Genomic DNA, 56,865 nt, shown 5'->3' on the forward strand with positions numbered 1-56,865 from the left:
GACTTCGCGGACTACTGCCTGCTGCACGGCCTCGACCCGGCCGAACAGGCCGCCCGGGACGGCTACCTGGTCAACCCGCCGCTGCAGACCCAGCTGGTCACCTACCGCGGCGAGGAGCTCGCCGACTTCGTGCCCCGCCTGGTCCGGGCCCGCGAGGGCGGCCTGACGCTGCGCCACGCCGACCTGGTGATGGACGGCGCGCTGTGCGCGGCGATGGGGGTACCGGCCGGCCGCCAGGGCTGGGGGAAGGCGGCCGCCGATCCGCGGGTGCGCTGGACGTACCAGCAGGCCTCCGAGGTGTTCCGCCGGGTGCTGGTCGGCGCCGGCTGCGGGGCGTACGAGTTCCGGGTCGCGGTGGACGCCCCCGGCGGGCCGCTGGAGGCGCACGCCCGGGTGCTGCACTGGGAGGACGGCGCGGTCCGGATCAACGACGAGGACCTCGACCTGATCACGGCGGTGCTCTGCGCGGGCCTGTACGGCGAACTGCCCGGCGCCGCGGTGCTGCACGGGACGCAGGGCTCCGGCGCGCTGTGCGGCGAGTACCGGCAGGTCGCCTGGGCCTGGCGCAGCACCGGCTTCGACTGGACGCCGGCCGAGCTCGCGGTGCACGGCGTCCCGGCCGGCCCGGGCTTCAGCCTCGGCACCGTGGTCTGAGCATGCGACAGCGGGGCGGGCGGCCGGAGAATCGGCCACCCGCCCCGCTGTGACGTTTCTTCAGAGCGAACGCCCCGAGCGCCGGGATCAGCTCGCGTCGTCCTCGCGGACGGCGCGGCGCGCGTCCGGGTTCAGCACGCCCCAGCTGATCAGCTGCTCGGTGAGGATCGAGGGGGACTGGTCGTAGATGACGGCGAGGGTGCGCAGGTCGTCCTGGCGGATCGAGAGGATCTTGCCGTTGTAGTCGCCGCGCTGCGACTGGATGGTCGCGGCGTAGCGCTGCAGCGGGCCGGCCTTCTCGGACGGAACCTGAGTCAGCCGCTCCAGGTCCAGCACCAGGCGCGGCGGCGGCTCGGCCGCGCCGCCCGGGGTGCCGCCGGGCAGCAGCTCCTGCACCGGGACGCCGTAGAAATCGGCCAGCTCGGCGAGGCGCTGCACCGTGACCGCGCGGTCGCCGCGCTCGTAGGAGCCGACCACGACGGCCTTCCAGCGGCCCGTGGACTTCTCCTCCACGCCGTGCAGGGAGAGATTCTGCTGAGTGCGGATCGCCCGGAGCTTGGCCCCGAGCTGCTTTGCATAGTCGCTGGACATGGATCTCCCCGGACGAGATTGCTTCGCGTGCACTGAATGGGAGCGACGAGGCTCGCTGCGGAGCACGTTCGTAACTCACTGTGAGGTTACGTAGAGTGAGGGTGGCGCGTCAAGCCGAATGGGGCACTCGTGCGAACGTGTGCCGAGCGGGCCGAGATCAGCGCACTGCTACGATGAGCAAGGTTCTGGCTGCGGCCGGAAACCCTTCCCGACATCCTTTAAGACCCGTCCCGTGAGGCGGGGAAGGAGGTCCGCTTCGGCATGACCACACCCAGTTCCGCCCCCCGCGCCCCGCACCAGGTGCTGGACGCCACCGACGTCGCCCGGGTCGTCACCCGGATCGCCCACGAGATCGTGGAACGCGCCAAGGGCGCCGAGGACGTCGTACTCCTGGGCATCCACACCCGCGGCGTCCACCTGGCCCGCCGGCTGCGCGCCAAGCTGACCCAGATCACCGGCCGGGAGATCCCGTTCGGCACCCTGGACATCACCATGTACCGGGACGACCTGCGGCTGAAGCCCGCCCGGGCCCTGGAGCACACCGAGATCCCCGCCGAGGGCATCGACGGCAAGCTGGTGATCCTGGTCGACGACGTGCTGTTCTCCGGCCGCACCATCCGGGCCGCACTCGACGCGCTCGGCGACATCGGCCGCCCGCGCGCCGTGCAGCTGGCTGTCCTGGTCGACCGCGGGCACCGCGAACTCCCGATCCGCGCCGACTACGTGGGCAAGAACCTGCCCACCTCCCTGCGCGAGGCCGTGCAGGTCCAGCTCTCCGAGACCGACGGCCGCGACGCCGTCCTGCTCGGCGACCGCGACTACGCCGCCCGCTCCTCCCAGGCTCTTGCCGCCGATCCCCAGCTCCCGGAGTAAACCCGCGTGAAGCGCCACCTCGTCTCCGCCGCCGACCTCAGCCGCGACGACGCGCTGCTGATCCTGGACACCGCCGAGGAGCTCGCCCAGCTCTCCGGCCGGGCCGTCAAGAAGCTCCCCACGCTGCGCGGCCGCACCGTCGTCAACCTGTTCTTCGAGGACTCCACCCGCACCAAGACCTCCTTCGAGGTCGCCGAGAAGCGGCTGTCCGCGGACGTCATCAACTTCTCCGCCAAGGGCTCCTCGGTCTCCAAGGGCGAGAGCCTCAAGGACACCGCGCTGACCCTGCAGGCGATGGGCGCCGACGCCGTCGTGATCCGCCACCACGCCTCCGGCGCCGCCGCCCGCCTGGCCGGCTCCGACTGGCTGCACGGCAGCGTGATCAACGCCGGCGACGGCACCCACGAGCACCCCACCCAGGCGCTGCTCGACGCGTTCACCATGCGCCGCCACCTCAACCCCGGCCCCGGCCGCGACCTGGCCGGCCGGAAGATCGCCATCGTCGGCGACATCCTGCACAGCCGGGTCGCCCGCTCCAACGTGCACCTGCTGACCACGCTCGGCGCCGAGGTCACCTTCGTCGCCCCGCCGACGCTGCTGCCGATCGGCATCGAAACCTGGCCCTGCCAGGTCTCCTACGACCTGGACGCGGTGCTGCCGAAGGTCGACGCCGTGATGATGCTGCGGGTGCAGCGCGAGCGGATGAACGCCGCGTTCTTCCCCACCGAGCGCGAGTACTCGCGCCGCTACGGCCTGGACGGGCTGCGCCTCGCCACCATGCCGGAGCACGCCATCGTGATGCACCCCGGCCCGATGGTCCGCGGCATGGAGATCACCGCCGACGTCGCCGACTCGCCGCGCTGCACCGTGGTCGAGCAGGTCGCCAACGGCGTCTCGGTCCGGATGGCCGTCCTTTACCTGCTGCTCGGCGGAGCGGTCTTCGCCGATGGCTCAGCCGATGCAGCCCGCACCACCGAAACCCCGGAGGCCGCCCAGTGACCACCTACCTGATCCGCAACGCCCAGATCCTCGGCGGCGCCCCCCAGGACATCCACCTCGTGGACGGCGTGTTCGCCGCGATCGGCGAGAACCTCGACGTGCAGGCCGACATCGAGATCGATGCCACCGGCCTGATCGCCCTGCCCGGCCTGGTCGACCTGCACACCCACCTGCGCGAGCCCGGCCGCGAGGACGCCGAGACGGTGCTGACCGGCACCCAGGCCGCCGCCATGGGCGGGTACACCGCGGTGCACGCGATGGCCAACACCTTCCCGGTCGCCGACACCGCCGGCGTGGTCGAGCAGGTCTGGCGGCTCGGCCAGGAGTACGGCTACTGCGACGTGCAGCCGGTCGGCGCCGTCACCGTCGGCCTGGAGGGCAAGCAGCTCGCCGAGCTCGGCGCGATGCACGACTCCGCCGCCGGGGTGCGGGTGTTCTCCGACGACGGCAAGTGCGTGGACGACGCGGTGATCATGCGCCGCGCGCTGGAGTACGTGAAGGCCTTCGACGGCGTGGTCGCCCAGCACGCCCAGGAACCGCGGCTGACCGCCGGCGCCCAGATGAACGAGGGCCTGGTCTCCGGCGAGCTGGGCCTGGGCGGCTGGCCCGCCGTCGCCGAGGAGTCGATCATCGCCCGGGACGTGCTGCTGGCCGCGCACGTCGGCTCCCGGGTGCACATCTGCCACCTGTCCACGGCCGGCTCGGTGGAGATCGTCCGCTGGGCCAAGGGCAAGGGCTGGAACGTCACCGCCGAGGTCACCCCGCACCACCTGCTGCTCACCGACGAACTCGTCCGCAGCTACGACCCGGTGTACAAGGTCAACCCGCCGCTGCGCACCGCCGCGGACGTCGAGGCGCTGCGCGAGGCGCTGGCCGACGGCACCATCGACGCCGTCGCCACCGACCACGCCCCGCACCCGGCGGAGGACAAGGACTGCGAGTGGGCGGTCGCCGCGATGGGCATGGTCGGCCTGGAGACCGCGCTGTCGGTCGTGCAGCAGACCATGGTCGAGACCGGCCTGCTGAACTGGGAGGGCGTCGCGGACCGGATGTCGCACCGCCCGGCCCGGATCGGGCGGCTGACTGGCCACGGACGTCCGGTCTCGGTGGGTGAGCCCGCCAACCTGGTGCTCTTCGATCCCGCGTACCGTGGTGTCGTGAACCCCGACACCTTCGCCACCCGTTCCCGCAACAGCCCCTACAAGGGCATGGACCTGCCCGGACGGGTGCACGCCACCTTCCTGCGCGGCGAGGCCACCGTCCTCGCGGGCGAACTGGTCGAGCGCTGATGCTGCTCGCCACCGAGAAGGGCCACGTGACCGACTGGCCCGGATACATCGGTGCGACGGTCGGCCTGCTGATCCTGATCGCGCTGGTGTACTGGCTGATGCGCCAGGGCTGGAACTGGCGCCGGACCACACAGTCCGACCTGCCGGAACTGCCTGCGGTGCCCGCGCAGCCGGGTGAGGCCCTACTGGCCGGCCCCGGCCGGTACCACGGCTCCACCACCGCCGGGAACTGGCTGGACCGGGTCGTCGCGCACGGCCTGGGCACCCGCAGCCTGGCCGAGCTCACCCTCACCGAGCAGGGCCTGCTGGCCCGCCGCCCCGGCGCGGACGACCTGTGGATCCCCGCCGAGGCGCTCACCGGCGCCCGCACCGACTCCGGCATCGCCGGCAAGGTGGTCCCCTCGGGCCTGCTGGTGATCGGCTGGACCGTCGGGGAGCGGGAGTTGGAAAGCGGTTTCCGGTTGGACGCCGCCGCCGAGCACGACGCCTGGGTCGAGGCCGTCGAGGCACTGGTAACACGTACGAGCACGAAGAAGACGGAAGAGGCCGCGACATGACCGCACCTGCCCCCACCACGCAGCGCACCAGGCGGGAGCGAGTGCCCGCCGTGCTCGTCCTGGAGGACGGCCGGACCTTCCGCGGCCAGGCCTACGGCGCGGTCGGCGAGACCTTCGGCGAGGCGGTCTTCAACACCGGCATGTCCGGCTACCAGGAGACCCTGACCGACCCGTCGTACCACCGCCAGGTGGTCGTGATGACGGCCCCGCAGATCGGCAACACCGGCTGGAACGACGAGGACGACGAGTCGCAGCAGATCTGGGTGGCCGGCTACGTGGTCCGCGACCCCTCCCGGGTCGCCTCCAACTGGCGCGCCAAGCGCTCGCTGGACGAGGAGCTGGAGCGCCAGGGCGTCGTCGGCATCAGCGGGATCGACACCCGCGCGCTCACCCGCCACCTGCGCGAGCGCGGCGCGATGCGGGTCGGCATCTTCTCCGGCCCGGCCGTGCAGGACCAGGCCACGCTGCTGGCCAAGGTGCAGCAGGCCCCCGAGATGAAGGGCGCCGACCTGTGCGCCGAGGTCGCCACCAAGGAGACCTACGTCGTCCCCGCGATCGGTGAGAAGAAGTTCACCGTCGCCGCCCTCGACCTCGGCATCAAGGGCATGACCCCGCAGCGGATGGCCGAGCGCGGCATCGAGGTGCACGTGCTGCCGGCCAACTCCACCGCCGAGGACATCTACGCGGTGCAGCCCGACGGCGTGTTCTTCTCCAACGGCCCGGGCGACCCGGCCACCGCCGACCGGCAGGTCGAGGTGCTGCGCGAGGTGCTGGCCAAGAAGACCCCGTTCTTCGGCATCTGCTTCGGCAACCAGATCCTCGGCCGGGCCCTCGGGTTCGGCACCTACAAGCTCAAGTACGGCCACCGCGGCATCAACCAGCCGGTGCAGGACCGCACCACCGGCAAGGTCGAGGTGACCGCCCACAACCACGGCTTCGCCGTGAACGCGCCGCTGGACAAGGTGAGCGACACCCCCTTCGGGCGGGTCGAGGTCTCCCACGTCTGCCTCAACGACGACGTGGTCGAGGGCCTGCAGGCACTCGACATTCCCGCCTTCAGCGTGCAGTACCACCCCGAAGCGGCAGCCGGCCCGCACGACGCCGCCTACCTCTTCGACCGTTTCGTCGAGCTCATGCGAGACGACATCAAGCACAGCGTGAGCATTATGGAGGCCCAGCGTGCCTAAGCGCACCGACATCAAGTCCGTCCTGGTGATCGGCTCCGGCCCCATCGTCATCGGCCAGGCGGCGGAGTTCGACTACTCGGGTACGCAGGCCTGCCGGGTGCTCAAGGCCGAGGGGCTGCGGGTCATCCTGGTCAACTCCAACCCGGCGACCATCATGACCGACCCGGAGATCGCCGACGCCACCTACGTCGAGCCGATCACCCCGGAGTTCGTCGAGAAGATCATCGCCAAGGAGCGCCCCGACGCGCTGCTGCCCACCCTCGGCGGCCAGACCGCGCTGAACACCGCGATCTCCCTGCACAAGGCCGGCACCCTCGAAAAGTACGACGTCGAGCTGATCGGCGCCGACGTCGAGGCGATCAACAAGGGCGAGGACCGCGAGCTGTTCAAGGGCGTGGTCGAGGCCGTCAACGCCAAGATCGGCCACGGCGAGTCCGCCCGCTCGGTGATCTGCCACTCCATGGAGGACGTGCTCGCCGGCGTCGAGACCCTCGGCGGCTACCCGGTCGTGGTCCGCCCGTCCTTCACCATGGGCGGCGCCGGCTCCGGCTTCGCGCACGACGAGGAGGACCTGCGCCGCATCGCCGGCCAGGGCCTGGCCCTCTCGCCGACCACCGAGGTGCTCCTGGAGGAGTCCATCCTCGGCTGGAAGGAGTACGAGCTGGAGCTGATGCGCGACAAGCACGACAACGTCGTGGTGGTCTGCTCGATCGAGAACTTCGACCCGATGGGCGTGCACACCGGTGACTCGATCACCGTCGCCCCGGCGATGACGCTCACCGACCGCGAGTACCAGATCCTGCGCGACATCGGCATCGCCGTGATCCGCGAGGTCGGCGTGGACACCGGCGGCTGCAACATCCAGTTCGCCGTCAACCCCGTCGACGGCCGGGTCATCGTCATCGAGATGAACCCGCGCGTGTCGCGGTCCTCCGCGCTGGCGTCGAAGGCCACCGGCTTCCCGATCGCCAAGATCGCCGCCAAGCTGGCCGTCGGCTACACGCTGGACGAGATCCCCAACGACATCACCGAGCAGACCCCGGCCTCCTTCGAGCCGACGCTCGACTACGTGGTCGTCAAGGTCCCGCGGTTCGCGTTCGAGAAGTTCCCGTCCGCCGACGCCACGCTGACCACCACCATGAAGTCGGTCGGCGAGGCCATGGCGATGGGCCGCAACTTCCCCGAGGCGCTGAACAAGGCGCTGCGCTCGCTGGAGAAGAAGGGCTCCCAGTTCACCTGGGTCGGGGAGGTGGGGGGCGGCAAGAGCAAGGACGAGCTGCTGGCGAAGGCCCAGATCCCCACCGACGGCCGGATCAACACCGTCATGGAGGCGATCCGGGCCGGCGCCACCCCCGAGGAGGTGTTCGCCGCCACCAAGATCGACCCGTGGTTCGTCGACCAGCTCTTCCTGATCAACGAGATCGCCGTCGAACTCGCCGAGGGCGACAAGCTCGACCCCGAGCTGCTGCGCCACGCCAAGCGGCACGGCTTCTCCGACCAGCAGATCGGCGAGATCCGCGGCCTGAAGGCCGACGTGGTCCGCGAGGTGCGGCACGCGCTCGGCATCCGCCCGGTGTTCAAGACCGTCGACACCTGCGCCGCCGAATTCGCCGCCAGGACCCCGTACTTCTACTCGTCCTACGACGAGGAGAACGAGGTCGCGCCGCGCACCAAGCCCGCCGTGATCATCCTGGGCTCCGGCCCGAACCGGATCGGCCAGGGCATCGAGTTCGACTACTCCTGCGTGCACGCCTCCTTCGCGCTCGCCGACGCCGGGTACGAGACCGTGATGGTCAACTGCAACCCGGAAACCGTCTCCACCGACTACGACACCTCCGACCGGCTGTACTTCGAGCCGCTCACCCTGGAGGACGTGCTGGAGATCGTCCACGCCGAGCAGCAGGCCGGACCGCTGGCCGGCGTCATCGTGCAGCTCGGCGGCCAGACCCCGCTGGGCCTGGCGCAGGCGCTCAAGGACAACGGCGTGCCGGTGGTCGGCACCTCGCCCGAGGCGATCCACCTCGCCGAGGAGCGCGGCGCGTTCGGCCGGGTGCTGAAGGACGCGGGCCTGCCCGCGCCCAAGCACGGCACCGCCTTCTCCTTCGACGAGGCCAAGGCCATCGCCGACGAGATCGGCTACCCCGTGCTGGCCCGCCCGTCCTACGTGCTCGGCGGCCGCGGCATGGAGATCGTCTACGACGAGGCCTCGCTCGCCTCCTACCTGGAGCGGCACGCCGGTCTGATCTCCGAGCACCCCGTGCTGATCGACCGTTTCCTGGACGACGCGGTCGAGATCGACGTGGACGCGCTGTACGACGGCGAGGAGCTGTACCTCGGCGGCGTCATGGAGCACATCGAGGAGGCCGGCATCCACTCCGGCGACTCGGCGTGCGCGCTGCCGCCGATCACCCTCGGCGGCTTCGACATCAAGCGGCTGCGCTCCGCAACCGAGGGCATCGCCAAGGGAGTTGGCGTCCGCGGACTGATCAACATCCAGTTCGCGCTGTCCGGCGACATCCTGTACGTGCTGGAGGCCAACCCGCGCGCCTCCCGCACCGTGCCGTTCACCTCCAAGGCCACCGCCGTGCCGCTGGCCAAGGCCGCCGCCCGGATCTCGCTCGGCGCCACCATCGCCGAGCTGCGCGCCGAGGGCCTGCTGCCCAAGGAGGGCGACGGCGGCACGCTGCCCGCCGACGCGCCGATCTCCGTCAAGGAGGCCGTGATGCCGTGGTCGCGCTTCCGCGACGTGCACGGCCGCGGCGTGGACACCGTGCTCGGCCCCGAGATGCGCTCCACCGGCGAGGTCATGGGCATCGACCGGGTCTTCGGCACCGCCTACGCGAAGTCCCAGACCGGCGGGTACGGCGCCCTGCCCACCAGCGGCAAGGTGTTCGTCTCGGTGGCCAACCGCGACAAGCGCAACCTGGTCTTCCCGGCCCGCGCGCTGGTCGGACTCGGCTTCGAACTGCTCGCCACCACCGGCACCGCCGAGGTCCTGCAGCGGGCCGGCATCCCCGCCACCGTGGTGCGCAAGCACTCCGAGGGCGAGGGCCCGAACGGCGAGAAGACCATCGTCCAGCTGATCCACGAGGGCGGCATCGACCTCATCATCAACACCCCGTACGGCACCGGCGGCCGCATGGACGGCTACGAGATCCGCACCGCCGCGGTCTCCCGCGCCGTCCCCTGCCTGACCACCGTGCAGGCGATGGGCGCGGCCGTGCAGGGCATCGACGCGCTGCACCGCGGCGAGGTCGGCGTGATGTCGCTGCAGGAGCACGCGGCGCTGATCAACTCCGGCCGCAACTAGGCCGACAACCGTGGGGGGCACACCGCACGCCGGGTGCCCCCCACGTCCATGCCCGAGCCCAGCCAGCCGCCCCCTGCCGTCGGAGGACTCACGTGTACAAGCTGCTGTTCAACCTGCTGTTCAAGAAGATGGACCCGGAAAAGGCCCACCACCTGGCGTTCTTCTGGATCCGGCTCGCGCACTCGGTGCCCGGCCTGCGCTCGTTGGTGCGGGCCGTGCTCGCCCCGCGCGACCCCAGGCTGCGCACCACCGCGCTCGGCCTGGACCTGCCCGGCCCGTTCGGCCTCGGCGCCGGCTTCGACAAGAACGGCATCGGCATCGACGGCCTGTCGATGCTCGGCTTCGACTACGTCGAGATCGGCACCGTCACCGGCGAGCCCCAGCCCGGCAACCCGGCGCCGCGCCTGTTCCGCCTGGTCGAGGACCGGGCGCTGATCAACCGGATGGGCTTCAACAACCAGGGCTCCGCCCGGGTCGCCGCCCGCCTGGCCGGCCGCCCGCACACCAGCAACACCCCGGTGATCGGCATCAACATCGGCAAGACCAAGGTCGTCCCCGAGGACGAGGCGACCGCTGACTACCTGAAGAGCGCCAAGGCGCTTGCCCCGTACGCCGACTACCTGGTCGTCAACGTCTCCTCCCCGAACACCCCCGGGCTGCGCAACCTGCAGGCCGTGCAGGTGCTCGGCCCGCTGCTGTGGGACGTCCGCAAGGCCGCCGACGAGGTCACCACCCACCACGTGCCGCTGCTGGTGAAGATCGCCCCCGACCTCGCCGACGAGGACATCGACGAGATCGCCGACATGGCGCTGCACCTCGGCCTGGACGGCATCATCGCCACCAACACCACCATCGGCCGCGAGGGCCTGAAGACCCCCGCCGCGCGGATCGAGGAGATCGGCATGGGCGGCCTGTCCGGCGCCCCGCTCAAGGCCCGCTCGCTGGAGGTGCTGGAGCGGCTGCGGCGACGCACCGAGGGCCGCCTGGCGATCGTCTCGGTCGGCGGCATCGAGACCGCCGAGGACGCCTGGCAGCGCATCCTGGCCGGCGCCGACCTGGTCCAGGGCTACTCCGCGTTCATCTACGAGGGCCCGTTCTGGATGCGCAAGGTCCACAAGGGCCTGTCCGCGCGCCTGCGCGCCGCCGGCTACGCATCGATCGGCGAAGCGGTCGGCAAGGGCATCCGCTAGGGCCTGTCCGCCCGGCGACCACATTCTCAGGACGAGGAAAGACACCGATGACTGACACCACGCCGTTCGGCACCCGCCTGCGGACCGCCCTCGACACCCGCGGCCAGCTCTGCGTCGGCATCGACCCGCACGGCTCGCTGCTCACCGCCTGGGGGCTGAACGACGACCTCGCGGGTTTGGAGAGCTTCTCCCGCACGGTGGTTGAGGCGCTGGCCGACCGGGTCGCCGTGCTGAAGCCGCAGTCGGCGTTCTTCGAGCGCTTCGGCAGCCGCGGCATCGCGGTGCTGGAGCGCACCGTCGCGGAGGCCCGGGAGGCCGGCGCGCTGGTGCTGATGGACGCCAAGCGGGGCGACATCGGCTCCACCATGGCCGCCTACGCGGAGACCTTCCTGTCGCCGGACAGCCCGCTGTTCTCCGACGCGCTCACCGTCAGCCCGTACCTGGGCTTCGGCTCGCTCCAGCCGGCGGTCGAGCTGGCGCACCGGAACGGCTGCGGCCTGTTCGCGCTGGCACTGACCTCCAACCCGGAGGGCCACGAGGTGCAGCGTGCCATCGGCGCGGACGGCGAGAGCGTCGCGCAGGCCGTGCTGCGGCGGCTCGCGGCGGAGAACTCCGGTGCGGCGCCGCTGGGTTCGTTCGGCGCGGTGGTCGGCGCGACGCTCGCCGACGCGGGCGTGGACCTGGCGATCAACGGCCCGCTGCTGGCCCCCGGCGTGGGCGCGCAGGGCGCCACCGCGCAGGACCTGCCGCGGGTGTTCGGCGACCAGGTGCGCAACGTGGTGCCCAGCGTGAGCCGCGATGTGCTGAAGCACGGACCGTCGGTGGCGGCACTGCGACAGGCCGCGCAGGTGTTCGTCGATGATGTGAGGGCCGTCACAAACGCCTGACCCAGGGGTGGCCAACTCGGCTGATTTGCCCGGAAAAGTCCCGGGTCGGCCCCTGCTGACCTGGACTTTTCGTGTTCTTTTCCTGACGCGGCGGCCCAAGTTGGGTAGTGTCCGGCGGTAGGACGCCAGTTGGCGGTGGTTCCGGCCACCGTCGCAGGTCAGAGCCTGTGGCGTCCGGGCACAACCCAGTCATGGCTCATCCCTTCCATCCACACCTGAGGTGAACGGCGTGGCTCTTCCGCCCCTTACTCCCGAACAGCGCACCGCCGCGCTCGCCAAGGCCGCCGAGGCTCGCCGGAAGCGTGCCGACGTCAAGAACCGGCTGAAGCACTCGGGCGCCTCGCTGCACGACGTCATCAAGGCCGGCAAGTCCGACGACGAGGTCATCGGCAAGATGAAGGTCTCCGCGCTGCTGGAGTCCCTGCCGGGTGTCGGCAAGGTCCGCGCCAAGCAGATCATGGAGCGCCTCGGCATCTCCGAGAGCCGTCGTGTGCGGGGTCTCGGTACGAACCAGATCGCTTCCCTGGAGCGGGAGTTCGGCGGCGCCGCCTCCTGAACAGAGGCCGGTGTCGGCGGAACCTCCGCGATCCGGGATAATCGGTACATGAGTGAGCGTCCGCGGCTGACCGTGCTCTCCGGCCCCTCCGGGGTCGGCAAGAGCACGGTCGTCGCTCATATGAGGAAGCAGTTCCCCGAGGTCTGGCTGTCGGTGTCGGCAACGACCCGCCACCCGCGCCCGGGTGAGCGCGACGGAGTGCAGTACCACTTCGTCGACAACGAGCAGTTCGACAAGCTGGTCGCCAACGGCGAACTGCTGGAGTGGGCGGTGTTCGCCGGCAACCGGTACGGGACCCCTCGCCAGGCGGTCACCGACAAGCTCGACAAGGGCGAGCCGGTGCTGCTGGAGATCGACCTCCAGGGCGCCCGGCAGGTCAAGGAGTCGATGCCCGAGGCCCAGTTGGTCTTCCTGGCCCCGCCGAGCTGGGACGAGCTGGTGCGCCGGCTCACCGGCCGCGGCACCGAGTCGCAGGACGTCATCGACGAGCGGCTGGCAGCGGCCCGGGTCGAGCTCGCCGCCGAGGCGGAGTTCGACACGACGCTTGTCAACACCTCCGTCGAGCAGGTAGCGGCCGAACTGCTAGCCTTGCTCGGTGTAGCCTGACCGGATCGGCTGCATCCAGCCAATCCATGAAAACCACTTCGGAAGGTTCAGCGTGTCCTCTTCGATGACCGCGCCCGAGGGCATCATCAACCCGCCGATCGACGAGCTGCTCGAGGCCACCGACTCCAAGTACAGCCTGGTGATCTACGCGGCCAAGCGTGCCCGCCAGATCAACGCGTACTACTCCCAGCTCGGCGAGGGCCTGCTCGAGTACGTCGGCCCGCTGGTCGACACCCACGTGCACGAGAAGCCGCTGTCGATCGCGCTCCGCGAGATCAACGCCGGCCTGCTCACCGCCGAGGCGGTCGAGGGCGCCTGAGCCCCCAGCTGTCCGTTCGAGGGCCCGTCCGATGCCATGCGCATCGGGCGGGCCCTCGGCATGTGGGCGCGTGCGCGCGGGGAGGTGTGCGCGGTGACACGTCGCAGCGGCCCGGCGGCGGGTCGTAAGGTGGGCGGGTTGACCCGTCGTTAGGAGAATCGACCGCCATGACCGCGCCCCGTGTCGTCCTCGGTGTCAGCGGCGGGATCGCCGCGTACAAGGCCTGCGAACTGCTGCGCCGGTTCACCGAGTCCGGGCACCAGGTGCAGGTGGTGCCGACCGCCGCCGCGCTGCACTTCGTCGGTGAGGCGACCTGGGCGGCGCTGTCCGGGCGGCCCGCCGCCACCGAGACCTGGGAGCGGGTGCACGAAGTCCCGCACGTGCGGATCGGGCAGCAGGCCGACCTGGTGGTGGTCGCCCCCGCCACCGCCGACCTGCTCGCCAAGGCCGCGCACGGCCTCGCCGACGACCTGCTCACCAACACCCTGCTGACCGCCCGCTGCCCGGTGGTGTTCGCGCCCGCGATGCACACCGAGATGTGGGAGCACCCCGCCACCCAGGAGAACGTGGCCACGCTGCGCCGGCGCGGCGCGATCGTCATCGAGCCCGCCGTGGGCCGGCTGACCGGCGTGGACACCGGCAAGGGCCGGCTGCCCGACCCGGGTGAGATCTTCGCCGCCTGCCGGCGCGTGCTGGCCCGCGGCCCGCTGGAGCAGGACCTGACGGGCCGGCACGTGGTGGTCTCCGCGGGCGGCACCCGGGAGCCGCTGGACCCGGTGCGCTTCCTCGGCAACCGCTCGTCCGGCAAGCAGGGTTACGCGCTGGCCGCCACCGCCGCCGCCCGCGGCGCCAAGGTCACCCTGATCGCCGCGAACACCGCGCTGCCCGACCCGGCCGGGGTGGACGTGGTCCGGGCCGGCACCGCGCTCCAGCTGCGCGACGCGGTGCTGAAGGCCGCGACCGGGGCGGACGTGGTGGTGATGGCCGCCGCGGTCGCCGACTTCCGGCCCGCCGAGTACGCCACCGGCAAGATCAAGAAGGTGGAGGGGGTCGAGCCCGCGCCGATCGTGCTGGTCCGCAACCCCGACATCCTGGCGGAGATCTCCGCCGACCGGGCCCGCCCCGGACAGCTGGTGGTCGGCTTCGCCGCCGAGACCGACGAGGTGCTCGCCCACGGCCGCGCCAAGCTCGCCCGCAAGGGCTGCGACCTGCTGGTGGTCAACGAGGTCGGCGACGGCAAGGCGTTCGGCCAGGACACCAACAGCGCGGTGCTGCTCGGCGCGGACGGCTCGGAGGTCCACATCGCGGACGGCCCGAAGGAGATGCTGGCCGACGCGATCTGGGACCAGGTCGCCGCCCGACTCGCCGACGGGGCCGCCCGATCCGCCGGTTGAGGTCCACAACGCCCCGAATCGTCCCGGCAGTTGGGACTTGATTCGGGTTGTTCCGGGAGTGTTTCCGCCGGTTTCACCCGCATGTGATCCACATCGCGGACATGTTCGAGCCGCACAGAGAGTGTCCGTGATCGGTAGCCGACCGTTACACTCCACAGCAGGAATCAAGTCTTTCCGGATGCCTCGGGACTTCCGAGCGCATTCAGTCAGCAGCCGCTGCAACCCCAGGGAGCGCTGTGTCTCGCCGCCTGTTCACCTCGGAGTCCGTCACCGAGGGCCACCCCGACAAGATCGCTGACCAGATCAGCGACACCATTCTGGACGCCCTCCTCAAGGACGACCCGACCTCCCGCGTCGCCGTGGAGACCCTGATCACCACCGGCCTGGTGCACATCGCCGGTGAGGTCACCACCAAGGCGTACGCGCCGATCGCCCAGCTCGTCCGCGAGAAGATCCTGGAGATCGGCTACGACTCGTCGAAGAAGGGCTTCGACGGCGCCTCCTGCGGCGTTTCGGTGTCCATCGGCTCGCAGTCCCCGGACATTGCGCAGGGCGTCGACACCGCCCACGAGCACCGGGTCGAGGGCGATGTCGAGGACGAGCTGGACCGGCAGGGCGCCGGCGACCAGGGCCTGATGTTCGGCTACGCCTGCGACGACACCCCCGAGCTGATGCCGCTGCCGATCACCCTCGCGCACCGGCTCTCCCGCCGCCTGACCGAGGTCCGCAAGAACGGGACCATCCCGTACCTGCGCCCCGACGGCAAGACCCAGGTCACCATCGAGTACGACGGCGACCGCGCCGTGAGCCTGGACACCGTCGTGGTCTCCTCGCAGCACGCCTCGGACATCGACCTGGAGTCGCTGCTCACCCCGGACATCCGCGAGTTCGTGGTCGAGCCGGAGCTCAAGGCGCTCGCCGACGAGGGCATCAAGCTGAACACCGAGGGCTACCGCCTGCTGGTCAACCCGACCGGCCGCTTCGAGATCGGCGGCCCGATGGGCGACGCCGGCCTCACCGGTCGCAAGATCATCATCGACACCTACGGCGGCATGGCCCGCCACGGTGGCGGCGCGTTCTCCGGCAAGGACCCGTCCAAGGTCGACCGCTCCGCCGCGTACGCGATGCGCTGGGTGGCGAAGAACATCGTGGCCGCCGGCCTCGCCCGCCGCGCCGAGGTGCAGGTCGCGTACGCGATCGGCAAGGCGGAGCCGGTCGGCCTGTTCGTGGAGACCTTCGGCACCGAGGCCGTTCCGGTGCAGAAGATCCAGGAAGCCGTCAGCAAGGTCTTCGACCTCCGCCCGGCCGCGATCATCCGCGACCTGGACCTGCTGCGCCCGATCTACGCCCAGACCGCCGCGTACGGCCACTTCGGCCGTGAGCTGCCGGACTTCACCTGGGAGCGGGCGGACCGGGTGGACGCGCTGAAGGCCGCTGTCGCCGGCTGAACGCTTTCTTGATCACGCCTGATCACGCGTGAATGCCCGATCTTGCCTGATTGCGCCGCCCGTCGAGGGGTCTTCCCTCGGCGGGCGGCGTCGTCGTTGTGTCGGGGGTGTCCGCTAGGTTTGGGGGCGTGAGCAGCGCGGACGGGGCCGGGGAGCAGTTGGCGTTCATCCGGGAGACGGTGCGCCGGGCGAAGCCCCGGGCTGCGCGCGGGGTCGTCCTGGCGGAGCGGAAGCCGGTGGCCCGGGTGCTGGTCGACAAGGGCGTGCTGAGCCTCGACCAGTACTTCGACTACGCGGTGCCCGAGGCGATGTCCGAGGACGCGCGGCCCGGCGTCCGGGTCCGGGTCCGCTTCGGCGGGCGGGTCGGTGCGCACGGGCGGCGCGAGGGCGGCGCGCTGCACGACGGGTTCATCGTCGAGCGGCGGGACGACTCCGACTATGCGGGCCCGCTGGCGCCGCTGGCACGGGTGCTCTCGCCGGAGGTGGTGCTGACGCCCCGGCTGCTGCGGCTGTGCCGGGCCGTCGCCGACCGCTACGCGGGGACGCTGGCGGACGTGCTGCAGCTGGCGATCCCGCCGCGGCACGCCGGGGCGGAGGGCGAGCCCTCGCCGCGGCCGCTGCCGCCGCCCGGGGCTGCGGCGGTGGGGAGTTGGGAGCGGTACGCGCACGGGGCGGACTTCCTGGCCTCGCTGGCGGGTGGGCATGCGCCGCGTGCGGTGTGGACGGCGCTGCCCGGGCCGGAGTGGCCGTTCGAGATCGCGCGGGCGGTGGCCGCCACGCTGTCCTCCGGGCGCGGCGCGCTGGTGGTGCTGCCGGACGGGCGTTCGGTGGCGCGGGTGGACGCCGCGCTGCGGGGGGTGCTGGGGGAGGGCCGGCATGCGGTGCTGGCCGCCGAGGCGGGGCCGCAGGAACGTTACCGGCGGTGGCTGTCGGTCAGCCGGGGCTCGGTGCACGCCGCGATCGGGACCCGGGCGGCGGTGTTCGCGCCCGTGCGCGATCTGGGCCTGGTGGTGGTGTGGTCGGACGGCGACAGCAGCCACAGCGATCCCAACGCGCCGTATCCGCACGTGCGGGAGGTGGCGTTGCTGCGCGCCGCGGAGGAGGGCGCGGCGATGCTGCTCGGCGGCGTCTCGATGACGGTCGAGGCCGCGCAGTTGGTGCGCAGCGGGTGGGCCCGGCCGCTGGCCGCGCCCCGTGAGGTGGTTCGGCAGGTCGCGCCCCGGGTGCGGACGGTGACCGAGCAGGACCAGGCGCGCGATGCGGCCGCGCAGGCCGCCCGGCTGCCCTCGGTGGCGTGGGAGACGGCGCGGGAGGCGCTGTCGCGCGGGCCGGTGCTGATTCAGGTCCCGCGACGGGGTTACGCGCCCCGGCTGGCGTGCGGGCGCTGCCGCGAGCCGGTGCGGTGTCGCGCGTGCGGGGGCCCGCTGGAGTCTCCGGCGGCGGACGCCGCGCTGGTGTGCGCGTGGTGCGGGACGGAGGAGAGCGACTGGCACTGCCTGGAATGCGGGTCGTTCCGGCTGCGGGCGCAGGTGGTGGGCGTGCGGCGGACGGCGGAGGAGCTCGGGAAAGCCTTCCCGCGGGTGCCGGTGCGCACGTCCGGGCGGGACGCCGTGCTGGCTTCGGTGCCTTCGTCGCCTGCGCTGGTGATCTCGACGCCGGGCGCGGAGCCGGTGGCGGAGGGGCCCGGGTACGCGGCGGCGCTGCTGCTGGACGGCTGGGCGCTGCTGAACCGTCCGGACCTGCGGGCCGGGGAGGAGACGGTGCGGCGGTGGCTGACGGCGGCGTCCCTGGTCCGCCCCGTGGGGGAGGGCGGGACGGTCGTGGTGGTCGCGGAGGCGGCGGCGCGGGCGGTGCAGGCGCTGGTGCGATGGGATCCCGCCGGGCACGCCGGGATGGAGCTCGACGAGCGGGAGGAGCTGCGGTTTCCGCCGGTGTCGCGGATGGCCTCGGTGACGGGGCCTGCGCAGGCGGTCGAGGACCTGTTGGGGCTGGTGCGGCTTCCGGACGGCGCGGACGTGCTCGGGCCGGTGCCAGTCTACGGGGGGCCGAAGGGGGAGACGGCGGAGCGGGCGCTGGTTCGGGTGGCGCCCGGGCAAGGCGCTGCGCTGGCTTCGGCGTTGAAGGCGGCGCAGATTGCTCGGCTGGCGCTGAGGGGGGCGGAGACGGTGCGGATTCGGGTGGATCCGACAGATATCGGCTGACGCGAGCGGAGGGGTGCGGGTTCAGGGGCGCGGGGAACTGCGCGACAAGCGCAAGGCCTGTCCGTAAGGTCGCGGAGGTCGCGATCAAGTGCAGGTCATTGTCCTGCGTCGCGATCTTGCGGTCGGGTGCGTTCCCCTGCGCGCAGTTCCCCGCGCCCCTGTTTTCGCGCCCAACCGCTCGCGCGAATCTCCCCGCGCCCCTGATTTCGCACCCAACCGCTCGCGCGAGCCCCTATCGGGTGCGCTGGGGCATCAAGGGGCTGGCCTGGCGGGCCTGGGGGATCGGGGGGCGGGGGGTGGGGGGTGCCGGAGGCGCCGTCTCGGTTTCGCGGGGGGTGGGGAGGAGTTCGGTGGTGGGGCGGCGGACGCCGTAGCGGCGGTGGACGGCCTGCTTGGTGACGCCGAGCGCGGAGCCGACGGAGTCCCAGGAGAAGCCGAGGGCGCGGTCGAACTCGACGGCGGCGGCGACCAGGGTTTCGACGCTTTCGCGCAGTTCCTGGGCGAGGCGGACGGTGGGGGCGGGGGCCCGGCCGTAGACCACGAAGCCGGCGGAGGTGCTGGGGCGGCGGGGGCGGTAGACGTTGCCCAGTTGGGCGGTGAGCGTGCGCAGGGCGTCGACCTGGCGTCGGACCCGTTCGATGTCCCGCACCAGCAGGTGCAGGGACGCCCTGGCCCGGGCGTCGTGGTTGATCTGCTCGGCCATGGCCTGGTTGCCACCTCTCGGTCGGGTCGCGTGCTCGGGGCGCTCGCGCGTCCCGGTCAATTCGCATTGACCAACGCACGTCGGGTCGTTGGGTCACGCCCGGAGTGCGAGTCGGCATTTGCCGGTGACCGCTCCGAACTGGTGACGGGGATTGCATAGACTTCCCCGTAGGTCGTTGTTCACTTCCCCGTTCCGGGTGCAGAGGGAGTCGCAGTCTTGGCAGTTCAGCCGATCCGGATCTTCGGTGACCCCGTGCTGCGGTCCACCGCGAAGCCGGTGGTCACCTTCGACAAGGAGCTGCGGAGGCTGGTGAAGGACCTCACGGACACCATGCTGGAGGCCCCCGGCGCGGGCCTCGCGGCGCCGCAACTGGGCGTCTCGTTGCGGGTGTTCACGTACAACGTGGACGGTGTGGTGGGGCATCTGATCAATCCGGACCTGTCGTTGACCGAGGAGGAGCAGGACGGCCCCGAGGGCTGCCTCTCGCTGCCCGGGCTGCGGTTCGACACCAAGCGGGCGTTCGGCGTGGTGGCGAAGGGCTTCAACATGTACGGGGACCAGGTGACGGTGGAGGGCACCGAGTTGCTGGCGCGGTGCATCCAGCACGAGACGGACCACCTGGACGGGATCATCTTCATCGACCGGCTGGACCGGGAGACCCGGAAGGCGGCGATGAAGGCGATCCGGGAGGCGGACTGGGGCGGGGCTCCGGCGCCGACGGTGAAGATCTCGCCGCATTCCACGTTCGGTGTCATTCGCTGACGAGTTTGGCGCCGCGCCTGAGCTCGGCGTCCACGAACCGCCCGTTCCCGACCTGAGTTTCGGTGGGATTGTCGGAGGGGCCGGTGAAGGCCCGGTCGAACGACGATCGTTTTCCGGCAATCCGATGTTCTGAGCAGCCGGTTTTCTGCTGATCAGTTGGACTTCAAGAAAGGCCCATGCCCGTGCGTCTCGTCTTCGCCGGCACCCCCGAGGTAGCCGTTCCCGCCCTGGACGCCCTGCTGGCCTCCCGGCACGAGGTGGTCGCCGTGGTGACCCGCCCCGACGCGCCGTCCGGGCGCGGGCGCAAGCTGGTGGCCAGCCCGGTCGCGCAGCGCGCCGAGGAGGCGGGCATCGAGGTGCTCAAGCCGGCCCGCCCGAGTGAGCCGGAGTTCATGGCCCGGCTGGCCGAGATCGCCCCCGACTGCTGCCCCGTGGTGGCGTACGGCGCGCTGATCCGCCCCGGTGCGCTGGAGATCCCGGTGCACGGCTGGGTGAACCTGCACTTCTCGCTGCTGCCCGCGTGGCGTGGCGCGGCCCCCGTCCAGCACTCGATCATGGCGGGCGACGAGGTGACCGGCGCGTCCACCTTCCGGATCCAGGAGGGCCTGGACGACGGCCCCGTGTTCGGCGTCCTGACCGAGACGGTGAAGCCCACCGACACCAGCGGCGACCTGCTCGGTCGGCTCGCCTACGCGGGCGCCGAACTGCTGGTGCGCACCATGGACGCCATCGAGGACGGCCAGGCCCGCCCCGAGCCGCAGCCCGTGGACGGGGTGTCGCTGGCGCCGAAGATCACCGTCGAGGACGCCCGGATCGAGTGGACCCACCCCGCGCTGCGGGTGGACCGGGTGGTGCGCGGCTGCGCGCCCGCGCCCGGCGCGTGGACCACGTTCCGCGGCGAGCGGCTCAAGGTGACCGGCCCCGTGCGCCTGCTGCCCGGTGAAGTCGCCCTCGCCCCCGGCGAGTTGGCCGTCAGCAAGAACAGTGTCCGGGTCGGCACCGGCAGCCACGAGGTGGAGCTCGGCGAGGTCCGCCCGCAGGGCAAGAAGGCGATGCCGGCCGCCGACTGGGCGCGCGGCGCGCGGATCGAGTCCGGCGAGCGCTTCGAGGGCTGAGGCCCGGCGGATGCCCGGGTTGGCCGGGTCTCGCCCTAGACTTCGGGGTGAGGCCCGGCCGCGCTGCCGGGCCGGACCTGATCCGCAGCACTTTGTTTCGAGGCACCCGTTGAGCACCCCCGCCGGCGCCAAGCGCGCCCCCCGTCCGCACCGCCGCCCCAAGAAGGACCCGGCCCGGATCGTCGCGTTTCGCGCCCTGCGCGCCGTTGACGAGCGCGACGCGTACGCCAACCTGATCCTGCCGTCGCTGCTGCGCGAGGCCGAACGCAAGGGCATGGAGCGCCGCGACGCCGCGCTCGCCACCGAACTGGTCTACGGCACGCTCCGCGGCCAGGGCACCTACGACGCGATCATCGCCGCCTGCGTGGACCGCCCGCTGCGTGAGGTCGACCCGCCGGTGCTGGACGTCCTCTCGCTCGGCGCGCACCAGCTGCTCGGCACCCGCATCCCCAGCCACGCCGCCGTCTCCGCGACCGTCGAACTCGCCCGCGTGGTGCTGGGCGACGGCCGCGCCAAGTTCGTCAACGCCGTGCTGCGCAAGATCAGCGCCCAGGACCTGGACGGCTGGGTCGCCCAGGTCGCCCCGCCGTACGAGGACGACGCCGAGGACCACCTCGCCGTCGTGCACTCGCACCCGCGCTGGGTGGTCTCCTCACTGTGGGACGCGCTCGGCCGCTGGCAGCCCGAGGACTCCGGCCGCTCCGCGATGGAACGCCTGCTGGAGGCCGACAACGCCCGCCCCGAGGTGACGTTGGTCGCCCGCCCCGGCCGCTCCGACGTCGCCGAACTGCGCGAGGCGCTGCCGGAGGCCGAGGACGGCCGCTGGTCCCCGTACGCACTGCGGCTCGCCGAGGGCGGCGACCCCGCCGGGCTGGACGCGGTCCGCGAGAACCGGGCCGGCGTCCAGGACGAAGGCAGCCAGCTGGTCGCCCTCGCGCTCGCCAACGCGCCCGTGGACGGCCCCGACCGGCTCTGGCTGGACGGCTGCGCGGGCCCCGGCGGCAAGGCCGCGCTGCTCGGCGCGCTGGCCGCTGCGCGGGGCGCTGCGCTGGTCGCCTCCGAGAAGCAGCCGCACCGCGCCCGGCTGGTCGCGCGTGCACTGAACGGCAACCCGGGGCCGTACGCGGTCATCACCGCTGACGGGACCCAAGGGGCTTGGCAGCAGGGCGCGTTCGACCGCGTGCTGGTCGACGTGCCGTGCTCGGGCCTGGGCGCGCTGCGCCGCCGCCCCGAGGCGCGGTGGCGCCGGCGCCCCGAGGACATTGCCGGATTCGGGCCGCTGCAGCGGGAGTTGCTGCGGAGCGCGCTGGACGCGGTGCGGGTCGGCGGCGTGGTCGGCTACGCGACGTGCTCGCCGCACCTGGCCGAGACGCGCGCCGTGGTGGACGACGTGCTGCGCGGCCGGGAGGACGCGGAGTGGGTCGACGCCCGGCCGCTGCTGCCGGGAGTGCCGGCCCTGGGGGACGGGCCGGACGTCCAGTTGTGGCCGCACCTGCACGGGACGGACGCGATGTACCTGGCGCTGCTGCGGCGTACCGCCTGACGGCGCGCACCACCAGGGGCGCGTGGGGGTACCTCCCGGCCCGCCAGGGCTGGGGGAGAACCCCCGCGCCCCTGGTGGTGCACCTGCCTGCGTTTCGCGTCAGGCCTCGACGAGGGCCGTGAGGAGGCGTTGGAGGCCGCGTTCGAAGGTGGTGTCCGGGGCGGGCGGGGCGGCGCTCTGGGCGAGGGTGGCGGCGAGGTGCGGGTACTGGCCGGTGGCGGTGGCGGCCTGGAGGTAGCGGACCAGGTCGGCGAGCCAGCGGTGGTCGGAGGCCGTGGAGCGCTGTTGCCAGTCGGTGAACTGGCAGACGTAGCCCGTCAGTTGGGAGAACGCCTCCATCTTCGCGGTGCCGTTGAGCGGGGTGTCGGCGAGTGCGGCGAGGTGGTATTCGGTGACTCGCAGGCCGTTCGGGCCGAGGCCGGGGCGGTGGGCGATCAGGGTGGTGGCCCAGGTGTGCCGGGCCAGGATCGTCCGCAACTGGTGGGCGAGCAGGGTGAGATCGGCCCGCCAGTCGCCGGTGGGCTCGGGGAGGTCGTACTCGCCGGCCAGCAGGTCCAGCATCAGGTCGAACAGATGCTCCTTCTTCGGCACGTAGTTGTACAACGACATGGTGCCGGCGCCGAGTTCGGCCGCGATCCGGCGCATGGTCACCGCGTCCAGGCCCTCGCGGTCGGCGATGCCCACCGCCGCCCGGGCGATCGAGGTCCGGCTGTGTGCCGGACGCGGCCCGCGGCCGGAGTGCTCCGGGCGCAGCCAGATCAGCTCGGGTTCCTCGTCGGACGGCATGGTTGGATCACCTCGGCGGTCAGTCTACGCAAGTGACGAACGCATTCCCCTGCGGGCAGCAGGGGCGGCGTCCTACCGTGGGGCCCGCCGAATGGCAGAACGTCAGAAGAGGGGCTGGGCATGGACATTCCGCTGGTGGATGCGGTGGCGGCGGTGCGGGACGAGTTGCTGGCGGCGGCCCGCGCCGGGGGTGAGCACCCGGATCTGGTGTTCGCGGTGGGGCCGGTGGAGATGGAGTTCGAGGTGGAACTGCGGGCCGACACCAAGGCGAAGGGCGGTTTCAAGATCTTCGCGGTCGGCGCGGAGGTCGAGGCGGGCGCCTCCCGCGGCCGTACCCATCGGGTCTCCTTCACGCTCACCCCGCGTGCCGCGAACGGCGGCGACCTGCTGGTGCACGGCGACCCGGCCCGCCCGTCGGGCCCGGGCGACACCTCGGACCGCATCCTGGACTGACGCCCTGTTGGGGCATGGGGGATCCGCCGTTTTCCGGTGGATCCCCCTCCGCATGTCCATGGACCTTTGCTCCGTACGGTGTACCCAGTAGTGTGATGCGCAGCGCTACTACGTACGATGTACCGAGAAAGGGCCTGCCATGAGCGACCCGGTCATTGCCGTTCGCGGCCTGTGCAAGACCTTCGGCGCCACGCGCGCGCTGGACGGACTCGAACTCGACGTCCCGGAAGGGGCGGTGTGTGCTCTGCTCGGGCCCAATGGGGCGGGGAAGACCACCTTGGTGCGGATCCTGGCGACGCTGGTGCGGCCGGATCGGGGGGAGGCCCGGGTGTGCGGGCACGAGGTGCGGCGGGAGGCCGTGGCGGTGCGGCGGGCGATCGGTCTGGCCGGGCAGTATGCGGCGGTGGAGGAGGGGATCACCGGCCGGGAGAACCTCGAACTGCTCGGCAGGCTGCACCACTTGGGCGCGGCGAAGGCCCGGAGCCGGGCGGCGGAGCTGCTCACGGAGTTCGGGCTGGAGGAGGCCGCCGGCCGCCTGGTGCGCGGGTACTCGGGCGGGATGCGCCGTCGGCTGGATCTGGCGGCGAGCCTGATCACCCGGCCGCGGGTGCTGTTCCTGGACGAGCCGACCACCGGGCTCGACCCGCGCAGTCGGCGCGAAATCTGGTCGGCCGTACGGGAGTTGACCGCGCAGGGCTCCACCGTCCTGCTGACCACGCAGTACCTGGACGAGGCGGACCGGCTGGCCGATCGGGTCACCGTCCTGGACCGTGGCCGGGCCGTCGCCGACGACACCCCGCAGCGGCTCAAGGCCGCGATCGGCACGCTGGTCGAAGCCACCCTGCCCGAGGACGCCGATCTGGAACGGGCCCGCGCCGTGCTGGCCGTGCTGACCGGCGGCGTGCCCGCCGTGGACGCCGCGCAGTATCGGGTCAGCGCCGTCTCCGACCCGAACCGATCGCTTGTTCTGCCGTACCTGGTGCGGGAGTTGGACGCCGCCGGGGTGGTCGCCGTGGACGTGGCGGTGCGCACTCCCTCGCTGGACGACGCGTTCCTGGCGCTGACCGGCGCGGACCGGACGGAGGTTGCCGCATGAGCGCGATGACGATGCCCGTGGACGCCGCCGCCTCGGCGCGGCGGATCCTGCTGATCTACCGGCACTCGCCCGGCCTGCTGCTCTCCTCGCTGATGGTGCCGGTCGCCATGGTCGGGGTGTTCGGGTACGTGTTCGGCAGCGCGATGAACGTGCCCGGCGGCGGTTACCGCGAGTACCTGATGCCCGGCCTGTTCGCGATGGTCGCGGTGAACGCCGTGATGCCCGCCATGGTCGGCGGCGCGCGGGACGCCGGGCGGGGCGTCACCGACCGGCTGCGGTCGATGTCGGTGTCCCGGCTCGGCCTGCTCACCGGGCAGGCGCTGGCCGACCTGCTGGTGGCCGTCGTCGTCCTGGTGCCGACCGCGCTGGTCGGCCTGGCGGCGGGCTGGCGGATCCGGCACGGACTCGGCCCGGCGCTCGGCGCGTTCGGCCTGCTGCTGCTGTTCCGGTTCGCCTGCGGCTGGCTGGGCACCGCGCTGGGACTGGCCGTCGGCAAGGAGGAGACGGCCGGTCAACTCGCCGTCCTCACCATCCCGTTCTCGATGCTGACCAGCGCGTTCGTCCCCACCGGCGGGATGCCCGGATGGCTGGCCGCGGTCGCCGAGTGGAACCCGGTCAGCGCCGTGGTGGAGGCCGGCCGGCAGCTGTTCGGCAACCCGTCCGCGCCCGGCGGCGCCTGGCCCGCGCAGCACCCGGTGGCCGCCGCGCTCTGCTGGTGCGCGCTGCTGCTGGCGCTCGCGGTGCCGCTCGCCGTGCGGAACTTCGCGCGCGCCGGGCGCTGACGTAGCGTCAATCCCGATGAAGACGTCGGGTGCTGGACAATTCCGCCGGTGCGGCAGAGGGTTGGGGTCATGGAGTACACCCACCTCGGCCGCACCGGCCTGTCCGTCTCCCCGCTGTGCCTGGGCACCATGAACTTCGGCGTGCACACCGAAGAGACCGACGCGCACCGGATCATGGACGCCGCGCACGGGCACGGCATCAACTTCTTCGACACCGCCAACGTCTACGGCTGGGGCGAGAACAAGGGCCTCACCGAGACGATCATCGGCAACTGGTTCGCCAAGGGCGGCGGCCGGCGGGAGAAGACCGTGATCGCCACCAAGCTCTACGGCGACATGGGCGACTGGCCCAACGAGGGCCGGCTCTCCGCGCTCAACATCCGCCGCGCCGTGGACGCCAGCCTGCGTCGCCTGCAGACCGACCACATCGACCTGTACCAGATGCACCACATCGACCGGGCCACCCCCTGGGACGAGATCTGGCAGGCGATGGAGGTGCTCACCCAGCAGGGCAAGATCATCTACGTCGGTTCGTCCAACTTCGCCGGCTGGCACCTCGCCCAGGCCCAGGAGGCCGCCCGGGCCCGCCACTTCCTCGGCCTGACCAGCGAACAGTCGCTCTACAACCTGATCGAACGCAGCGTCGAGCTGGAGGTCGTCCCCGCCGCCCAGCACTACGGTCTCGGCCTGATCGCCTGGTCGCCGCTGCACGGCGGCCTGCTCGGTGGCGTGCTGCGCAAGGAACGCGAGGGCGTGCGCCGCACCCAGGGCCGGGCCGTTGACACCCTCAACGAGCGGCGCGAGCAGATCCAGGCGTACGAGGACCTGTGCGAGGAACTCGGCCACCAGCCCGGCGACGTCGCGCTCGCCTGGCTGCACAGCCGCCCGGCCGTCACGGCGCCGATCGTCGGCCCCCGCACCGAGGAGCAACTGGAGGCCGCCGTCCGGTCGTTGGACGTCGAGCTGGACGCCAAGACGCTGGAGCGGCTGGACGAGATCTTCCCCGGCTACCGCACCGCCCCCGAGCACTACGCCTGGTGAGCCGCCACCCCCGGGGGCCGGCTGCGCTCCCGGGGGCCAACGATCAGTGCGCGGCCGGGAGTTGGGAGGGTGACTGCTCGGCCGGGGCGTGGGTGAGCAGGCACGGGTCGCCGATGTCCGGATCGCCGACGAAGACGAACAGTGGCAGCCGGCGCTGCTCGCGCTGGACGTGGAAGCGCCGGCGGTGGGCGGTGGGCGCCGAGGTGGTCGCCGGGGAGGGGCATCGTCGCAGGTGGGAGGGCGGTCGGCGGTGTCGCGGGCGAGGGTGCGCGGGATCGGGATGAAAGTACGTCAGGATGACCGGGTGAAGCCGATCAGCCATGCGGTGCCCTACTACTCCCAGTGGGAGTCGCCCGAACTCGTGCCCGACATCCTGGACGGCACGCTGCGGGCCGCCGACGACCCGCTCTGGGAGCGTTCGGGCGCGGCCGACGAAGCCGAGTACGAGTACTGGTCCTGGCGGCTGTGCGGGATGGCCTGCCTGCGGATGGTCCTCGACCACTGGTGGGGCATCGCCCCCGGGTCCGTACGGCTCGCCGAGGAGTGCGAGCTGGCCGGCGCGTACATTCGGCACCCCGACGGACGGCTCGACGGGCTGTTCCACTCACCGTTCGCCTCGTACGTCCGCGCCCGCTGGGGCCTGGACGCCCAGGCGATCAGCCCGCTGCCCGTCGACCGGCTGCCGGAGGAACTCGCCCGGGGCGTCCTCCCGATGATCTCCGTCCACCCCGCCATCCGGACCCTCGCCCCCGAGGTCCCCCGCCCCGGCGGCCACCTGGTGCTGGCCGTCGGCGCCGACGACGACGCGCTGTACATCCACAACCCGTCCGGCTACCCCGACGACTCCCAGCGCGCCGCCCGCGTCCCCTGGGCCGACCTCGACCGGTTCTACGCCGGCCGCGGCATTCTGCTCGGGCCGCCGCCGTACTGACACTTGTACGGCGGTCGGCTTGTGGGAGGTCGGCTGTCGGGGGAGTCGGCGGGGCTTTGGTCGGCAGGCTCGTGGGTGATCAGGAGGCGTTCGGCAGGCCGATCGGGGTGGTGGGCGGCAGGTCGGCGCGACAAGCGGTGGAGATCGGGCGGAGCGCGTCGGCGAGTTCGTCGAGCTCCGTGCGGTGGAAGTGCGTCCAGACCCGGGACGCGGCCAGGTCGGTGGCGGCCTCCAGGGCGAGGTGACGGCGGCGGCCCTCGGTGGTCAGCGAACCGTCCGCGGCCAGCCACTGACGCTCGATCAGGCGCTCCGTCGCCTCGTCCCACTCGGCGTCCGTCCAACCGCGGTGCGGCTGCATGGTCTCCCGGCGGGTGTCCAGCGCGCAGCGCACCACCAGTGCCTCGCAGCCGTCGAGCCCCTCGGCGACCAGTGCCGCCACGTGCCCGTCGCCACGGTGCTCGCGCAGCACCGTAGTGGCCTGCCACAGCCGGGCCAGCCGCCCGTCCTGCGCCGGAAGCGCGGCGTTGGCGGCGGCCAGCACCCGGCCCGCGCAGTCCAGGCCCTCGACGGCGCGCTCCAGCAACTCCACCGAACGGTCGATCAGATCCGGCTTCACCTCCACGAGCACCCGCCCGAGCGCGCCGGTCGCGCCCTCCACCCGGGCCTGCAGCGCCCGTTCGGGTGTCGCGCGCCCCCAGATCTCCGGCAGCGCCCGCTCCACCATCTGCGGCGCGAAGTTGAAGAACGCCGCCACCACCGGCGCGGCCTCAACCGCCCCCAGCGGGGCCGACCGCCCGCCGAAGTAGCCGCGCCAGTACCCCCGCAGCCCCGCCGCCTCGTACGCGGCCCGGGCCTCCGGCGAGAAGTACGTGAGCGCGTGAACGGGTTCGAACAGCCACCACAGGGCACGTGCGGGGTGGACGACCTGGGTCATCGGACGCCTTTCGGTGAGGGTCGAGCTGTGCGGTTCAACTGCTTCGTGAGCCTGCCAGAGCGTTTCGGCGGCGGGAAGGGTTCTTGTTTCGGCCGTGTGAACTTCCGTGCCCTGCTGCTCCGGGTCGGTGCCGGTGGTGCGGGTCGGGCGTACGGGATCGGGATCGGCCGGCTGCTGCCGGTGGTCAGGGTGGCTGCGGCGCAGGGGAGTTGGATGGTGGGAGGAGTTCGGCCGGCTACTGGTCCACCGGTGGCATCGCGAGCGGGTTGACCGGCATGTGGGTGCGACAGAGTGCGGCGATCGGCTTCAAGAGGGCAGCCAGGTGGTCGAGTTGGTCCTGTGGTGTGCTCTCCCAGACGCGTCCGGCGGCCAGGTCGGTGGCGGTCTCGATGGACCGGTGCCGGATGCGGCCGAGTTCGGTGACCGTCCCCCGGGCCGTCAGCCAGCCCCGCTCGACCAGTCGGGTCGCGGCGGCCTCCCACTCGGTGTCCGTCCACCCGCGCAGTGGTTGGAGCACCTCGCGGTCGGCGTCCAGCGCGCAGTGGAGCACCGGCGCCTCGCAGCCGTCCAGCCCGGCCGTGACCAGCGCCGCCACATGGCCGTCGCCGCGGTGCTCGCGCAGGACGGTGGCGGCCTGCCACAGTCGTCCGTACACGTTCACGGGGTGGGGGAGCACGGAGTTGGCGGCTGCCAGGACCCGGCCCGTGAAGTCGAGTCGGGCGACCGCCTCCTCCAGCGCGGTGGCCGCCGCGGCGACCTGTTCGGTCGCGACCGGTTCCAGCAGTCGGGCCAGCACTGCTTCCGAGCTCCGGAGGCGGGCGGCCAGCGCCTGTTCGGGGCTGGCGTGCGTCCAGACGTCCGGCACGGCCTGCGCGACCAGCGTCGGGGAGAAGCTGAAGAACGCGGCGACCACCTGTTGCGCGTCCACCGCGCCCAATGGAGCCGCGCGGCCGGCGAAGTAGCCGCGCCAACTGCCGTCCAGCCCCGCCGCCTCGAAGGCCGCCCGGCTCTCGGGCTGGAGGAAGGTGACGGCGTACACCGGTTCGAAGAGTCGCCACAGTGCGCGGGCGGGGTGGACGGTAGCGGACATCGGGAGACCTTCCTCGGAGGGGCCTTGTCGGATTGAGGGCCAGTCGGATTGGCGGGCGGTCGGATTGGTGGGCAGTAGTCGGATTGGTGAGTGGTTGGCTTGAGGGGTGGTCGGTTTGAGGGGTGATCGACTTGAGGGCGGTCGATACAGGGGCTGATGGCCACGGCGGCGGCCCCGGTAACCTCGACCGGGTGTGATGACGGTCACCCGGGGGTTGCGGGGTGCGGTTGTCGGTGACGGGGCGCGGGATGATGGGACGGAGTTGCCCGTTTCCCGCGGCGTCCCAGCCTCCCTGCACGAAGGTGGTCGATCATGGCCCAGATCAGCCCCAGCATCCTGTCCGCGGACTTCGCCCGCCTTGCCGAGGAAGCCGAGGCGGTGCGCGGCGCGGACTGGCTGCACGTCGATGTGATGGACAACCACTTCGTCCCCAACCTCACGCTGGGCGTGCCGATCGTCGAATCCCTGGCCCGGGCCACCAGCACCCCGCTCGACTGCCACCTGATGATCGAACAACCCGACCGCTGGGCCCCGCAGTACGTGGAGGCCGGCGCCGGCTCGGTCACCTTCCACGTGGAGGCCGCCGCCGCGCCCGTCCGCCTCGCCCGCGAGATTCGCGCCAAGGGCGCCCGGGCCTCGATGGCACTCAAGCCCGCCACCCCGATCGAGCCCTACGAGGACCTGCTCCCCGAACTCGACATGCTGCTGATCATGACCGTGGAACCCGGCTTCGGCGGCCAGGCCTTCCTCGACATCATGCTGCCCAAGATCCGCCGCACCCGGCAGCTGATCGACAAGCACGGCCTTGACCTCTGGCTCCAGGTGGACGGCGGCGTCGCCCCCGCCACGATCGAGGCCTGCGCGGAGGCCGGCGCGGACGTCTTCGTCGCGGGCTCGGCGGTGTACGGTGCGGCGGACCCCGCCGAAGCGATCAGGGCCCTGCGGGCCCAGGCGGAGACGGCGACGGCGGCGGCGGGGTGGGGGTGCCGGCACTGATCGCCGACCGCGAGTCGCTGGCCGCGAGCTGCTGAGTCGCGAGTCGCTGGTCGCGTGGCGGGCCGGGGATGGGTGGCTACGGGGGCGGGGGCCCGTTTTGGTGGTGGTCGTTCGGGGCGGACGGTGACGGCGGCTGGGTGGGCCTGCCGACGCTGGCTGTCCGGGCCGGGGGCCGGGGGCGGGGGCGGTAGCAGTGGGGGCCGGGGCCTTGCTGGTGGTGGCTGTCCGGGGCGGACGGTGACGGCGGCCACGGGCCGCTGGCCGCGAGCTGCTGATCGCGTGGCGGGCCTGGGCTGGGTGGGTGGCCACGGGGGCGGGTGACCTTGCTGGCGTTGGTCGTTCGGACAGCCCGGTGTAAGGGGTGGAGCGTGCCGGTGACGACGAGGCCCTCGCTGACCTCGCCGCCCTCACCGGCACCCGGCCCACCTTGGCCGCGAAGGCCCGCGACGACCAGGGAGCCGCGTGCGAACTCGCGCAACTGGTCCTCGGCCAGTGGACGGCGACCATGCCGACCGCTCTCCGGGAGGCGGCGTGAGCGAGCAGCACGTGTTCCGCAAGCGGATGCGCCGTGGCGCGGCGACGGCGGAGGAGTTCGGCTGGCGGCAGCTCGCCGGCCGACTCCAGGCACCGGTCCTGCACGCGCGCGTCCCTGCCGGCGAGGCGTACGACCAGTTGGCGTACGAGGACGTGTTCGCTCCCGGCCGGGCCGGGCACCTGCTGGGCGACCTCATCTCCGCCGCAGACGACGACCCGACCACGGTCGGCGCGGTCACCGGCCTTGTCGACGCCGTCTGCGACGACCTGATCGCCGCGGTGGCCACCAGCGGGCGCACCGCCGCCCTCGCCGAGTGCGTCCCCACCCTGTACACCGAGCGCATCCGCCCCGGCGGCCGTATCGACACCTGGTGGCTGAACGGCGACCTCACCCTCGCCCCCACAGGCGGTCCGGACCTGCTCGCCGTGCGCGACATGGCCGGGTACACCATCACTGCCAACGGCACCCGCCTGCCCCTGGACGTCCCCGCCGCGATCCGCTCCGCCCGAACCGCTCTCGACCCGTCCGGCCGGTGGAGCACGGCCCTCACCCAGGGCGACCCCACCGAACCCAACATCGCCAACTCCACTGCTGGCGGGGCGTGCTGGCTGGACTTCGAGTACGCCGGCCGCAACACCCTCGCCGGAGAGATCGCCAACCTGCTGTGGTTGCAGGGCCGCACCGCCCTGGTCACCGGCGCGGCCACCGGCATCGGGGCCGCCACCGCCCGCGCCCTTGCCGCGGCCGGTGCGGCCGTCGCCATCGCCCACTTCGGCCAGATCGACCAGGCCCGCATCGTCCTGGACACCGTGCGCCGAGCCGGCACCGACGGCATCGAGATCAGCGCCGACCTCACCGAACCCGACGCCGCCGCCATGATGGCCGGCCAGATCCGCAACGAACTCGGCCCGGTGGACATCCTCGTCAACAACGCCGGCGCCTACCCGAGGACCCCGTGGGCGCAGACGGACGAAGCCGCCTGGGCGGCGGCGCTGGAGATCAACCTCACCGCCCACTACCGCACCTGCCGGGCCGTCACCCCGTCCATGACCACCCAGGGCTGGGGGTGGATCGTCAACGTCTCCCCCGTCAACGCCCGCACCGGACGAGCCGGACTGACCGCCTGCAGCGCCGCCAAGGCCGGACTCCTCGGCCTCACCGCCTCCCTGGCCAGGGAACTTGGCCCACATGGGATCACGGTGAACACTGTCCTTCCGGGGCGATCCAGGTCGACGCCGAGAACGCCCTCCCCGCCCGTCACCGCGCCCGTCCCGAAGACCAGATCGCCCGGCAGAGCGTCCCCCGCCGGGGCCAGCCCGACGACATTGCCGCCGCCATCGCCTTCCTCACCAGCCCGGCCGCATCCTTCATAACCGCCCAGGCGTTGCACATCGACGGCGGCTGGCTGCCCCACTGATCCACGACCGACCACCACCACGGAGAACACCATGAAGGAACGCGTCCGCGCCGTCCTGCTCACCGACCACGGCACGATGCTCGTCATCAACCGCATCCGCCCCGGCATCCCCCCGTACCAGGTTCTCGTCGGCGGCGGCGTCGAAGACGAGGACACCGACCTGAAGACCGCCCTGCTTCGCGAGATTCGCGAGGAGATCGCCGGCACCGCCACCGACCTGCGCCCCTTCCACCGGCTGACGAACGACAAGGGCGAGATCGAGCACTTCTACACCGCCCACATCAGCACCTGGAACTTCGACGACCGCACCGGGCCCGAGTTCTCCCGCGACGACCGCGGCGAGTACCTGCTCGAAGAAGTCCCTCTCACCGCCGACGCCATCAACGCGCTGAACCTGATGCCGCCCGAGATCAAGACCGCACTTCTGGACGCCCTCGCCAACGAAACCCTGCCCACCGCAGCGTAGGCGTCCTCCACGAAGCACTTCACCGCCCGCCGGGCGAAACCGCCGACTACACCAACCCGCCGCCATGGCCGCCGCCGGCCACGGCCTCACCCACACGAGCGCCGCCAACCTGCCGTCGCGAATCCTCATGGTGGGGTCGTCCACCGCAACAGGGCGCGGATGCCCGTTCGGGCCTGGGCCGAACCTGCCACCCTCGCCTGCAACGTCGGCATCCTCGCCTCTGAAAGGGTGTTCGATACCGATTTAGGCTGCCGCAGGCGGTTTCGGGCGGAGGTATTGCCCGGTTCTGTCCGGGCTGGCGGTCAGCCGGATGGTCATCGAGTTGACCACGGCCCACTGGATCATCGAGCGTGACCGGTCCGGCAGCTCCTCGTAGTCGCGGTGGAGCCGCCGGTACCGGGCCGTGATCCCGAACGTCTGCTCCACCCGCCAGCGGATCGGCTGCACGACGAAGCCTTTCTGCTCCTTGTCGCGGGCGACGACCTCGACATCGATGCCCAGGGCGGTGCCGTGCCTGACGACGGCGTTGTTGTACCCGGCGTCGACCCAGGCCTTGGTCACGCTCGGCCATCGGTCGGCAAGGACGTCGAGGACTTGCTTCCCGCCCGCGGAGTCCTGGACGCCGGCGGCGGTGACGATCAACACCAGGAGCAGGCCGAGGGTGTCGGTGGCGATGTGTCGCTTGCGGCCCTTCACGCGTTTGCCGCCGTCCCAGCCCTGGCTGTTGGCGGGGGCGTTGGACTGGGTGGCGAGGCCGACGCCGTTGCGCTCCATGGTCTGGATGAAGGCCTCAACGACCTTGTGGTCGAAGGTGCCCATCCGGCGGCTGCGGAACGCGGGGTAGAGGTGGTGTTCCAGCAACGAGTTGAGGTGGCGGAGGGAGGCGGCACCGAGGTGGCGCTGGCCGGCCTTCCACTCCTCGACGTACGGCTCGAACTGCATCGGGCCGTACTTCTGGATCCGCTCGGCTTTGCGCTGGCTCTGCCGTCCGGCTGCGTTGCGGTAGCGGATCTTGTACTCGTGCGGGCACCGCAGCCACCGACTCTCGGGGTGCTCGCACTCCTTGAAGAAGCTGCCCATGCCGCGGACGAGGTTGATGGTGGCCATGGTTGTCGACTCCCAGGTGCCTTGCTGACCTTTTGCTGACCCCGGATGGTCCGCCAAGCCCCTGAGCTGGGAAGAAACGTCAAAGCCGTGGTATGTGGTGGAACTTCATCGGCCGGACCGGCGAGGAGATCGCGCAGGCGCGGGACGACTGGGAGAAGGGTTCGCGCTTCGGCGAGGTGCACGGTTTCGACGGGGCCCGATTGCGGGCTCCGGTACTTCCCGACACCCCGCTGAAGGCGCAGGATTCCCATGTGCGGGTAGGCGTGACAGCGTCTGGTCGGATCGGTGCTGCCCTGTTGCCGACTTGTCCGACGTATCGTCAGATCATTGCGCGGGGCGGTTGAGTCAGCCGTGGTTGGGGTGGCTGCGGTTGATGAGGAACTCGGGCCCGTACACGTGTGTGTTGTCATGCGGTAGGGGCTTGGCCATCAACGCCTGCGCGGCCCCTTTCAGCGCGAACATCACATTGATCGACTGGCTCAGCGCGGAGGTGTCTCCGTCCCGCCATGCCGTCTCCAGGAGGTCGAGCATCTCGGTGTACTTGTCGTTGAAGGCGGCGAGAAGGTCCGGCACGTCGTCCGGGGGGTTGGGCCAGGACCCCTCCGTGAGCCTGCCCATGGGGTACGTCTCGGGGAAGGGAACCGGATCTCCGACCCAGTCGTACGCTGTGGGGCCGGAGGACGTGGGCACCAGCCGGTGTCCCTTCCAGATCTCACCGAAGCCGTAGTAGTGGGCCAGCTGTCCGTCGGCGGTGGGGTCGTCGGGCAGGTGGCTGGTGCCCTCTCCCTGCTCCTTGATCACATCGATCGACTCCGTGATCTGGTCGACCGAGGTGAACTTCTCCAGCGTGTTCCTGCCGATCCGCGCCTCCATCTGATGGCCCGACCCGATGGACGGTTCGACGTTCTTGAACGCGTCCCGCACCGCGTCGTAGAACTCGCCGATCGTGACCCACTCCTCCTGCAGGCGCGCGAGCGGGTTCTCGGGCATCTCGATCTCCATGAAGACCTCCCGGACGTACGTCTGGGTCAGCCCCTGGAGGTACACATCGATCGTCGGCCGCACATTGCCCGGCAGCTTGCCCGGATACGTCGGGGCCGCGGCGAGGATGCGCGGCGTCCCACCGATCGCCGACAGCATGTTGCACGCCATCCCCATGTGGTACATCTCGTCGTGGACGACGCTCTTGATCACGGCCTCGGCTTCGGAGCCCGCGGTCTTGATGGACCACATGCCGCACAGGTAGGGCGGCAGGGTCGACAACTCCAGGGCGATGGCGGACTGCAGACTCTCCTTGATCCACCTCAGGTCGTGATCGACCGCTGGGATCTTCATGAGTTCGGCGATCGGCACCGGCTTGGTGGCGAAAGTGGTCACGGCGGTTCCCGTTCTTTCGATGGAAGCGGCGGGCAGACACGGTCGACGTGGCCGGAGTTCGAGAAGAAGATCCGGCCGATCGCGACTGTTCCGTGCGAATCCGTGCGCCGCTGAGTGCGCATGCGATCGTTCCCGGGGCGGATTGCGACAAAAGCGGACAGATGCCTGAAGACTCCATCGGCGTACTCGCCGTCCGGCGCCGTGCGCGGACCCGCGCCCGCAGCCGGTCGTGGAACTCGGCGGCCAGACCCGCGGTCCCGGCACCGCCGGAAGAAGGCGCAGGCGCGGTCCCACGCGGGGAAGTCCTCCGGCACCGCCCGCAAGTGACGCCGCCCGCGACCAAGTAGCGCACGGCGTCGACCGGCTGACGGCGGCAGAAGCCCTCCGGGGCGGGCGCAGGCGCGTGCGGAGGGGCGGTCCGATGGCGGGCCGCGTGGCTGCTGTTCGTCGCTCGCCCGTCGATTCCGGTTGCCCCGGCGGTCACCGGTGGGGCGGGCGGGAAACTGGGCGGGATTTATGGCGGCTTAAGCGGCAGCTCCGAGGATGAGGGCATGACCCCCCAGCGACTCGCCTCCGACAGTCCGCAGGAGCTCATCGACCTCGCCAATCGCTTTGCCGAGGCGCAGGGGCTTCTGGCCGCCATGGAACTCGGTGTCTTCACCGAACTGCACGAACGTCCCGCCGATGCGGCGGAGTTGTGTGAGCGGCTGGGGTTGGTTCCCCGGCCCGCCACCGATTTTCTGCACCTGCTCGTCACCCTCGGGCTGCTCGAGGTCGAGGACGGGCGGTTCGTCAACAGCGGGGCGGCGGAGCGGTTCCTGGTGGCCGGGCAGGCCGGCTACCTGGGGAGCTCGCTCGGCTACTACAGCAGGCTGATGTACCCGTCCTGGTCGGGAGTCGCCGCCTCGCTCCGGGGTGGGGCGGGCGGGGCGGCCGGGGTGGACGGGAAGCCCCGCGGTGACGGGTGGACCAGTGGGTTCTACTCCTCCGTCGCCGACGACGAGGAGACCCTCTCCGACTTCCTGGACGGCCTGGACTCCTACAACTCGGTGCCGGGCGACCTGCTCGCCGACGCGCTGGACTGGTCGCGGTACCGGACGGTGCTGGACGTCGGCGGCGCCCGGGGCAACCACGTCGCGCACATCGCGCAGGCCGCGCCGCACCTGCGGGTCGGGGTGTTCGATCTGCCGCAGCTCGGCCCGTTCTTCGACCGGCTGATGGCGGGGGCGGGGCTGGCGGAGCGCGCCCGGTTCCACGGCGGGGACTTCTTCGCCGACCCGCTGCCGGTGGCCGATGTGGTGATCTTCGGTGACGTGCTGCACAACTGGTCGCCGGAGACCCGGCGGATGCTGATCGGCAAGGCCGCGCAGGCCGTCCGGCCCGGGGGCGCGGTGCTGGTGTTCGACCGGATGATGGACGACCGGCGCTCGGACCGGGCCAAGCTGATCGCCAGCCTGAGCATGTACCTGGCCACCCAGGGTGGGGGCTCGGAGTACCTGGAGTCGGAGTGCCGCGACTACCTTGCGGACGCCGGGTTCGTCGATGTCGGCACCGCGCCGTTCGGCACGGCCGGGCACGTGCTGGCGGTCGGGCACCGACCGGCCGGGGCGCGGTAGCGCCGCCGGCAGACGCGACACAGTTCGGCCGGGGAGGGCGAGCGCCCTCCCCGGCCATTGGCGTTCCCCGGGTGCCCCCGGCCGTTCGCGTTCCCGGGGTGCCCCCGGCCGTTCGCGTTCCCGGGGTGCCCCCGGCCGTTCGCGTTCCCGGGGTGCCCCCGGCCGAACTGTGTCACGTTCCCCGGATGCCGCGTCCGGGTGTGGCGGTCAGTCGGCGTCGGGGTCGGCCGCCAGCGTGCGGAAGCCGGGCTGGAGCAGCTCGACGATCTTCTCGGGGGCGGCGTCCTTGAGCGGGTCGAGTTCCAGCAGGTGGCGGCCGATCACCACGCCGAGGTGCGCGGTGATCAGCAGGGCGGCCCGCAGATCGGCGTCCTCGTCCTCGGGGAGGGCGGTGGCGATCTGCTTGATCTGCTGGCCGAAGATCGCCCGCATCTCGGCAGCGGCCTCGGGGTGGGTGAGCATCGAGCGGAGCATGGTCAGTGAGGTGGCGGGCATGCCGGCCAGCTTCACTCCTAGCCCGGCCAGCAGGAGTTCGCTGAGCGGTTCGGTGGCGTCCGCCTCCATCGACTCGGTGTCGATGCGGACGACCTGCCGGAACAGGCCTTCCTTGCTGCCGAAGTACTGCATGATCAGGGCGGGATCGACCTCGGCGGCTTTGGCCACGGTCCGCATGGTGGTCCGTTCGTAGCCGAGTTCACCGAAGATCCGGCGGGCCGCCTCAAGGATGCGGCGCTCCGAGTTGCGACGTCGTTCGGCCCGGGAGCGGGCAGGTCCGTTGGTATCCACGTATCGATATTACCCAAGCCCACTCAACGTGCGTTGACTCAGCTCGAGCCTTGGCTCTACGGTTGTTGAGTAAATCGGAGTCCTGGGTCGGCCGCCGGGTGCTCCGCCCTGCCCCCTGCCGTCCGGCAACCGCTCAGGCGGGTCCGGACCGGGCTCGACAAGGAGCGACATGAGCAATCGGAACGCCGTGGACACCAGTGCCCCGAAGGGGGCGCCGGACCGTTCCGCACCGGCCGAGACGCCGCCGGGCGCGCGCCGTCCGGGCCTGACCCTGGCGGTCATCGCGACCTGCTACCTGATGGTCGGCATCGACTCGACCATCGTGAACATCGCCCTGCCCAAGATCCAGGCCGCCCTGAACTTCTCTCCGGTCGGGCTGTCCTGGGTGATCAACGCCTATCTGCTGGCCTTCGGCGGCCTGCTGCTGCTCGGTGGCCGGGCGGGCGACATCTTCGGCCGGCGCCGGGTCCTGGTGATCGGCACCGTGCTGTTCACCCTGGCCTCCTTGCTCGGCGGCCTGGCCAATGAGCCCTGGCTGCTGATCCTGGCGCGTGCGCTGCAGGGCGTTGGTGCGGCGATGGCCGCCCCCGGCACCCTGGCGCTGATCGCCAGCAACTTCGCCGAGGGCACCCCGCGCAACCGGGCACTCAGCATCTACTCGGCGACCGCGGCCACCGGCACCTCGATCGGCCTGATCCTCGGCGGCATCCTCACCTCCTGGGTGTCCTGGCGCTGGGTGCAGTTCGTCAACGTGCCGATCGGCGTGGCGGTCGCCGTGCTGGCTCCGCTGTGCATCCGGGAGACCGCCCGCCAGAGCGGGCGCTTCGACTTCCTGGGCACCCTCACCGGCACGGCCGGCGTCGGTCTGCTGGTGTACGCCTTCATCCGCGTCCCGGCCAAGGGCTGGGGCGACGGGCTGACGGTCGGCTGCTTCGCCGTCGCGGTGGCCCTGCTGGTCGCCTTCGTCCTCGTCGAACGCAAGGTCGGCCACCCGATGGTGCCGCTCGCGCTGTTCAAGGACCGCACCCGCACCGCCGCCTACCTGAACATGCTGATGTTCACCGCGACGATCCTCAGCCTGTTCTACTTCCTCAGCCAGTTCATCCAGAACGTGCTGGAGTTCTCGCCGATCCGGGCCGGGCTCGCCTTCCTGCCGATGACGCTCGGCATGTTCGCGGTCGCCCGGGTCGTCCCCAAGATGCTCCCCAAGTACGGCGCCAAGCGCTTCATGGTCGCCGGCGCGCTGCTGATGACGGTCACCGCCGTCTGGCTCAGCCGGATCGAGGTGTCCGACAGCTACGCGGTCGGCGTGCTCGGCCCGATGCTGCTGTTCGGCGTCGGCGCGGGCTGCTGCCTGATGCCGACCAACGTGACCGTGCTCAGCGGAGTCCCGCCGCAGCTGGCCGGCGCCGCCTCCGGCGTGCTGCAGACCATGATGCAGCTCGGCGGCGCGCTCGGACTCTCCATCCTGGTCACCGTGTACGGCACCGCCAGCGACGACGCCGCCAAGCACCCCGGCGCCGGTGACGCCGTGCAGGAGGCGCACCGGGTGCTGACCCACGGTGTGCAGAGCGCCTTCACCGCCAGCATCGCCTTCGTCGGCTGCGCCCTGGTGATCGCCATGGTGCTGATCCGCACGCCGAAGCCCGCCGCCAAGGCCGGCTGATCCCGAACTGCCGGGCGCCCTGCTCCGTCTCCCCGGCCGGAGCAGGGCGCCCGGTGCCGTCCTCGGGCCCGTGCGGCGCCGGGAGCGCGGCGGCCGCCGGGCGAACGGGCCCCTTTGGGTCGGGTTCAGCGGCAGCCAATGTGCTGCACCGACCATGGCGGAAAACCCGATGGGAGGCACTCCGATGCGCGAACAGGACCGAACCGCGGCGGCGGCACGCACGTCCTACCTGACGGCCGGGCCGGCGGGGGACGGGCGGCCGTCGCTGTTCTGCTTCCACCATGCCGGCGGCAGCGCCTCGGTGTTCAACGCGCTGCGCACCGCGCTCCGGCCCGCCGTCGATGTCCTGCCGGTCCAACTGCCCGGCCGGGAGAACCGGTTGCGGGAGCCGGGGCCGGGCTCGATGGCGGAGCTGGTGGCGGTCCTCGACCGGCAGCTCGATCCCCACCTGGACGCTCCGCACTTCTTCTACGGCCACAGCATGGGCGCCCTGGTGGCGCACGACCTGACGGTCCGCCGGCAGGCCAGGGGGGCGCGGATCCCGGAGCGGCTGGTGGCCGGAGCGGCCAGGGCCCCGCAGCTGCCGCCGGCCTTCGCCGCCGCGTACGCGGACCCCGACGAGGAGCTGATCCGGAAGATCGTCGACTGCGGGGGGATGTCCCCGGAGCTGCTCGCCTACCCGGACTGGTACCGGCCGGCGCTCGACCTCACCCGGGCCGACCTGCGGCTGTGCGCGAGCCGGAGCACCGCACCGCCGCCGCCGCTGGAGTGCCCGGTCGACGTCTTCCACGGCGCCGCGGACCCGCTGGTGAGCGAGCCGGACGCGCGCGCCTGGGTCGGGTCGGGGGCCGCCGGCGGCGCGTTGCACCGCTTCGCCGGCGGGCACTTCTTCTTCCTGCGGGAATCCGCGGCGCCGTTCGCGGAGCGGCTCGGCGCCCTGGTCCGTGCGGCGGCGCAGCCGGCGGGGCGGACCGGAACGCGCCCGTCCCGGTAGGGGACGCCTACCGGGACGGGCGCGGATCTCGGCCGGCGCCGAGCAGGATCAGCCGTTGAGCGTGATGCGGAGGTTGACCGTCATCGTGGACACCGGGAGGATCAGGCCCCACTCCCGGATTCCGGTGAGTCCGAGGAACTTGCCCCCGGTGCCGACGGCGGGGAACCGGGCCCAGCCGCCGGCCAGCATGTCCTGGCGGTCGATGGTGCCGGCGGAGCGCAAAGTCCCGTCGGGAAGTTCGATGGCCTCCTCGTAATGCGTCATGAGGTGCCCGTTGGCCGCGACGTGAGTGGCCGTCACCATTCCGATGGTGTGTCCGATCGTGGCGCCTTCGGCGTCGTAGATCTCGTCGAAGTAGACGATTCCGTCCCCGACCTTCTGGATGGGCAGCGGCTCGTTCTGCCCGATGTAGTGGTAGCGGACCGTCTTTTCCGTCACGTTGTCGATGACGATGTTCGTCATGTCGCTCCCTGGTGCCTCGATGGGACATTCCTGCCGCTATGGTCGGTCCCGCTCCTAAAGCCCGGCCTTGTTCGGTCTTGTTCGGCCTTGTCCGGCCTTGGCCCGCAGACGGGCGCGCCGGTCAGCCGACGACCACCGACCGGTCGTCGGCGGTGAGGATTTCCTGGTGCAGATTGCGCAGCGCGGTTCCGGGGTCGATCCCGAGGTCGCGGCGGAGCGTCTCGCGGGCGGTCCGGTAGACGCGCAGCGCGTCGGCCCGGCGCTCGGAGCGGTAGAGGGCGAGCATCAGCTGCCGGTAGAAGGCCTCGCGGAACGGCTGGTCGACGGTGAGGGAGTAGAGCTGCCCGATGATCTCCCGGTGCCGGCCCAGCACCAGGTTGGACTCCATCATGATCTCGATGCATTCGAGCCGGTGCTCCTGCACCCAGGTGGCGAAGCCGTTGACGATCGGCCCGTCCCGCAGGTTTCCGAGGGCCGGCCCGTGCCACAGGCCGAGGGCCCGCTTGAATTCCGCGACGGCCCGCTCGTGTTCGTTCCGGTCGACGAGCTTGCGGCCGTTGCGCACCAGCCACAGGAAAACCTCGACGTCCAACTCGTGCGGGCCCAGGTGCAGTGTGTAACCGGAATGCTGGGTCTCTATTCTGCTGCCCGTGCAACCGGCCTCGATGAGGAACTTCCGGAGCTGGGAAACGTAGACGTAGAGTGCCGCCGTCGCGCGTGCCGGTGGACTTTCGCCCCAGAGCTCGGTGATCAGCTCGTTGATTCCCACGCTCTGTCCGGCCCTGGCCAGCAGCGCGGCGAACAGGATTTCCACCTTGCGGGCGCTCACCGACCGCCGCTGCTCGTGATTGTTCACGCACACCGGGCCGAGTACTTCGAAGATCGCTCTGTGGGGGGTCGCGACGACAGCCGGACGGGAATTCGACTCGAGGAGCCCGATTCTGTTGTTCGAGCCCGTGAGCTGCAGGTTATTGTACAATTTGTCCTCTCTTCCCGTAGCCGGTTGATTGCCTCCTGTGACGATAGCCCCAGGCGCGGATGCGCGGCGGGCAATTCGGACAGGTGAGGTCCGCCGACCGGCCAGGGGCCGATCGGCGGGACGCTCGCACTCAGGAACCGGCAAGCTTGATCGCGGTGGCCGGGCAGAGACCGGCGGCGAGGCGGGCCAGGCCCAGGTCCTGGGGGCCGGGCTCCGCCTGCAGGACGAACGCGGTGCCCTCGTCCGGGTCCTGGTCGAAGACCTCGGGGGCCACCCGGGCACACTGGCCGGCGGCGATGCAGCGGCCGGGGTCTACGCTGACCCGGGTCGCGCGGTGCTCGTGGAAGGAGCCGTTCACCAGCTGACGGGAACGGAGTCGTAGCCGTAGATCAGGGTCTCGCGGCGGAACGGCAGTTCCTCGACCGGCACCGCCAGCTTGAGGGTGGGGATCCGGGAGAACAGCGTGGACAGCACCACCTCCAGTTCCAGCCGGGCCAGGTTCTGGCCGATGCACTGGTGGATGCCGTAGCCGAACGCGAGGTGGTGACGGCTGTCCCGGGCGAGGTTCAGGGTGCCGGGGTCCTCGAAGACCTCCGGGTCGTGGTTGCCCGCCGCGGTGGACAGCAGGATGCCCTCGCCGGCCCGGATCACCATCCCGCCGATCTCGATGTCCTCGGTGGCGACCCGGTGGGTGACGTGGTCGGCGTGGCTGATGAAGCGCAGCAGCTCCTCGGTCGCCGCCGGGGCGGTGGCCGGGTCGGCCTGCAGCAGCGCCAGCTGGTCGGGGTGGCTGAGCAGGACGACGGCGCTCAGTGAGATCAGGCTGGCCGTGGTCTCGAACCCGGCGATCAGCAGCAGTACCGCCAGGCCGATCAGCTGGTCACGGTCGTCCAGCCCGTTCTCGTCGAACTTGACGATCAGCCGGGTCAGCAGGTCGTCCTCGGACGGGTCGGCGCTCTTCCGCTCGACGAGATCGGCCAGGTACGCCCGCATGTCGCCGAGGTTGGCCGCCCACTCCTCGGCGGTGACGGTGCGGTTGACCACGGTCCGGGCGCGCTGCTGGAACATCGCCCGGTCGCTGTACGGAACGCCGAGCAGCTCGCAGATCACCAGCGACGGCACGACCAGGCCGAGGTCCTGGACCAGGTCGGCCTCGCCGGGCTTGGCCAGCATCGTGCTGAGGCAGTCGTCGACGATCCCCTGGATGTAGGGGCGCATCGCCTTGACCCGGCGGAAGGTGAACTCGTTGACCACGGTGCGCCGGTAGAGGTTGTGCTCCGGCGGGTCCATCCAGGGCAGCACGCCCTTCCTGTCCACGTCCTGCTGGCCCTCGACCAGCGAGGGGAAGCCGGGCTTCATCGGGTCGGAGCTGACCCGCGGGTCGCCCAGCAGCTGCCGCACGAACTCGTACCTGGTCACCAGCCAGGCCGCCCGGTCGCCGGGGAGGGCCACCTTGCTGATCGGCCGCTCGGCGCGCAGTGCGGTGTACTCCGCGGGCGGGATGAAAGGGCAACTACGGACAATCGGGAACTGAGGAATTTCAGTCCCGAGCGACACATCATTCACGGAATTCTCACTTCCGGGCGCAGTGTGACTGGATTGCCTCCGTATTGATACTCGTGGTGCCAACTAAAGCCACTCTTAAGTGGGTTGGCCATGGTGCTGTTGAGCACCCTGCGACGCCCGGCCCCCCGGGGAGAGCATCTGCCGGAGCGCCGCGCCCGGCGCCGCCGGGCCAAGAACGCCCTTAAAGCCGCTTAAGCATTCGGCCTGAGGATCTCCGACGGAAGCGGCCCGGACGGGCAGCACGCCGACCACGCGGAGGGATCTGATGAGGCCCGAGGGAATCCATATCGTGTCAACGGGCACCGCCCTTCCCGGTCCGCCGGTCGACAATGCCGCCCTCGCCCGGCGCTTCGGCATGAGCGGCCAGTGGGAGGAGTGGATCCAGCTCTTCATCGGAACCGACACCCGGCACCTCTCGGTCGACCTGGACACCGGCGAACGCCGCAACACCCTCGCCGACCTCGCCGAACTGGCCGGCCGGCGCGCCCTCGAAGCCGCGTCCGCCGGGCCCGCCGACATCGACCTGCTGGTGATGGGCACCGCCACCCCGGACCGGCTGCTGCCGACCACCGCCTCGGTGGTCGCCGAACGGCTCGGCATCGACGGCGTCCCGGTCTACCAGCTGCAGTCCGGCTGCACCGGCGCGTTCCAGGCCCTCACCACCGCCCACCAGCTGCTCGGCACCGGTGCGTACCGGCGCGCGCTGGTGATCGGCGGCGAACTCAACGAGAAGTACTTCGACCTCGGCCAGGACTTCGGCGCGATGCGCCCCGAACAACTCATCAACTACGTGCTGTTCGGCGACGGCGCGGGCGCCGCGCTGCTCGCCGTCGAACCCGCCGGGGCACAGGCCGTGATCCGGCACAGCTCGGTCCGGCTGACCGGGCTCGGCCGGCCCGCCGGGCAGGTCCTCGAATGGTTCGGCCCCGCCGACCGGATGTCCGACCGGACCCCCGCCGTCGAGGACTACAAGGAGATCGAGGCCGCGGTGCCGCAGATGAGCCGCGAGATCCGCGACCGGCTGCTCGCCGACCTCGGCTGGACCGAACAGGACGTCCACTACCTGCTGCCGCCCCAGCTCTCCGGCCGGATGACCCGCAAGGTGGTCGACGCCCTCGCACTGCCCGGCGCCACCGAGATCAGCTGCGTCGCCCGGACCGGCAACACCGGAAACGCGACACCGTTCTTCCAGCTCGAACGGGCGCTGGAGCTGATGGGCCCCGGCGACCGCGCCCTGGGCATCTCGGTCGAGTCCAGCAAGTGGATCCGGGCCGGCTTCGCGATCGAGCGGGTGTGAACACGATGACCGCCACCACCCCAGGCGCGGGCTCCCTGCTCGACCTGCACCGGGCCGGCCGGCTCGCCGCCGAGTACCCGCAGGTCCGCGCCCGCCTCGCGGGCGCCGCCGGAGCCGAGCTCGAACGCGCCGGACAACTGCTCGCCCGGCTCGGCCCCGACCCGGTACTGCGCGCCCACGAAGGAGTGCCGCAGGTACGGGTGGCCGTCACCGGGCACGGCAACCTCGCCATGCTGGTGCCGCCGCTGACCGCCGAACTCGCCCGGCACGGCCTCCTGCTGCGCCCGACCGTCACCGACTTCGACAGCTACGTCACCGAACTGTCCGACCCCGCAGGCGACCTGCACACCGCCCGGCCCGACCTGGTGCTCTGCGTGCTCGACCCGACGATGGTGTTCGACGACCTGCCCACCCCGTGGGACCTGGACGCCGTCCACACCGCCCTCGACCACCGGATCGGCCTGATCGAGGGCCTCGCCGAGCGCTTCGTGGCCGACAGCGCCGCCACCCTGGTGCTCAACACCCTGCCGCTGCCGCGCCGGTTCGCCGCGCAACTGGTCGACCACCGCTCGCGCGCCCGGCTCGGCGTGCTCTGGCGGGAGGCCGCCGCCCGGCTGCTGCGGCTCGGCGAGCGCAGCCCGCAGATCGTGGTGCTCGACCTCGACCCGCTGCTCGCCGACGGCGTGCCCGCCACCGACCCGCGGCTCAGCGCCTACACCGGCACCCACCTGTCCGCCCCGCTGCTCGCCGCCTACGCCAGGGAGGCCGCCCACCTGGCCCGGCACCTGCAGGGCCGGACCAAGAAGTGCCTGGTCGTCGACCTCGACGAGACCCTGTGGGGCGGCGTGCTCGGCGAGGACGGCCAGGACGGCATAGAGATCGGCGAGGGCCTGCGCGGCAAGGCGTTCAGCGCCTTCCAGAAGGTCCTGCGGCAGCTCGCCGCGCAGGGCGTGCTGCTCGCCGCGGTCAGCAAGAACGACATCGGGCCGGTCCGCGAGGTGCTCCGCTCGCACCCCGGCATGACCCTGCGCGAGGACGACTTCGTCCAGGTCCGGGCCGACTGGCAGGCCAAGCCCGGCCACCTGCGGGACCTTGCCGAGGTGATCGGCATCGGCCTGGACAGCTTCGTCTTCGTCGACGACAGCCCGCACGAGTGCGGGCTGGTCCGGGACCGCTGCCCCGAGGTGGACGTGGTCGCACTCGACGCCGAGCCCGCCCTGCACATCGAGAAGCTGCTCGCCGACGGCTGGTTCACCGTCCGCTCGGTCACCGCCGAGGACGCCGAACGCACCGCCATGTACCGGGCCGACGCGGCCCGCGGCGAACTGCGGGCGGCACACACCGGCCTCGACGACTACCTGCACGATCTCGGCATCACCGTCACACTCGCCCCGGCGACGCCCGCCGAGGTCCCCCGGATCTCCCAACTGACGCTGCGTACGAACCAGTTCAACCTGACCACGCAGCGGCTCCAGCCGGCCGAGGTGCAGCAGCGGATCGACGACCCGGCGCGCACCGTGCTGGCCGTGCAGGTCGGCGACCGGTTCGGCAGCAGCGGACTGACCGGCGCGCTGTTCCTGCGGCGGACCGGCGAGGTGCTGACCGTCGAGAACTTCCTGCTGAGCTGCCGGGTCCTGGCCCGCGGTGTCGAGGACGCCTGCCTCGCCGCGGTGCTGCGGCACGCCTCGGCGCTCGGCCTGCGCGCCGTCGAGGCCGAGTACCGGGCCACCTCGAAGAACGCCAAGGTGCGCGGCCTCTACCCCGGCCACGGCTTCCGGGAGACCGGCGGCGACAGCACCGCCACGGCCTACCGCCACCTGTTGGAGGAACTGCCCGCCGTGCCCGGCCACATCCGGCTGGTCGACCGCACCGGGCCCGCCCGGACCGCCGAGGAGGAGAAGCAGTGAACAGCCTGGAGGACTTCGCCGAGCTGATCGGCGATCAGATCGGCGTCCGCGTCACCGTCGAGGACCTGCACCGCAACATCGACGAGGTGCCCGGATGGGACTCGCTGCACGTGATGTGGCTGCTGACCGTGCTGGAACGGGAGACCGGGAACCAACTCCCCCTCCCGCAGGTGATCGAGGCCCCCACCCTCGCCCACGTGTACCGGCTGGCGGTGGGCGAATGACCCTCCGGCCACTGGTGCGGCAGCGCCGCCACACCTACTACTTCCTGCGCTCGATCAGGCGCTTCTCGCCGGTCTTCCTGGACACCGAGGTCGACATGACCCGGGTGCAGCAGGCCCGCGCCGAGGCCCGCGCCGGCGGCCTGCGGTACTCGGCGGTCGCCGCCGTGGTGCACACCGCCGCCCGCGCGCTCGCCGCCCACCCACGGGCCAACGCCACGCTGCACGGCGTGCTGCGGCCCCGGATCGACAGCCACGACCGGGTCGACGTGAAGGTCGTCATGGACAAGCACCTGGACGGCGAGCGGGTCGTGCTCTCCGCCGTGCTGCCCGGCGCCGACCTGGCCGACCTCGCCGAGATCCAGGACCGGCTCGCCCACTACCGCGACGGCGACCCCGACCTCATGCCGGAGTTCGCCCCCGTCAAGCGGCTGCAGCGGCTCCCCGTGCCGCTCGGCGCGCTGCTGTTCGGACGGGCGCTGAGCAGCCCGGCCGGCCGGCGGCGGATCATGGGCACGCTCGCCGTCTCCTCGCTCGGCCACCGGCCGGTCGACGGCTTCCACTCGGTCGGCGGCACCACCATCACCCTCGGCCTCGGCCGGATCACCGAGCGGCCCGTGGTCCGCGACGGCCGGGTGGAGATCGCGCCCGTGATGCGCCTCAACCTCGCCTTCGACCACCGGGTGGTGGACGGCGCCGAGGCCGCCGACCTGCTCGCCGACATCAAGTCCGCACTGGAGGAGTTCAAGGCCCCCGACGGACCGCGCCCCGCCGGAGGCCCCGCGTGAACGACGTCGCCGAACTCAAGTCGTACGGGCTGGCGCACGCCAGGGCCCAGAACATCACGGAGGCCGCCTACCGGGAGGTGTGCGGGCGCATCGACTCCGACGACCGGGACGCCCCCGGCTCCTGGACCGGCGAGTGGAGCCGGGCCGCGGCCCGGCTGGAGGCCGAAGGCCGGCTGCTGGAGGCCTGCGGCTACTACAACCTCGCGCGGTTCCCGGCGGTCGACGGCCCGGCCCGGGCGGAGGCGCTGCGCGCATGCGTGCGGGTGTGCGCCGACTGGGCCGCCGGGAACGGCGTGGTCCGGCTCGAACTCCCCGTCCTCGGCGAGACGGTGCCGTGCTGGGCCAGCGGCCTGGACAGCACCGCGAAGCGGCCCCTGCTGCTGGTGATGGGCGGCATCATCAGCATCAAGGAGCAGTGGATGCCGCTGCTCGGCCGGGCCGCCCGGCTCGGCATGGCGGTCCTCGTCGCCGAACTCCCCGGCGTGGGGGAGAACCCGCTGACCTACGGCGCCGACAGCTGGCGGATGATCCCCCGGCTGCTGGACGCCGTCGCCGACTCCGCCGACGTCCAGCAGACCTACGGACTCACCCTCAGCTTCAGCGGACACGCGGCGCTGCGCAGCGCCGTCCACGATCCGCGGATCAGGGGCGTCATCACCATCGCCGCACCCGTCAGCGCCTTCTTCACCGACCCCGACTGGCGCCGCGGCCTGCCCGCGCTCACCCTCGACACACTGGCCCGGCTCACCCGCACCGATCCGGAGCGGATCACCGGCGACCTGTCCCCCTGGGCGCTCACCGACGAGGAACTCGCCGCGCTGGACATCCCGATCCACTACCTGGCGACCCACGAGGACGCGATCATCCCCGGCGCGGACGTGGCCCGGCTGCGCAGCCGGACCCGGCGCACCGAGGTGCTGGAGTACCGCGACGCGCACGCCGGCCCCGGCAACGCCACCGAGACCCGGGTGTGGATCTTCCGCTCCCTGCTGCGGATGCGCGGCGTCCGCGGGCCGCTCCCGGTGCTGCTGTCCACCGCGGCCGCACTGCTCCGGCTGCGCCGGCTGGTCCTCGGCCTGCGCACCCGCCGAACCCGTGCCGCCGTCCCCGGCGCCCCGTCAACCCCCTCCGCAGAAAGGACGATTCCGTGAGCGACACCTCCACCCGGATCGACACCACCCGCCCGGGCCTGGCCCGGATGTACGACTACCTGCTCGGCGGTACCGAGAACCATCCGGTCGACCGCGCGCTGGTCGACGAGATCGCGGTGACCGACCCGGGAGTGTTCGCCGCCGCGCGCGCGAACCGGGACTTCCTGATCCGCGCCGTCACCTACCTGACCGAGGAGGTGGGCATCCGCCAGTTCCTCGACATCGGCTCCGGTCTGCCCACCCAGGACAACGTGCACGCCGTCGCCCGGGCGATCGACCCGGCGGCGCGCGTGGTGTACGTGGACAACGACCCGACGGTGGCCGCGCACGCCGAGTCGCTGGTGGCGGGCCAGGACGGCATCGCGGTGATCCTCGGCGACCTCGGCAGCCCGCAGGCCGTCCTCGACCACCCACGGGTGCGCGAACTCATCGACTTCGACCAGCCGGTGGCGCTGCTGCTGGTCGCCGTCCTGCACTTCGTCCCGGACCACCGGGACCCGTGGGCGGCGGTCCGGCTGCTGCTCGACGCGCTGCCCGCCGGCAGCCACCTGGTGCTCTCGCACGTGTCGCTGGACGAGCTCGACGACCTCGCCGAGACCACCGACCGGGCCTTCGAGAAGCGGGACATCCAGCTCAACGCCAACCGCACCAAGGCCCAGATCGGCCGCTTCCTGGACGGCCTCGAACTACTGCCCCCCGGCCTGGTCCAGACCACCGAGTGGCGTTCGGGGGCGGACGCCCCGCGCAGGGTCAGCGAAATGGTCATCTGGGCGGGCGTCGCCCGCAAGAACTGACCGCTACCGACAGCCGGCCACGGACCGGCAGCCGGCCACGGCGGGGCCCCGGCCCCGGTTTTTCGACGGAGGAGTGAGCAGGGTGGTTGCAGGAAACGCGAACATCGACGCCGACCGGTCCGCCGGGCCCGACCAGGACGCGGTGGCCGTCATCGGCATGTCCTGCCGACTGCCGCACGCCGACAGCCCGCAGGCGTTCTGGCAGCTCCTGCACGAAGGCCGGGACGCGGTGGCGCCGGTCCCCGCGCACCGCTGGGGGCCGGCCGGCGACGGACGGCCCCGGCACGCCGCCCTGCTCGACCGGGTCGACGGCTTCGACGCCGCGTTCTTCGGGATCTCGCCGCGCGAGGCGGTCGAGATGGACCCGCAGCAGCGCCTGGTCCTCGAACTCGGCTGGGAACTCCTGGAAGACGCCGGCCTGCTCCCCGCGCAGCTCCGCGGCTCCCGCACCGGCGTCTTCGTCGGCGCGATCTGGGACGACTGGGCCCACCTGCTCGGCCGCCGCGGCCCCGACGCCGCCACCGGCCACACCGTCACCGGCACCCACCGGAGCATCATCCCCAACCGGCTGTCGTACGTGCTCGGCCTGCACGGGCCCAGCCTCGCCGTGGACAGCGGCCAGTCCTCCTCCCTGGTGGCCGTCCACCTCGCCTGCGAGAGCCTGCGGGCCGGTGAATCCGAACTCGCCGTGGCCGGCGGCGTCAACCTCGACCTGCTGGCCGACACCACCGAGGTCTCGGCCAAGTTCGGCGCGTTCTCGCCGACCGGGCGCTGCCGCACCTTCGACGCCGCCGCCGACGGCTACGTGCGCGGCGAGGGCGCCGGACTGGTGCTGCTCAAGCCCCTCGCCCAGGCGGTGCGCGACGGCAACCGGATCCACTGCGTCATCCTCGGCAGCGCCGTCACCAACGACGGCGGCACCAGCGGCCTCACCGTGCCGAGCGCCGACCACCAGGCCGAGGCGGTGCGCCGCGCCCAGGCGGCGGCCGGCGTCCGGCCCGCCGAGGTGCAGTACGTCGAACTGCACGGCACCGGCACCCGGGTCGGCGACCCCGTCGAGGCCGCCGCGCTCGGCTCGGTGTTCGCCGCCGACCGGGCCGCCGACGCCCGGCTGCGGGTCGGCTCCGTCAAGACCAACATCGGCCACCTGGAGGCCGCCGCCGGCATCGCCGGGCTGCTCAAGACCGCGCTCAGCATCGGGCACCGCGAACTCCCCGCCAGCCTGCACTTCGGTGCCCCCAACCCCGAGATCCCGCTCGACGAACTCCGGCTTCAGGTGCAGACCCGGAACGAGCCCTGGCCGCGCCCCGCGGAGCGGCTGGTGGCGGGCGTCAGCTCGTTCGGCATGGGCGGCACCAACTGCCACCTGGTGCTCGCCGAACACCGCGCGGACACCCCCGCCCCTGCCGGGCCCGCGTCCGACCGCACCGTCCCCTGGCTGTTGTCCGGCCGCACCCAGGACGCCCTGCGCGGGCAGGCGCGGCGGCTGCTCGACCGGCTCGCGGACGGGGCGGAGGGCACCGACGCCGAGCTCGGCCGCTCGCTCGCCACGACCAGGACCGCCTTCGGGCAGCGCGCCGCCGTGCTCGGCGGGGACCGCGCGACCCTGCTGGACGGCCTCGCCGCGCTCGCCGACGGCCGCCCCGCCGGCCACGTGCTGACCGGGAGCGCCGCGCCGCACGGTGGCCTGGCCCTGGTGTTCTCCGGCCAGGGCGCGCAACGGGCCGGCATGGGCCGCGAGTTGTACGGGGCGTTCGAGGTGTTCCGGCGCTCCGTGGACGAACTGTGCGCGGAGTTCGACGGCCTGCTGGAGCACCCGCTGCGGGAGGTGATGTTCGCCGAAGCGGGCAGCGACGCCGCCGCGCTGCTCGACCGGACCGCCTGCACCCAGCCCGCGCTGTTCACCTTCGAGGTGTCGCTGTACCGGCTGCTCCACTCGCTCGGCATCCGGCCCGACTACCTGATCGGCCACTCGGTCGGCGAACTCGCCGCCGCCCACGTGGCCGGCGTGCTGTCCGCACCCGCCGCCTGCCGGCTGGTGGCCGGCCGGGGCGCGCTGATGCAGGCGCTGCCCGCGGGCGGCGCGATGGCCGCCGTCGAGGCCACCGAGGACGAGGTGCTGGCCGCCCTCGCCGAGCACGGCTTCGACGCGGGCATCGCCGCCCTCAACGCCCCCGGCTCCACCGTCGTCTCCGGCCCCGAGGCCGCGGTGGACGCCCTCGCCGCCGCCTTCGCGGAGCGCGGCCGGCGCACCCGCCGGCTCCAGGTCAGCCACGCCTTCCACTCCCGGCTGATGGAACCCGCACTGGACGGCCTGCGCGCCCTGGCCGCCGAACTGGACTTCGCCCCGCCCGCCGTGCCCGTCATCTCCAACCTCACCGGCAGGCAGGCCACCGCCGAGCAGCTCGCCTCCGCCGACTACTGGGCCGAGCACGTCCGCGCGGCCGTCCGGTTCGGCGACGGCGTGCGGACCCTGCACGGACTCGGCGTCACCCGCTTCCTGGAGATCGGCCCCGACGCGGCGCTGCTGCACATGATCCGGCAGAACCTGCCCGCGGACACCGTCCCCGCCCCGATCGTGGTGGCCGCACAGCGCCATGACCGGCCGCAGGAGGAGACCCTCGTCCGCTCGCTGGCGCAGCTCCACCTCACGGGCACCGAACTCGACTGGTCCGCCTTCTTCGCGCCGAGCGCCGCCCGTACCGTCCCCCTGCCGACCTACGCCTTCCAGCGGCAGAGCTACTGGCCCGAGCTCGGCGACCCGGCCCGCCCGGCACCGGCGCCCGGCACCGCGGCAGCCCCGGCCGCGCCCGCCGCGCCCATCGCCCCCGCCGCGCCCATCGCCCCCGCCGCACCGGTCGCGCCCGCAGCGGACCGGTCGGGCGCGCTGCTCGCCCTGGTGCGCGGCGAGGTCGCCGCCGTCCTCGGCCACGCCTCCGCCGCCGACGTTGACACCGAGGCGGTCTTCCGCGACCTCGGCCTGGACTCGATGATGTCGGTCGACCTGTGCGAGCGGCTCTCCCTCGCCACCGGCCTCGAACTGCCCACCACCTTGCTGTACGACTGCCCCAGCCCGCTCGCCCTCGGCCGGCACCTGGCCGAGCGGCTGGCCGGCGACACCGCCGCGCACGGCACGGAGCCGGCCGCCGGGGCGGCGCCCGCCGCCGACGAGCCGGTGGCGATCGTCGGGATGGCGTGCCGGTTCCCGGGCGGGGTGGTCTCGCCGGAGGACCTGTGGCGGCTGGTCGCCGACGGCACCGACGCGATCGGCGCCTTCCCCGACAACCGCGGCTGGGACCTCGACTCGCTCTTCGACCCGGACCCCGAGCGCCCCGGCCGCTCCTACGTCGATGCCGGCGGCTTCCTCGCGGAGGCCGACCGGTTCGACCCCGGCTTCTTCGGGATCAGCCCCCGCGAGGCGACCGCGATGGACCCCCAGCAGCGGCTGCTGCTGGAGACCTCCTGGGAAGCGCTGGAACGGGCCGGCGTCGATCCGTCCGGCCTGCGCGGCAGCCGTACCGGCGTGTTCGTCGGCGCCGTCGCCCCCGAGTACGGCCCGCGCCTGCACCAGGGCGCCCAGGGCTACGACGGATACCTGCTGACCGGCAACACCTCCAGCGTCGCCTCCGGCCGCGTCGCGTACACCCTCGGCCTGCACGGGCCGGCCATCACCGTGGACACCGCCTGCTCGTCCTCGCTGGTCGCGCTGCACCTGGCGGCCCAGTCCCTGCTGCGCGGCGAGTGCGAGCTCGCGCTGGCCGGTGGCGCTGCGGTCATGAGCTCGCCCGGCATGTTCGTCGAGTTCAGCCGTCAGCGCGGACTGGCGCCCGACGGCCGGGTCAAGGCCTTCGCCGAGGCCGCCGACGGCACCGCCTGGGCCGAGGGCGTCGGCATGCTGCTGCTGATGCGCCGCTCCGAGGCCGAGCGCCGGGGCCTGCGGGTGCTCGCGCTGATCCGCGGCTCGGCGGTCAACCAGGACGGGGCGAGCAACGGCCTCTCCGCGCCCAGCGGGCCGGCCCAGGAACGGGTGATCGCCGCCGCCCTGGCCGCGGCCGGTCTGACCGGCGGGGACGTCGACGCGGTGGAGGCGCACGGCACCGGCACCAAGCTCGGCGACCCGATCGAAGCCCGGGCGCTGCTGGCCACCTACGGTCGGCACCACGACCAGGCCCGCCCGCTGCTGCTGGGCTCGCTGAAGTCCAACATCGGCCACGCGCAGGCCGCAGCCGGCGTCGGCGGCGTCGTCAAGATGGTGATGGCCCTCCAGCACGGCCTGCTGCCGCGGACCCTGCACGCGGACGCGCCGAGCTCGCACGTGGACTGGAGCAGCGGCGCCGTCAGCCTGCTGCAGGAGCCCGTGCCGTGGGAGCGCGGCGAGCGGGTGCGCCGGGCCGCCGTCTCCTCGTTCGGCATCAGCGGCACCAACGCCCACCTGATCCTGGAGGAGGCCCCCGCCGCCTCCGACGGCGCGGCCACCTCCGACAGCGCCCCGGCCTGCGACGACGCACCCGCCTCCGAGGACGCCCCGGCCTGCGAGGGCACCGCCGTGCCGTGGCTGCTGACCGCCCGCGACGACACCGCGCTGCGGGAACTCGCCGAGCGGCTCGCCGCGATGCTCGCCACCGAGCAGGGCCCGCTCGACGTGGCGGCCGTCGGCCGCACCCTGGCCACCGCGCGGGCCCGCTTCGCGCACCGCGCCGTGATCACCGCGACCGGCCGCGACGACGCCCTGCGGGCGCTGCGCGCGCTCTCGGCCGGCGCCGCCGACGACGCGCTGGTGCGCGGCCTCGCCGAGCACGACATCCGGCCGGTCCTGGTGTTCCCCGGTCAGGGGTCGCAGTGGGTGGGGATGGCGGTGGAGTTGGCGGCGTCGTCGCCGGTGTTCGCTGGGCGGTTGGCGGAGTGCGGGGTGGCGTTGGGTGAGTTCGTGGACTGGTCGTTGGGGGAGGTGTTGGCGGGTGTGCCGGGTGCGCCGTCGTTGGAGCGGGTGGATGTGGTGCAGCCGGTGTTGTTTGCGGTGATGGTGTCGTTGGCGGAGTTGTGGCGGTCGTCGGGGGTGGTGCCGGCGGCGGTGGTGGGGCATTCGCAGGGTGAGATTGCGGCGGCGTGTGTGGCGGGTGCGTTGTCGTTGCGGGATGCGGCGCGGGTGGTGGCGTTGCGCAGCAAGGCGTTGCTGCGGTTGGCGGGCACCGGTGGCATGGTTTCGGTGGCCCTTCCCGCCGCCGAGGTCGAGCAGTGGCTCGCCGACTGGCCCGGCCGGCTGTTCGTGGCGGCGGCCAACGGCCCCCGGTCCACGGTGGTCTCCGGTGACCCCGGCGCCCTCGACGAACTGCTCGCCCGCTGCGAGCAGGACGGCGAACGGGCCCGCCGGATCCCGGTCGACTACGCCTCGCACTCCGCGCACGTCGAAGCACTGGAGGCGGAGCTCGCCGAGCTGCTGGCGCCGATCCGGCCGACGACTGCCGAGGTGCCGTTCCACTCCACGCTGACCGGCGCGCTGATCGAGGACACCACCCAACTGGACGCCGGCTACTGGTACCGCAACCTGCGCAACCCCGTCCGGTTCGAACAGACGGTCCGCGGTCTCGTGGAACAGGGCCACGTCCTGTTCGTGGAGGCCAGCCCGCACCCGGTGCTCACCGTCGGCATCGAGGAGACCCTCGACAGCACGGGCGTCCACGGCACCGCCGTCGGCTCGCTGCGCCGCCGGCAGGGTGGCTACCCGCGCTTCCTCGACTCGCTGGCCCGCGCGATCGCCGCCGGCGCGCCGCTGGACCCCGCCGCGCTGTTCCCCGGCGCCGGGCCCGCCGTCGAGCTGCCCACCTACCCGTTCCAGCGGGACAGCTACTGGCTTGCCGAACCGCCCGGCACCGGCGGCGCCGCCGCCGACTTCGGCCTGCAGGCCGACGACCACCCGCTGCTCGGCGCGACCACCACTCTCGCCGACAACGAGCAACTGGTCTTCACCGGACGGCTCTCCCGGCGCACCCACCCGTGGCTCGTCGACCACCGGGTCGGCGACACCGTGCTGCTGCCCGGCACCGCCTTCGTCGAACTCGCCCTGCACGCCGGGCAGCGGACCGGCCACGGACACCTGGAGGAACTCACCCTCGAAGCGCCACTGATCCTCCCCGAGGCGGGCGCCGTGCGCCTGCAGGTCTCGCTCACCGCGCCCGACGGGAGCGGACGGCGCTCGCTCACCGTCTCCTCCCGGCCCGAGGACGCCGACACCCCCCAGGAGGAGTGGACCCGGCACGCCACCGGCACCCTGCGCCGCAGCGCCGCGGCGCCCTCGGCGCTGCCGCAGCAGTGGCCGCCGGCCGGCGCGCACCCGCTCGACCTCACCGACCTCTACCCGCGGCTCGCCGACCAGGACTACCACTACGGGCCGCTGTTCCAGGGCGTCACCCGGGCCTGGTCGGACGGCGAGACCACCTACGCCGAGATCAGCCTGCCCGCGGACCAGCGGTCGGCGGCCGAGGCGTACGGCCTGCACCCGGCGCTGCTGGACGCGGCCCTGCACCTGCTGGTCCTCGACCCTGCGGCCGCCGCCCCCAGGCTGCCGTTCTCCTGGTCGGGCGTCAGCCTGCACGCGGTCGCGGCCACCGACCTGCGGGTCCGGCTGACCAGGCGCGCCGACGGCACCGCCTCGATCGAGGCCGCCGACCCGACCGGCGCGCCGGTCGTCTCCGTGGACGAACTGACGCTCCGTGAACTGAACACCACCGTCGGCCGACCCGCGTCGCACCCGGTGCTCGAAGTCGCCTGGCTCCCGATGCCGACCGACACCGCGACCGTGGCGGCGCCCGCGCCCGGCGCCTGGGCCTTCGTCGGTCCCCACACGCTGGACACCACCGGTCTGCCCGTCACCCGGTACTCCGACCTCGCCGCCCTGCTCGACTCGCTCGGCCCCGACAGCACTCCGCCTGAAGTGGTGGTGTGTCAGGTGGGGTTGGTGGATGAGGGGTTGGGTGTGGCGGTGGGTGCGCGGGGTGTGGTGGAGGGTGTGTTGGGTTTGGTGCAGGGGTGGTTGGCGGTGGAGCGGTTGGCGGGTGTGCGGTTGGTGGTGGTGACGGCGGGTGCGGTGGGGCCGTGGGGTGGTTCGGGTGTGGGTGGTTTGGGTGGTGCGGGTGTGTGGGGGTTGGTGCGGAGTGTGCAGTCGGAGCATCCGGGGCGGTTGGTGTTGGTGGATGTGGGGGTTGGTGCGGGTGGGGTGAGTGGGTGGTTGCCGGGGGTGTTGGCGTCGGGTGAGGCGCAGGTGGCGGTGGGTGCTGGGGGTGTGGTGGTGCCGCGGTTGGTGCGGGTGCCTGCGGTGGCGGGTGGTAGCTCGTCGGGTGGTGGTGGGTTGTCGGTTGGTGGTTCGTCGTCCGGGGCCGGGTTGTCGTTCGGTGGGGGGACGGTGTTGGTGACGGGGGCGGGTGGTGCGTTGGGTGGTGTGGTGGC

At 72.3% G+C, this 56,865-nt stretch carries 49 protein-coding genes and 2 pseudogenes (1 of these 51 cut by a window edge); 38 read left to right on the forward strand and 13 right to left on the reverse strand.

What is annotated here, in order from left to right; all coding sequences use genetic code 11:
• Positions 1 to 654 carry the 3' portion of a hypothetical protein gene (locus ACZ6R9_RS26360; protein WP_465540703.1) on the forward strand. Its footprint begins 231 nt before the window's first position, so only the last 654 of its 885 coding nucleotides appear in the window; the start codon falls outside the window, past its left edge; its stop codon occupies positions 652 to 654.
• A gap of 87 nt (positions 655 to 741) precedes the next feature.
• Here ACZ6R9_RS26360 and bldD read toward each other — a convergent pair whose 3' ends face one another.
• The gene (gene bldD / locus ACZ6R9_RS26365) at positions 742 to 1,245 is read right to left on the reverse strand and encodes a transcriptional regulator BldD (RefSeq protein WP_380488108.1); all 504 of its coding nucleotides are present in this window, start codon (positions 1,243 to 1,245) and stop codon (positions 742 to 744) included.
• 261 nt (positions 1,246 to 1,506) lie between these two features.
• Here bldD and pyrR point away from each other — a divergent pair, with 261 nt between their 5' ends.
• From pyrR to ACZ6R9_RS26435, 14 genes are all read left to right on the forward strand, one after another.
• Complete coding sequence (pyrR, locus tag ACZ6R9_RS26370; protein WP_465540705.1) at positions 1,507 to 2,118, forward strand: bifunctional pyr operon transcriptional regulator/uracil phosphoribosyltransferase PyrR; 612 nt, start codon at positions 1,507 to 1,509, stop codon at positions 2,116 to 2,118.
• Positions 2,119 to 2,124: 6 nt separating this feature from the next.
• Entirely contained in the window at positions 2,125 to 3,117 is a 993-nt protein-coding gene (locus ACZ6R9_RS26375; RefSeq protein ID WP_380488112.1) for an aspartate carbamoyltransferase catalytic subunit, read from the forward strand.
• On the forward strand, positions 3,114 to 4,406 hold the full coding sequence (locus ACZ6R9_RS26380) for a dihydroorotase (protein ID WP_380488114.1): 1,293 nt from the start codon (positions 3,114 to 3,116) through the stop codon (positions 4,404 to 4,406). Before ACZ6R9_RS26375 ends, ACZ6R9_RS26380 begins: the two co-directional genes overlap by 4 nt.
• A complete protein-coding gene (locus ACZ6R9_RS26385; RefSeq protein WP_380488115.1) occupies positions 4,406 to 4,963 on the forward strand; it encodes a PH-like domain-containing protein in 558 nt (185 codons plus the stop codon). The genes ACZ6R9_RS26380 and ACZ6R9_RS26385 overlap by 1 nt, the downstream gene beginning before the upstream one ends.
• Positions 4,960 to 6,150, forward strand: a complete 1,191-nt coding sequence (gene carA, locus ACZ6R9_RS26390; protein ID WP_380488117.1) for a glutamine-hydrolyzing carbamoyl-phosphate synthase small subunit — start codon at positions 4,960 to 4,962, stop codon at positions 6,148 to 6,150. The genes ACZ6R9_RS26385 and carA overlap by 4 nt, the downstream gene beginning before the upstream one ends.
• Positions 6,143 to 9,460: a carbamoyl-phosphate synthase large subunit gene (gene carB / locus ACZ6R9_RS26395; RefSeq protein ID WP_465540707.1), complete on the forward strand. Its 3,318-nt coding sequence runs from the start codon at positions 6,143 to 6,145 to the stop codon at positions 9,458 to 9,460. The genes carA and carB overlap by 8 nt, the downstream gene beginning before the upstream one ends.
• Before the next feature lie 92 nt (positions 9,461 to 9,552).
• Positions 9,553 to 10,650, forward strand: coding sequence for a quinone-dependent dihydroorotate dehydrogenase (locus tag ACZ6R9_RS26400; RefSeq protein ID WP_380488122.1), 1,098 nt, complete (start codon positions 9,553 to 9,555; stop codon positions 10,648 to 10,650).
• Between the two features lie 47 nt (positions 10,651 to 10,697).
• Positions 10,698 to 11,537 carry an orotidine-5'-phosphate decarboxylase gene (gene pyrF, locus ACZ6R9_RS26405; protein WP_380488124.1) on the forward strand — a complete coding sequence of 280 codons (840 nt, stop codon included), beginning with the start codon at positions 10,698 to 10,700 and terminating at the stop codon, positions 11,535 to 11,537.
• A gap of 229 nt (positions 11,538 to 11,766) precedes the next feature.
• Positions 11,767 to 12,093 carry an integration host factor, actinobacterial type gene (mihF, locus tag ACZ6R9_RS26410; RefSeq protein ID WP_030459182.1) on the forward strand — a complete coding sequence of 109 codons (327 nt, stop codon included), beginning with the start codon at positions 11,767 to 11,769 and terminating at the stop codon, positions 12,091 to 12,093.
• 48 nt (positions 12,094 to 12,141) lie between these two features.
• Entirely contained in the window at positions 12,142 to 12,699 is a 558-nt protein-coding gene (gene gmk / locus ACZ6R9_RS26415; RefSeq protein WP_380488127.1) for a guanylate kinase, read from the forward strand.
• Between the two features lie 52 nt (positions 12,700 to 12,751).
• A complete protein-coding gene (rpoZ, locus tag ACZ6R9_RS26420) occupies positions 12,752 to 13,018 on the forward strand; it encodes a DNA-directed RNA polymerase subunit omega (RefSeq protein WP_030459184.1) in 267 nt (88 codons plus the stop codon).
• Between the two features lie 167 nt (positions 13,019 to 13,185).
• Complete coding sequence (gene coaBC, locus ACZ6R9_RS26425) at positions 13,186 to 14,412, forward strand: bifunctional phosphopantothenoylcysteine decarboxylase/phosphopantothenate--cysteine ligase CoaBC (protein WP_465540710.1); 1,227 nt, start codon at positions 13,186 to 13,188, stop codon at positions 14,410 to 14,412.
• Positions 14,413 to 14,648: 236 nt separating this feature from the next.
• Complete coding sequence (gene metK / locus ACZ6R9_RS26430) at positions 14,649 to 15,860, forward strand: methionine adenosyltransferase (RefSeq protein ID WP_465540712.1); 1,212 nt, start codon at positions 14,649 to 14,651, stop codon at positions 15,858 to 15,860.
• A 128-nt stretch (positions 15,861 to 15,988) separates the two neighbouring features.
• Entirely contained in the window at positions 15,989 to 18,061 is a 2,073-nt protein-coding gene (locus ACZ6R9_RS26435; protein ID WP_465540713.1) for a primosomal protein N', read from the forward strand.
• Positions 18,062 to 18,293: 232 nt separating this feature from the next.
• Here the strand turns inward: ACZ6R9_RS26435 and ACZ6R9_RS26440 are convergent, their stop codons facing one another.
• Entirely contained in the window at positions 18,294 to 18,764 is a 471-nt protein-coding gene (locus ACZ6R9_RS26440) for a hypothetical protein (protein ID WP_073816791.1), read from the reverse strand.
• 216 nt (positions 18,765 to 18,980) lie between these two features.
• Here ACZ6R9_RS26440 and def point away from each other — a divergent pair, with 216 nt between their 5' ends.
• From def to ACZ6R9_RS26455, 3 genes are all read left to right on the forward strand, one after another.
• Positions 18,981 to 19,526, forward strand: coding sequence for a peptide deformylase (def, locus tag ACZ6R9_RS26445; protein ID WP_380488649.1), 546 nt, complete (start codon positions 18,981 to 18,983; stop codon positions 19,524 to 19,526).
• Between the two features lie 182 nt (positions 19,527 to 19,708).
• Positions 19,709 to 20,641 carry a methionyl-tRNA formyltransferase gene (fmt, locus tag ACZ6R9_RS26450; RefSeq protein WP_465540749.1) on the forward strand — a complete coding sequence of 311 codons (933 nt, stop codon included), beginning with the start codon at positions 19,709 to 19,711 and terminating at the stop codon, positions 20,639 to 20,641.
• Positions 20,642 to 20,750: 109 nt separating this feature from the next.
• Positions 20,751 to 22,184, forward strand: coding sequence for an RsmB/NOP family class I SAM-dependent RNA methyltransferase (locus tag ACZ6R9_RS26455; protein WP_465540715.1), 1,434 nt, complete (start codon positions 20,751 to 20,753; stop codon positions 22,182 to 22,184).
• A gap of 99 nt (positions 22,185 to 22,283) precedes the next feature.
• On the opposite strand, the gene ACZ6R9_RS26460 is transcribed toward ACZ6R9_RS26455, so the two are convergent.
• Positions 22,284 to 22,970, reverse strand: coding sequence for a TetR/AcrR family transcriptional regulator (locus ACZ6R9_RS26460; RefSeq protein ID WP_465540717.1), 687 nt, complete (start codon positions 22,968 to 22,970; stop codon positions 22,284 to 22,286).
• Between the two features lie 120 nt (positions 22,971 to 23,090).
• Between ACZ6R9_RS26460 and ACZ6R9_RS26465 the strand changes: the two genes are divergently transcribed.
• The 4 genes from ACZ6R9_RS26465 (at position 23,091) to ACZ6R9_RS26480 (ending at position 26,342) form a co-directional block, all read left to right on the forward strand.
• Positions 23,091 to 23,423 carry a trypco2 family protein gene (locus ACZ6R9_RS26465; protein WP_380488652.1) on the forward strand — a complete coding sequence of 111 codons (333 nt, stop codon included), beginning with the start codon at positions 23,091 to 23,093 and terminating at the stop codon, positions 23,421 to 23,423.
• A gap of 139 nt (positions 23,424 to 23,562) precedes the next feature.
• Positions 23,563 to 24,519, forward strand: a complete 957-nt coding sequence (locus ACZ6R9_RS26470; protein ID WP_465540719.1) for an ATP-binding cassette domain-containing protein — start codon at positions 23,563 to 23,565, stop codon at positions 24,517 to 24,519.
• The gene (locus tag ACZ6R9_RS26475; protein ID WP_380488654.1) at positions 24,516 to 25,301 is read left to right on the forward strand and encodes an ABC transporter permease; all 786 of its coding nucleotides are present in this window, start codon (positions 24,516 to 24,518) and stop codon (positions 25,299 to 25,301) included. The genes ACZ6R9_RS26470 and ACZ6R9_RS26475 overlap by 4 nt, the downstream gene beginning before the upstream one ends.
• A 69-nt stretch (positions 25,302 to 25,370) precedes the next feature.
• On the forward strand, positions 25,371 to 26,342 hold the full coding sequence (locus ACZ6R9_RS26480; RefSeq protein ID WP_465540721.1) for an aldo/keto reductase: 972 nt from the start codon (positions 25,371 to 25,373) through the stop codon (positions 26,340 to 26,342).
• 43 nt (positions 26,343 to 26,385) lie between these two features.
• Here the strand turns inward: ACZ6R9_RS26480 and ACZ6R9_RS26485 are convergent, their stop codons facing one another.
• Positions 26,386 to 26,664, reverse strand: coding sequence for a hypothetical protein (locus ACZ6R9_RS26485; RefSeq protein WP_465540753.1), 279 nt, complete (start codon positions 26,662 to 26,664; stop codon positions 26,386 to 26,388).
• Here ACZ6R9_RS26485 and ACZ6R9_RS26490 point away from each other — a divergent pair.
• Positions 26,623 to 27,273: a C39 family peptidase gene (locus ACZ6R9_RS26490; RefSeq protein WP_380488656.1), complete on the forward strand. Its 651-nt coding sequence runs from the start codon at positions 26,623 to 26,625 to the stop codon at positions 27,271 to 27,273. The two genes, ACZ6R9_RS26485 and ACZ6R9_RS26490, sit on opposite strands and share 42 nt — an antisense overlap.
• A 79-nt stretch (positions 27,274 to 27,352) precedes the next feature.
• On the opposite strand, the gene ACZ6R9_RS26495 is transcribed toward ACZ6R9_RS26490, so the two are convergent.
• Together ACZ6R9_RS26495 and ACZ6R9_RS26500 are read right to left on the reverse strand one after the other, a co-directional pair.
• Positions 27,353 to 28,207, reverse strand: a complete 855-nt coding sequence (locus tag ACZ6R9_RS26495) for an SCO6745 family protein (RefSeq protein WP_380488657.1) — start codon at positions 28,205 to 28,207, stop codon at positions 27,353 to 27,355.
• A 235-nt stretch (positions 28,208 to 28,442) separates the two neighbouring features.
• A complete protein-coding gene (locus ACZ6R9_RS26500; RefSeq protein ID WP_465540724.1) occupies positions 28,443 to 29,297 on the reverse strand; it encodes an SCO6745 family protein in 855 nt (284 codons plus the stop codon).
• 309 nt (positions 29,298 to 29,606) lie between these two features.
• On the opposite strand from ACZ6R9_RS26500, the gene rpe reads away from it, so the two are divergent.
• The 4 genes and pseudogenes from rpe (at position 29,607) to ACZ6R9_RS26520 (ending at position 32,711) form a co-directional block, all read left to right on the forward strand.
• A complete protein-coding gene (rpe, locus tag ACZ6R9_RS26505; protein WP_465540751.1) occupies positions 29,607 to 30,293 on the forward strand; it encodes a ribulose-phosphate 3-epimerase in 687 nt (228 codons plus the stop codon).
• A gap of 361 nt (positions 30,294 to 30,654) precedes the next feature.
• Positions 30,655 to 30,828 (forward strand): hypothetical protein, encoded by a 174-nt coding sequence (locus ACZ6R9_RS26510; RefSeq protein WP_380488659.1) that lies wholly within the window; start codon positions 30,655 to 30,657, stop codon positions 30,826 to 30,828.
• A 434-nt stretch (positions 30,829 to 31,262) separates the two neighbouring features.
• A pseudogene (locus tag ACZ6R9_RS26515) lies at positions 31,263 to 32,245 on the forward strand (SDR family NAD(P)-dependent oxidoreductase).
• Positions 32,246 to 32,276: 31 nt separating this feature from the next.
• Entirely contained in the window at positions 32,277 to 32,711 is a 435-nt protein-coding gene (locus ACZ6R9_RS26520; protein WP_465540726.1) for an NUDIX hydrolase, read from the forward strand.
• Positions 32,712 to 32,954: 243 nt separating this feature from the next.
• Here the strand turns inward: ACZ6R9_RS26520 and ACZ6R9_RS26525 are convergent, their stop codons facing one another.
• Positions 32,955 to 33,818, reverse strand: a complete 864-nt coding sequence (locus ACZ6R9_RS26525) for a transposase (RefSeq protein ID WP_465540728.1) — start codon at positions 33,816 to 33,818, stop codon at positions 32,955 to 32,957.
• Between the two features lie 92 nt (positions 33,819 to 33,910).
• Here ACZ6R9_RS26525 and ACZ6R9_RS26530 point away from each other — a divergent pair.
• A pseudogene (locus tag ACZ6R9_RS26530) lies at positions 33,911 to 34,054 on the forward strand (pirin family protein); the annotation flags it as partial.
• A gap of 109 nt (positions 34,055 to 34,163) precedes the next feature.
• On the opposite strand, the gene ACZ6R9_RS26535 reads toward ACZ6R9_RS26530, so the two are convergent.
• The gene (locus tag ACZ6R9_RS26535; RefSeq protein WP_465540729.1) at positions 34,164 to 35,195 is read right to left on the reverse strand and encodes a ferritin-like domain-containing protein; all 1,032 of its coding nucleotides are present in this window, start codon (positions 35,193 to 35,195) and stop codon (positions 34,164 to 34,166) included.
• 551 nt (positions 35,196 to 35,746) lie between these two features.
• On the opposite strand from ACZ6R9_RS26535, the gene ACZ6R9_RS26540 reads away from it, so the two are divergent.
• On the forward strand, positions 35,747 to 36,811 hold the full coding sequence (locus ACZ6R9_RS26540) for a methyltransferase (protein ID WP_465540731.1): 1,065 nt from the start codon (positions 35,747 to 35,749) through the stop codon (positions 36,809 to 36,811).
• A 207-nt stretch (positions 36,812 to 37,018) separates the two neighbouring features.
• Here the strand turns inward: ACZ6R9_RS26540 and ACZ6R9_RS26545 are convergent, their stop codons facing one another.
• Positions 37,019 to 37,597, reverse strand: a complete 579-nt coding sequence (locus ACZ6R9_RS26545) for a TetR/AcrR family transcriptional regulator (RefSeq protein WP_380488664.1) — start codon at positions 37,595 to 37,597, stop codon at positions 37,019 to 37,021.
• A 169-nt stretch (positions 37,598 to 37,766) separates the two neighbouring features.
• Here ACZ6R9_RS26545 and ACZ6R9_RS26550 point away from each other — a divergent pair, with 169 nt between their 5' ends.
• Together ACZ6R9_RS26550 and ACZ6R9_RS26555 are read left to right on the forward strand one after the other, a co-directional pair.
• Entirely contained in the window at positions 37,767 to 39,263 is a 1,497-nt protein-coding gene (locus ACZ6R9_RS26550) for an MFS transporter (RefSeq protein WP_380488665.1), read from the forward strand.
• Between the two features lie 184 nt (positions 39,264 to 39,447).
• Positions 39,448 to 40,257 (forward strand): thioesterase II family protein, encoded by an 810-nt coding sequence (locus tag ACZ6R9_RS26555; protein WP_380488666.1) that lies wholly within the window; start codon positions 39,448 to 39,450, stop codon positions 40,255 to 40,257.
• 48 nt (positions 40,258 to 40,305) lie between these two features.
• Here ACZ6R9_RS26555 and ACZ6R9_RS26560 read toward each other — a convergent pair whose 3' ends face one another.
• The 4 genes from ACZ6R9_RS26560 to ACZ6R9_RS26575 all read right to left on the reverse strand — a co-directional run bounded on the left by ACZ6R9_RS26560 (position 40,306) and on the right by ACZ6R9_RS26575 (position 43,150).
• Positions 40,306 to 40,719, reverse strand: coding sequence for an allene oxide cyclase barrel-like domain-containing protein (locus ACZ6R9_RS26560; protein WP_380488667.1), 414 nt, complete (start codon positions 40,717 to 40,719; stop codon positions 40,306 to 40,308).
• 121 nt (positions 40,720 to 40,840) lie between these two features.
• Positions 40,841 to 41,548 carry an AfsR/SARP family transcriptional regulator gene (locus ACZ6R9_RS26565; RefSeq protein ID WP_380488668.1) on the reverse strand — a complete coding sequence of 236 codons (708 nt, stop codon included), beginning with the start codon at positions 41,546 to 41,548 and terminating at the stop codon, positions 40,841 to 40,843.
• Positions 41,549 to 41,828: 280 nt separating this feature from the next.
• Entirely contained in the window at positions 41,829 to 42,056 is a 228-nt protein-coding gene (locus ACZ6R9_RS26570; RefSeq protein WP_380488669.1) for a ferredoxin, read from the reverse strand.
• A complete protein-coding gene (locus tag ACZ6R9_RS26575) occupies positions 42,053 to 43,150 on the reverse strand; it encodes a cytochrome P450 (RefSeq protein ID WP_380488670.1) in 1,098 nt (365 codons plus the stop codon). The genes ACZ6R9_RS26570 and ACZ6R9_RS26575 overlap by 4 nt, the downstream gene beginning before the upstream one ends.
• 379 nt (positions 43,151 to 43,529) lie before the next feature.
• Between ACZ6R9_RS26575 and ACZ6R9_RS26580 the strand changes: the two genes are divergently transcribed.
• The 7 genes from ACZ6R9_RS26580 to ACZ6R9_RS26610 form a co-directional block, all read left to right on the forward strand.
• Positions 43,530 to 44,561, forward strand: a complete 1,032-nt coding sequence (locus tag ACZ6R9_RS26580; protein WP_465540734.1) for a 3-oxoacyl-ACP synthase III family protein — start codon at positions 43,530 to 43,532, stop codon at positions 44,559 to 44,561.
• Positions 44,562 to 44,566: 5 nt separating this feature from the next.
• A complete protein-coding gene (locus tag ACZ6R9_RS26585; protein WP_465540735.1) occupies positions 44,567 to 46,468 on the forward strand; it encodes an HAD-IIIC family phosphatase in 1,902 nt (633 codons plus the stop codon).
• Positions 46,465 to 46,692 carry an acyl carrier protein gene (locus tag ACZ6R9_RS26590; RefSeq protein ID WP_380488673.1) on the forward strand — a complete coding sequence of 76 codons (228 nt, stop codon included), beginning with the start codon at positions 46,465 to 46,467 and terminating at the stop codon, positions 46,690 to 46,692. The genes ACZ6R9_RS26585 and ACZ6R9_RS26590 overlap by 4 nt, the downstream gene beginning before the upstream one ends.
• Positions 46,689 to 47,477 (forward strand): 2-oxo acid dehydrogenase subunit E2, encoded by a 789-nt coding sequence (locus ACZ6R9_RS26595; protein WP_465540737.1) that lies wholly within the window; start codon positions 46,689 to 46,691, stop codon positions 47,475 to 47,477. Before ACZ6R9_RS26590 ends, ACZ6R9_RS26595 begins: the two co-directional genes overlap by 4 nt.
• Positions 47,474 to 48,628 (forward strand): alpha/beta hydrolase, encoded by a 1,155-nt coding sequence (locus tag ACZ6R9_RS26600; RefSeq protein ID WP_465540739.1) that lies wholly within the window; start codon positions 47,474 to 47,476, stop codon positions 48,626 to 48,628. Before ACZ6R9_RS26595 ends, ACZ6R9_RS26600 begins: the two co-directional genes overlap by 4 nt.
• On the forward strand, positions 48,625 to 49,422 hold the full coding sequence (locus ACZ6R9_RS26605) for an SAM-dependent methyltransferase (RefSeq protein ID WP_380488676.1): 798 nt from the start codon (positions 48,625 to 48,627) through the stop codon (positions 49,420 to 49,422). The genes ACZ6R9_RS26600 and ACZ6R9_RS26605 overlap by 4 nt, the downstream gene beginning before the upstream one ends.
• 82 nt (positions 49,423 to 49,504) lie before the next feature.
• Positions 49,505 to 56,865 (forward strand): type I polyketide synthase (locus ACZ6R9_RS26610; RefSeq protein ID WP_465540741.1); only part of this gene is annotated, 7,361 nt, incomplete at its 3' end.

The organism is Kitasatospora sp. NPDC048662 (genome assembly GCF_055587065.1).

Coding starts and splice junctions, on each gene's coding strand:
- bldD (WP_380488108.1), bottom strand. CDS start 1,245: ATGTCCAGCGACTATGCAAAGCAGCTCGGGGCCAAGCTCCGGGCGATC.
- pyrR (WP_465540705.1), top strand. CDS start 1,507: ATGACCACACCCAGTTCCGCCCCCCGCGCCCCGCACCAGGTGCTGGAC.
- ACZ6R9_RS26385 (WP_380488115.1), top strand. CDS start 4,406: ATGCTGCTCGCCACCGAGAAGGGCCACGTGACCGACTGGCCCGGATAC.
- carA (WP_380488117.1), top strand. CDS start 4,960: ATGACCGCACCTGCCCCCACCACGCAGCGCACCAGGCGGGAGCGAGTG.
- pyrF (WP_380488124.1), top strand. CDS start 10,698: ATGACTGACACCACGCCGTTCGGCACCCGCCTGCGGACCGCCCTCGAC.
- gmk (WP_380488127.1), top strand. CDS start 12,142: ATGAGTGAGCGTCCGCGGCTGACCGTGCTCTCCGGCCCCTCCGGGGTC.
- coaBC (WP_465540710.1), top strand. CDS start 13,186: ATGACCGCGCCCCGTGTCGTCCTCGGTGTCAGCGGCGGGATCGCCGCG.
- ACZ6R9_RS26440 (WP_073816791.1), bottom strand. CDS start 18,764: ATGGCCGAGCAGATCAACCACGACGCCCGGGCCAGGGCGTCCCTGCAC.
- ACZ6R9_RS26460 (WP_465540717.1), bottom strand. CDS start 22,970: ATGCCGTCCGACGAGGAACCCGAGCTGATCTGGCTGCGCCCGGAGCAC.
- ACZ6R9_RS26465 (WP_380488652.1), top strand. CDS start 23,091: ATGGACATTCCGCTGGTGGATGCGGTGGCGGCGGTGCGGGACGAGTTG.
- ACZ6R9_RS26470 (WP_465540719.1), top strand. CDS start 23,563: ATGAGCGACCCGGTCATTGCCGTTCGCGGCCTGTGCAAGACCTTCGGC.
- ACZ6R9_RS26475 (WP_380488654.1), top strand. CDS start 24,516: ATGAGCGCGATGACGATGCCCGTGGACGCCGCCGCCTCGGCGCGGCGG.
- ACZ6R9_RS26480 (WP_465540721.1), top strand. CDS start 25,371: ATGGAGTACACCCACCTCGGCCGCACCGGCCTGTCCGTCTCCCCGCTG.
- ACZ6R9_RS26490 (WP_380488656.1), top strand. CDS start 26,623: ATGAAAGTACGTCAGGATGACCGGGTGAAGCCGATCAGCCATGCGGTG.
- ACZ6R9_RS26485 (WP_465540753.1), bottom strand. CDS start 26,664: ATGGCTGATCGGCTTCACCCGGTCATCCTGACGTACTTTCATCCCGAT.
- ACZ6R9_RS26495 (WP_380488657.1), bottom strand. CDS start 28,207: ATGACCCAGGTCGTCCACCCCGCACGTGCCCTGTGGTGGCTGTTCGAA.
- ACZ6R9_RS26500 (WP_465540724.1), bottom strand. CDS start 29,297: ATGTCCGCTACCGTCCACCCCGCCCGCGCACTGTGGCGACTCTTCGAA.
- ACZ6R9_RS26520 (WP_465540726.1), top strand. CDS start 32,277: ATGAAGGAACGCGTCCGCGCCGTCCTGCTCACCGACCACGGCACGATG.
- ACZ6R9_RS26525 (WP_465540728.1), bottom strand. CDS start 33,818: ATGGCCACCATCAACCTCGTCCGCGGCATGGGCAGCTTCTTCAAGGAG.
- ACZ6R9_RS26540 (WP_465540731.1), top strand. CDS start 35,747: ATGACCCCCCAGCGACTCGCCTCCGACAGTCCGCAGGAGCTCATCGAC.
- ACZ6R9_RS26550 (WP_380488665.1), top strand. CDS start 37,767: ATGAGCAATCGGAACGCCGTGGACACCAGTGCCCCGAAGGGGGCGCCG.
- ACZ6R9_RS26555 (WP_380488666.1), top strand. CDS start 39,448: ATGCGCGAACAGGACCGAACCGCGGCGGCGGCACGCACGTCCTACCTG.
- ACZ6R9_RS26560 (WP_380488667.1), bottom strand. CDS start 40,719: ATGACGAACATCGTCATCGACAACGTGACGGAAAAGACGGTCCGCTAC.
- ACZ6R9_RS26580 (WP_465540734.1), top strand. CDS start 43,530: ATGAGGCCCGAGGGAATCCATATCGTGTCAACGGGCACCGCCCTTCCC.
- ACZ6R9_RS26585 (WP_465540735.1), top strand. CDS start 44,567: ATGACCGCCACCACCCCAGGCGCGGGCTCCCTGCTCGACCTGCACCGG.
- ACZ6R9_RS26595 (WP_465540737.1), top strand. CDS start 46,689: ATGACCCTCCGGCCACTGGTGCGGCAGCGCCGCCACACCTACTACTTC.